The following is a 55,736-nucleotide window of genomic DNA, read 5'->3' on the forward strand; positions in this document are numbered from 1 at the left end:
AGTCAGAGCCCGTTAAGGGGTAATGGCGTGCCTTTTGTAGAATGAACCGGCGAGTTACGTTAATTAGCGAGGTTAAGTCCAAAAAGGACGGAGCCGGAGCGAAAGCGAGTCTGAAGAGGGCGAGTAAGTTAGTGGATGTAGACCCGAAACCAAGTGACCTACCCATGACCAGGTTGAAGGTGCGGTAAAGCGCACTGGAGGACCGAACCCACGTAAGTTAAAAATTGCGGGGATGAGTTGTGGGTAGCGGTGAAATTCCAAACGAACTTGGAGATAGCTGGTTCTCTCCGAAATAGCTTTAGGGCTAGCCTGGTGCGAGGATGATCATGGAGGTAGAGCTCTGTTTGGACGAAGGGCCCATCAAGGGTTACTGAATTCAGATAAACTGCGAATTCCATGGATCAAAGCACTGGAGTCAGACTGCGAGTGATAAGATCCGTAGTCGAAAGGGAAACAGCCCAGATCACCAGTTAAGGTCCCAAAATCTATGCTAAGTGGAAAAGGATGTGGAGTTGCGTAGACAACTAGGATGTTGGCTTAGAAGCAGCCATCATTAAAAGAGTGCGTAATAGCTCACTAGTCGAGTGACTTTGCGCCGAAAATTTACCGGGGCTAAGCATAGTACCGAAACTGTGGATGTGTAGTAATACACGTGGTAGGAGAGCGTTCTAAGGGCGGAGAAGCTTAACCGAGAGGATAAGTGGAGCGCTTAGAAGTGAGAATGCCGGTATGAGTAGCGCAAGATAGGTGAGAATCCTATCCGCCGAAAGACTAAGGTTTCCTGGGGCAGGCTCGTCCGCCCAGGGTAAGTCGGGACCTAAGGCAAGGCCGAAAGGCGTAGTCGATGGACAACAGGTAGAAATTCCTGTACTGCGTTAGATCGTTAAAAACGAAGGAGGGACGCAGGAGGCAAAGAACGCATGGCGCTGGAAGCCCATGTTTAAACGATAAGTGTGGAGAAGAGTCAAATGCTTTTTTCCGGAAAGCACAAGTCGTGATGAGGAGCGAAATTAAAGTAGCGAAGGTTCTAGAGTCACACTGCCAAGAAAAGCTTCTAGTGAGAGCTAACGTACCCGTACCGCAAACCGACACAGGTAGTCGAGTGGAGAACACTAAGGTGAGCGAGAGAACTCTCGTTAAGGAACTCGGCAAAATAGCCCCGTAACTTCGGGAGAAGGGGTGCTGGTGTAAGAGCCAGCCGCAGTGAATAGGCCCAAACAACTGTTTATCAAAAACACAGGTCTCTGCAAAGTCGAAAGACGACGTATAGGGGCTGACACCTGCCCGGTGCTGGAAGGTTAAGGAGAGAGGTTAGCGTAAGCGAAGCTTTGAACTGAAGCCCCAGTAAACGGCGGCCGTAACTATAACGGTCCTAAGGTAGCGAAATTCCTTGTCGGGTAAGTTCCGACCTGCACGAAAGGTGTAATGATTTGGGCACTGTCTCAACGAGAGACTCGGTGAAATTATAATACCCGTGAAGATGCGGGTTACCCGCGACAGGACGGAAAGACCCCATGGAGCTTCACTGCAATTTGATATTGAGTAGCTGTTAAACATGTACAGGATAGGTAGGAGCCAGAGAAGATAGTACGCCAGTATTATCAGAGGCAATGTTGGGATACTACCCTTGTTTGATGGCTGCTCTAACCAGGGCCTCTAAGCGAGGCATGGGACAGTGTCAGATGGGCAGTTTGACTGGGGCGGTCGCCTCCTAAAGAGTAACGGAGGCGCCCAAAGGTTCCCTCAGAATGGTTGGAAATCATTCACAGAGTGTAAAGGTATAAGGGAGCTTGACTGCGAGAGCGACAACTCGAGCAGGGACGAAAGTCGGGCTTAGTGATCTGGTGGTACCGCATGGAAGGGCCATCACTCAACGGATAAAAGCTACCCTGGGGATAACAGGCTTATCTCCCCCAAGAGTTCACATCGACGGGGAGGTTTGGCACCTCGATGTCGGCTCGTCGCATCCTGGGGCTGAAGTAGGTCCCAAGGGTTGGGCTGTTCGCCCATTAAAGCGGCACGCGAGCTGGGTTCAGAACGTCGTGAGACAGTTCGGTCCCTATCCGTCGTGGGCGTTGGAAATTTGAGAGGAGCTGTCCTTAGTACGAGAGGACCGGGATGGACATACCGCTGGTGTACCAGTTGTTCTGCCAAGGGCATAGCTGGGTAGCTACGTATGGAAGGGATAAGCGCTGAAAGCATCTAAGTGCGAAACCCCCCTCAAGATGAGATTTCCCATACGAAAGTAGTAAGACACCTCAAAGACGATGAGGTAGATAGGCTAGGAGTGGAAGAGCCGTGAGGTTTGGAGCGGACTAGTACTAATCAGTCGAGGACTTGACCAAAGCGAGTGCAAGCTAAAGATTGGGGAAGGGAATTTTCGAAGGATTATATTTAGTTTTGAGTGTAAAAACTCAAAAAGAGAAAAGTACGGTGGCAAGAGCAAGAAGGAAACACCTGTAACCATGCCGAACACAGCAGTTAAGCTTCTTAACGCCGAGCGTAGTTGGTGGGAGACTGCCTGCGAGGGTAGGACGCTGCCGTGCTTTTTTAATATTCCGGCTTAGCTCAGTTGGTAGAGCGCTTGACTGTTAATCAAGATGTCGTCAGTTCGAGTCTGACAGCCGGAGCAAGTAAGAGAAGAGGACCCCCAGGTCCTCTTTTTTGCGTGGATAAATATAAGTTGCGGAGATAAAGTTAGCTTCGCTTTTTCAGATATCCACGTTCAAGGGCAACAAAAATTGTGACGATTAAAAGATCGGCACAGCCGCCTAGGCTGTAATTATTAGCCAAACATTCAGCGTTAAGTTGTAAGAGTTTTTGCCTTCCTTCAGTAGTGGCATAGCCGCCTGCGGTTAGATATGCTGCCGCTTTTTTGTGCAACCATCGAATTGTGTCATAACTACCAGCGCGTTTAATAAAGTTGCTGTCTTCTGTTACAGTGGCAATCTTCATCAGTGTATCTAGGAACCTGGTCTGAAAGCTTCCCGTGCTGTTTTTTAAGAATGGTAGAGCAGTATCACGGACGACTGGATAGCCCTGTTCAGCTTGAGCGCGAGCACCACCGGCTCCGTACTGGTAAAATTCCTGTTCGCCAGCTGTTTTAAGTTGGTTATTTTGCACTAAGTCATGTTTCACCAAGCCGTTGCACATCTTCTGGATAGTAGTAAATAACCCGGTATGGTTTGTCGTGCAGTAACTTTCAGCACAGACAAAAATGCCGAGAGCGAAAATCGCACCTTTATGAGTATTGATTCCATTAGTTGCAGTTACCATTTTTTGTTCAGCTGTACTGCCTTTTTGCCGCAATTGGAAAAACAATTGGGTAAGGTCCGTCTTAGTGAAGGTTCGTCCAAGCATTTCTGCGTTGGCAAAGTATTCTTCTAGGCTCAGGCTACTATTGACGAAAGTATAAACATCCATGTCTGGGTGTGGCCCCTGGTTGAGTGGATCAACTAGGCCAGGCTTGGGTAGAGTAACAAGTTCGTATAGAAGTGCTTTCAGCGCATTTTGGGTAATTGAATTAGTCATAAGGGTATTTTAACTTTTAGCAGTTATTTTGTGAACAATTTCTTCAGCAGACTCAATTGATGTAATATTTCCGATGTCTGCTGAAATATCAGTGTATCCGTTATTTAAGTCACCGTTAAGCATACCGTTGATTAATCCTTGGTAACCGCTAGCAGCGCTAAAAACTTCGTTTGGGCTCATGCCGATTTTTGTCTTCTTAGCTAGCCTGATTGGAAGTGCTCCGGGCAGTGAAAAATGGTTCTTGTAGGTAGTTTAAAGTCCACTAATTCCGCATCAGTGGTTTTAATTACCAGATTTTTGATTATTTTTGTAGTAGGTGTTTCTTTTGAAATTGCAAAAATGGTTTTTAAAAATACACCCTGCGCACCTAGCTTTAACGCTTCGTTTAAAGCGTTTGAAAGAGTAGTATCATAGCCAGCTAAAACTGGCACTGGCCCGGTAACTTCTACAAACTTGGGCAAGTCGTTTTTGCTTTTACAAATTAGAATGTCACAATCATTAACAATCGCAGTCTTTATGTCGGAAATTTTGTTGATGACTTGCATAAGATACCAAGAGTACCAGCTTCTGTGATACTTGCGACCATTTTTCCGTTGGTAAGTGTGTGTATTGGTTCATGGACAATTGGTAGTTTGGTACCTAATGATTGACAAATTGTATTCATTAATTTAATTCTTTCCTAAATGCTACTAAATTAAAATATTATCGACAGTTTCTTGAATTTCTAGTTTATTTCTTTTCAGAAAATCGATAAAGTCTAGTATTTCCGGCGAGAACGTCTGATTAGGATCATAGACTAGGTATACTTGTCGAGTATTTTTTGGCAAATCAAGTTTGATTTTATGAATATCAAAACCACTCAGGTAAATTGTTTTAGCTACTATGCCAACAATGTTATTAACTAAGACTTGGCCTGCAATTGCTAGTTCATCGTGTAAACGGTTAGTAATCTGTAGGTTAGATGCATGAGCAAGCAAGGCGTTGGTGATATCTTGACCAATTTGAATTTTTTGGGAATAGGTAATAATAGATTCACCTTGTAACTCTTCTGGTGTTATTTGTTGAATTTTAGCTAGGTTACTTTCTTGAGAAACAATGGCAGGTTATGCCGATAGCGTCAAAACTGGTAATGACCCTGAATTTGGTCGTTTGGCCAAGTTTATGCACCAATATGAGGGTGCTACCTACTATGTGATTGAACAGAAATTGCGTTTCTGAACTACCTTGGGCGGCTACGAAGTCAACAAGCAAATGCAGCTTTTAAATAATGACTTTCATTCAGTTGATAATTTTTATGCAGCGGGTGAAATTGTTGGTGGCGCAAACGGGCATGATTCAATGCCAAGCATGATGAACTCTTGGAGCTACGCCTCCGGTTTTGTTGCCGGAACAGCAGCAGCCGACAATAGCAATAATTACCCGGTGGTTTTGACTGAAACACCGATAGTTGACACCGTTTCAGGTGCATCGACTAGATAATAAAGTTACTCAAAATTTTTATGTTTTTAATAAAGGAGAAAAATGATGGCTAATAAAATTACTGGTGTTAATGGTCCAATTACTGGTTGGTTAGACGGACATACGTATCTGATCGGCTTGATGGCATACCCAATTCGGCATTCAATGTCACCCACAATGCACAACAATGCATTTGCAAAACTAGGTCTAAACTATACTTACCTATGTTTTGAAATTGGCAACGACAAGCTTAAGGGGGCCGTTGATGCGATTCGTACGCTCGACATGCGTGGTTCGAACGTTTCGATGCCAAATAAAAAAGAGGTTATTAAGTATCTTGACAAGTTGTCGCCGGCTTCGGAAATGTGTGATGCCGTTAATACAATTGTGAACGACGATGGCGTTTTAACGGGCTACACGACTGATGGTATTGGTTTTGTTCAATCACTTAAGGATGAAGGAATCTCAATTGCAGGTAAAGTAATGACCCTAACCGGTGCTGGCGGTGCGGCCACCCCAATCGCTGTTCAATCGGCTCTTGATGGTGCCAAGGAAATAAGAATGTTTAACATCAAAGATGATAAGTGGGCCCAGGCTGAGAAGAATGTGAAGACTATTCAGGAAAAGACCGACTGCAAAGTTTCATTGACTGAATTAAATGACCAAGCTGCGTTTAAGCAATCAATCGCTGAAAGCGATATTTATTGTGATGCGACAAGTGTTGGTATGAAACCACTGGAAGATAAGACCCTAGTTTCAGACCCTTCCTGGTTCCATAAAGATATGGTTGTCTTTGATACAGTTTATGCGCCAAGAACAACGAAGTTGATGAAGGTTGCACAAGAAGCGGGCGTTGAACATGTCTTTGATGGGATTGGTATGATGATTGATCAAGGTGCTGCATCGTTCAAGTTGTGGACTGATAAAGATATGCCTACTGATTACATTCGGGAAATAATGTTTTCCGATGAAAACAAGTAGTTGGGGATAAGAAAATGGCTACTGTAAAAATAAGAAACGTTGTGCTGGGTGAAGGTTTGCCCAAAATTGCCGTACCCAACGTGGGCAGTAATGGAGACGAAATTTTAACTTCAGCTAGGGAGATTGTTGCTGCTAAGCCTGACCTAATGGAATGGCGAATTGATTATTATTCTGCTGGTGTTAAAGACACTGCTAAATTAATTGATACTGCACAGAAATTGCGTCAGACAGTCGGTGAATTACCCATTTTAGTCACGTTTAGAACCAAGAATGAGGGTGGCGTCTGTGCTTTAAGCGAAGAGAAGTATCTTAATCTTGTTGAGCATGTGATTACTAACCGCCTTGGCGATGCAGTGGATATTGAACTTTTCCACGATGAAAAGCGGGTCAAGGTTCTCATTGAATTGGCCCACGATTATAACGTTACCGTAATCATGAGCAACCATGACTTTGAAAAGGTACCAGCAAAAGATGTTATTGAGTTTCGCCTGCAGAAGATGGCGGATCTTGGTGCAGATATACCCAAACTTGCCTGCATGTCCCATACTGCTACTGATGTGCTGATATTGCTTACAGCAACCAGCGAAATGCACGAAAAAATTGCCAATCCGCTGATCACGATGGCAATGGGAGATATTGGTAAGGTGACTAGGATAGCTGGTCAAGTCTTTGGTTCAAGTCTATCGTTTGGAGCAGTGGGCAAAACATCAGCTCCTGGTCAACTTTCGATTGAAGACTTGCGTGCAGCGGAAGACTATCTAGCACTACATTAGATAAATAGTTACAAAAAAGAAGGGAGGGAAAATAATGGAAAGAGTAATTAAATATGATGTTGCAATCGTTGGAGGAGGTGCAGCTGGCATTGCTGCAACCCTGGCAGCTATTGAAGTTGGTGCAAAAACAATTTTAATTGAACGTGAACCGGCCTTAGGGGGCCAGGGTGTTAATTCACAAGTAGCATCCTACTGCGGCTTTTATACTCGCGGGCAAAATCCAGACAAAGCAGTTGGTGGAATAGGTAACTTGATTTTAAGTGAGATGAGTAAGGCAGGTATGGATGTGGTTCCACATCCTTCGCCTTCAACTGGTAACGTATCTATTAAGTTTGACCCTGAATTAATGAAAATCATCTTTGATGATTTGTTGTTTCATAGTAAAGCGGATGTACTATTACATACAACTTTAATCGGTGTTAATAAAAAAGAAAAAGAGTTTCAAAGTTTGACTTGCATTGATGATGAGGGCCTGCTTGAGATTAAAGCAAAGTCGTTTGTTGATGCAAGTGGTAACGGTAATTTACTTCATTTGGCAGGTTTAAAAACTAACTGGGGCGATAAGAAGACGCACCTTGTTCAACAAGCTTCGCTAGTTTTTAGGCTAGGTAATATTCCTGCTAGAGCCATCCCAATGAATGAAATTGAAGCTGCAATTAAAAAAGGCAAAGAAAAAGGTGTCCTTATCAAAAATACTGAAGATACGAATGGATTTCTAACTTTGCCTAGCATTAACCTAGAATCGCTGTCTGGAGACAAACTTACTAAAGCTGAAATTGAACTCAGGAAAAAAGTGCAAAGCTATTTTATTGTTGTTAAAAAGTTTATTAAAGGTTGCGAAAATGCAACTTTGCTCAGTTCGGGGCCAGTGTTAGGAATTCGTGAATCCCGCAGGATGATTGGTGATATTACACTATCTGGTGCGGATATCTTAAACACCGTTAAAAGAGCAGACAGTATTGGACGAGCAGCTTGGAGCCCAGAAATTCATCATGCTAATAATCGATTAGAGTATCAGCATATGCCGGATAATGATTACGCCAGTATTCCTCTTGGTTCACTGAAAGCAACAAATAGCAGTAATCTTTGGGGTGCAGGACGCCTGATTTCTGTTGATCATACTGCCCAAGCTTCTGTTAGAGTAATGGGTACCAGTTTCGCTACTGGTCAAGCAGCTGGTGTGGCAGCCAGTCTCCAATGTATAACAGGTAAAGAAAATGTTTCTGTTAATGAGGTTCAGCAAGAACTCAGAGCACAGGGTGCTTTGTTATAGAGGAGAAGATGAGATGAGCAAGCAGAAAAAAACATATTTATCTTTAGTAATTTCTTTTTTGATCGTATTGATTTTTGGCACAATACTACCAGCTGGCAATGGACTGACACATGAAGGCTTATGGACTTTAGGGATTTTTATTGCTGCCTTAGTAATGTGGACTACAATCTCTATTTCTTGGCCTGGACTAATTGTTCTATTCCTGATCGGGTTACTACCGAGTGTGGGCTATCAAAATGCTTTTAGCGGAACGTTTGGTAATTCAACTCTTGCTTTTTTGATTTTTACATTTGCCTTGGTTTATCTATTATCGCAAACTAGTTTCATTAGAAGATGTACGCTCGCCCTGATTACTAATCCGTTTGCCAGAAAGAGCCCGTGGAGATTCGTGATCTTCTTATTTACGGCTATTACTTTTTTGGGCTTATTTATTTCACCAACTGTTTTAATGGTAACTTTTATGCCGTTCCTGATTGATATTTTCAAGGTACTGCATATTGAAAAAGGTAGTAAAATTGGTAGCATGATTACTATGGGATCAGTTTTCTGTATTAATCTTTCTTCTGGTATGACTGCAATTGCTCATGTTTGGCCAACTTTAGCTATTGGATTTTATAAGGGGGCAACTGGAAAAGAAATTTCACAGTTTCAATACATGTTAGTTGGTATTCCCTTAGGAATTTTGATTATTATTGGAATGATTTTGATTTTTCGTTTTGTTTATCGCCCTACTGGTATGAATGAGATTAATTTAAATTCTGTTGAAAAGTTAAAAGGAACAATCAGTCCGGCCAATCAGAAAGAAAAAATTATTTTAGCTACGATGCTTTTGACCGTTGTTCTTTGGGTGGTTCCAAGCTTTATTAAGGGAATCTTACCAACGGTCTATACTACTATAAATGGATGGACAACAGCTTTCCCGCCTTTGCTAGGCTGTATCATATTGATGCTCGTTAATATTGATGGAAAGAGTATTTTAAATTTCAACGAAGTTACAACTAAGGGAATATCGTGGGCATCTGTTTTGATGGTTGGTGTCGCTAGTGAATTAGGAAATATATTGACTGCTAAGCCAATGGGCATTGAAACGTGGTTAACTAATGTCTTAAGTCCTATTGCTAAAGGCTTACCAGAAATTTTACTGGTTTTATTCTTTGTTATTTGGAGTGTTGTTGAAACTAACTTCTCTTCAAGTATAGTGACTACAACAATTGTTTCTTCTGTAGCAATTTCTGTGGTAGGTTCTTTAAGTGGTACTGCAAATGGCATTAATTTAGCTGCAACCATAGCATTAATTGGGTTCGGTGTGGGTATTTCCAATATGACACCTGCAGGACAAGCTGGTGTGAATCCAATTGCAATTGGAACAGAATATACATCTGCTAAGGATATGTTGATCTGGGGAGGAATTTTTGCTGTCATATCAATTATTTTGATAACATTTGTGGGCTATCCTTTAGCTAAATGGCTGATATAAATTAATTACCTTTCTAGATATTTTTTAATGTAGTAATTCTAATAGTTTTAAATGATAAGCTCATAAATTACAAAAACTTGTTTTCAGACTAATCAAAAAACGGCGAATTTTGAAATGCTCTATATAATTAAGTATTTCTTGTTCGGTGTTTTTTATTTGTTGATTATCCAAATTGGACAGAAGACAATAACAATATCCGCAGAATTAGGCCACAGGTTGGACTAATAATTCTATTTTTATTGTTGACTGAACTTGCTTTTGGATGCTGTTAAGGTTTAGCAAACCTTATAAGTCTAATGACTTTCAGACCGAAGCAATCGATCTTAATTCAATAAATAAAAACACCAGCTAGATTATACTAGCTGGTGTTTACTAATTGGCCTGTTTAGGAATTTTAAAAGTAGTACTCTTGTTTATGCGGTTTTTTACAGCAACTTTAAAAAGATTGAAGCAATAATGATCGAAGCTACTGATACCGTGGCAAAACCGCCAACCAGCATCTTAGGCATCATGTGATCAATCAGGTAAGCTTCTTCGTTCTTGCTGCCGGCAACTTCATGGGCAACCTCCTTGGTAATGATGTAGTCCGCTGGGAAGCCGCACAAGGACGTAAGTGAACACGCATAGGCCATTTGCCAGGTCATTTTAAAGGGTTTGGCTAGTAAACTGGAAGCGATCAGCATCCCCAGTAAGCCAAGAACGATTAAGACAAGAATTTGACCGATAATTGTGCCCATTTGCTGAGGCGTGGTAATACTCAGTTGAGCAAAGATATATGCCATTAGACCATACATCAACCAATTAAAGACGCCGGCCTTATTTAAAACATCTGACTCTAAAAAGCCAAATTGGTGGGCCAGAACACCAAAGATTAAGCAAACTACATTCGAATTCAGGTCAATATGAGCGTAGTTTTTTAGCAGAAAGGAAAAACCGTTACTTAACAAGGCAATTAAGGCGACCTTTGCCAAAATAAAGGCAGAAGTCTGATATTTTGCTGGTAATTTTTGGAAGAGACTTTTATCTTGCATACTTGTTGTTGAGGCGGTATTGGTCACTTGCTCTTTCACTGGGTGTTGCTGATATTCAGTAACTAAGCGGCCCCCCTCTTTTTTCAATAACCAAGAAATGAGCGGATAACCGAATAGGGAGTGGAGGACAAACATAGAGACTGGCAGGGCCACAAGGTATTGGATACCTTGTGCTTTTAAACCATCAGTCATAAGCAAGGCCGAAACTAGTCCCCCAGTCAATGGCGGAATAGCAGCTACAACAGTATGCCAGTTAAAAATCGCCGTGCCAATCGTCAAAGTTAAGATTAAAGTTCCGCAAACACCTAGCAGGGCGATACAAACAGCCCGCCACTGTTGTAAAAGTTCTTTTAGACTCATCAAAGTACCCAGGTGGACAAGCAGTAAGCCAACACAAATTGTGCTAAAGTTGGTGTTAAATGAGGCAGTTGCGACAATATCTTTTGGTAAGATTGTCCAGTAACCTACTACAAACAAAGCAGCCGTCAAAAAAACGGAAGGAATATATGTATGTGTCAACGAAGACACCCATTCTCCAAGCATTAGGAAAAGCATTACGACTAAAAATGCGATGATATATTGCATAACTGTAACCTCACTATCATTCATTCGAAATTGAACATATGATACCTAACTCAAAAAGTTAAGTCAATAAAAACTTAAAATAAAATTGACTTTCTTTTAAAATATTATTATTATTGGTTAAAATATTTAACATTAAGGAGAATTTTTATGACTAGCACACTTTTTCACCATTTTTTATTATTCGACGGAACCAAGGAAGAACTTCGACCAAATGCCTGGCTGGTGGTCGATGATCAAACCGGTAAGATTACTGCATCCGGAGCGGATAATTCGCCCTTAGCTGATCATAGTGTTGATTTGGGTGGTAAGTACGTTATGCCCGGCTTAATCAACTGTCACACCCACGTTACGATGGATTCGACTGCTAGCGATGGCGACACAACTGCCAATGTAGTAACCTCAACCGTGCGAGCAGTTAAAAACTTGCACACGCTGTTAAAGTCAGGCGTTACTTATATTCGGGAATGCGGCAGTACTTATGATATTGACATTACCTTAAGCAAATTGGTGGCAGCTGGCGCAATTAGCCAGGCCCCAGAGATTTTGCCATCTGGCGAGGCTTATTCCATGACAGGCGGCCACGGCGATCTTCCTAACTTTAGCCGCTTAGTTGATTCTACAGATGAGATGCGCAAGGCTGTTCGTCAGGGTCAAAAACGCGGCGCCAAAGCGATCAAGGTAATGGCTACCGGCGGCGTGATGACTGAGAACGACTTTATGCATGATCCGCAATTGAGCACTGCTGAAATTAGTGTGGCGGTTGAAGAAGCCCACCACAAGAACAACATTGTAGCAGCCCATGCCGAAGGCAATCCGGGCATTATGAACGCCATTAAAGCAGGCGTTGATTCCATCGAACATGGCTTCTATGTTAATGATGAAGAGATTGATTTAATGCTGCAGCAGCATACTTACTTGACGCCAACAATTATTGCCGACTGGGCAATTCCCAAATATGGTCACGGTATTCTACCCGAATGGGAAATTAAAAAGGCTGCCGATGCTTTTGATGACTTGTGCAAGAATATTGCCCATGCCCACAAGCGGGGCGTTGCCGTTACTTTAGGGACAGATGCTGGTACGCCTTTTAATGGATTTGATAAGACACCAGTGGAATTTGAGCTGATGGTCAAAGATGGCTTTAGCAACTACGAAGCTTTGGTTACTTCCTGCCAAAATTCAGCTAAATTGATGAAAATCGATGAAGAATATGGCACGCTCGAGACGGGCAAGTATGCCGATTTTATTGTGTTAGATGAAGATCCACTAGAAGATGTTAAGGCAGTTCAACAAGAAGATAAGGCAGTTTACAAGAAGGGGCAACGGGCTTATTAAGGAGCAAAAAATGGAACAGCAATCATGGTTTGAACTCATTTCCCAAGAGGATCTAATTAAGTGGCGGCGGTATTTTCACCAGCATCCTGAATTGTCCTTCAAGGAAACCGCAACAAGCAAGAAAATCACCGAGATTTTAGAATCATTCGGTCATGTTGAAGTTACCCACCCCACACCGACTAGTGTATTGGGGACGATTACGGGAGACTACCCTGGCAAAAAAATCTTGCTACGTGCTGACATAGATGGCTTGCCTGTAACCGAAGAAACCGGGTTACCATTTGCCTCGCGCAATGACGGTGTAATGCAGGCCTGCGGCCACGATACCCATACTGCAATATTACTCGCGACTACCCAGGTTTTAACGCAATTGCGTTCTCAGTTACATGGGACTGTCCAAGTGATTTTTCAGCATGCTGAAGAACAGGTTCCGGGTGGTGCAAAAGAAATCGTTGCTAGTGGTCTATTACATGACCTAGACGGGGTAATTGGATTGCACATTATGACTGGATTAAAAACTGGTAGTATCAATATTGTTGATGACGGCCCTGTTTCTACGGGGGCGGATGCCTTTGAAGTAACGATTCAGGGTCGTGGCAGCCATGGGTCAATGCCTCAAGAGGGTGTCGACCCGATTACTGTAGGTACTGAGATCGTTAACCAACTGCACACGATTACTTCGCGGTTCACTCCACCTAAGGATCTTAATGCTGTAACGGTTGGCAAGTTCAATTCAGGTACAGCTGTTAATGTTTTGCCTGACACAGCTGTTCTTGGCGGAAGTGTACGAACTGTTGATGAAAGTACTAGACAGGCTATTGCTGATAGGATTAAGAAGATTATCAAGAATACATGTGATACATACGGCGCTACATACAAGCTAGACTATCAATTTGCCTATGCCGCAGTGCAGAATGATGCTCGACTAGCACAGTTAGTTAAAAAGAGTGCACTCAAGGTCTTACCCAAAGAGATGGTACCAGAAGGAGCAATGATGAGTGGCAGCGAAGATTTTTCAGCCTACGGTAAGGTTGCCCCGCTTTGCTTCTTTCTGCTTGGCGGAGGAACGGCTGAAGAGGGCTATCCTTATTCCAACCATAGTCCAAAGTTTATAATTAATGAAGCCGCCCTAATCAACGGGGTCAAGACCGAAGTTGCCAGTGTCTTAGAATTGCTAAAGAAATAGTTGCTATTTCTAGTTAAAATAAAAACCAGGTATGCATTGCATACCTGGTTTTTGTTTGGTTAAGTGGTAATTAACCTTCGTAAGTACCAACTTTTTCAAGTTTATCCAAAACGGCCTTACCATGAGGTGCTTGGTTAATTAAATCAGTCATGTCGCTACCGGCAACAGCACCACCAAAGTGAGCACCGTTAGTCCAGTATGAGTTACCGGTTACGTCGTAAACGGCACCATCAATTGCTACATAAGCGGGATTACCGTTCTTACCATCATATTTTGCTAAAGTTTCTTTTGTGAATTTTTCCATTTGAAAAACATACCTTTCTGTAATTAGATTAAAAGACATAATCTAGTAACAGAATAGTCTATATGGAGGGTTAAGTCAAATTATCTGTTTAGTTAGTTGACTGCCGCCAACCGGCAATGTCCCAAGCCGTGAAGCTGTAATCCAGTTTGCGATGGTAAACTTGCTCGTAAGCGGTGACCTTCTGCTGGTAATCTTGCTCCATCATCCATTTGGAATTTTCGTTGACACTTAATTTAGTATTGGGATAAATTGGTGGTAAAACATGTACAATATACTTTGTTTTTAAAAAATCGGGATGTCCCTTTTCCAGCTTATTGCTAGTTTTAATTTCGATAAAAGTGGAAATAATAGGAACATTTTGCAGGGCGGCAAAGTAGTAAGCACCGCGTTGAAACTTGCGCGGCTTTCGGTAATTCCACCACATTTCCTCTTCAGGATAAATCAATACCCAATGGTCATCATTAAGCGCCTCCCGGAGGTGATTCGAAAATTCATGCCCGACGTAGCTTGGGCTTTGGACCAGTGGGATAGTACCAACGTAGTTCATTAAATAGCACAGCAAACCGGGCAGCTTGAGGTTAGTATCCTCAATGGTAATTGATAGGCGGTGGTGTGTCTTACTGGCTAAATGCTTAATAGGGAGCGAGTCGAACTGGTTGAAGTGATTAGCAGTGATAATTGCGCCGCCGCGTGGCAGATCAGTTAAGTTTTCGAACCCCGTAAACTTGGTCGTGGCCGTAAAAAAACGCATTAAAGCGGCAAAAAACAAGTGACCAATACGGTCATTTACTTTGCCTTTAAGGCTGGCTTGATCCTGCCAAAACGTCTCTACCAGCTCCTTACGTTCGTCTAAGGATAGTTCTGGATCACCAACTTCAACCTTGGCATTCCAGTCACCACGTTCGACAGCCGCTTTAATATTTTTAATTACTTGTTCACGGTTGGCACCAATAATCATAAACTGACGGGTCCTTGTTTCTTTACTTGTGCCCAATTGAGCGGATCATTAACAATTTTGTCTTCTTTAGCTAACATCTGGTCGAGCTTGTGGCGGTCGACAGCACGCTGCTTGTCGGTATAGTCTGCCAGTTCGGTCTTTAATTCCTGATCGAATTGGGTATCTTTCGCACTGTCCCAGAAATATTGTTCATATTGAACACCAGTGAAGTGCCATGGCTTAAAAAATAAATTGTAGTGGATGATGCTGGGGGAGGTTAACGGGACGGTATGATCGTTAGGCATGGCATCCCATTTGGGGTCGAGGTGCAGAATACGCTGGTCACAAATTTCGTTTAAATAGTCTTGGTCAGGCGCAATACAGTCAAAGTGGTACTTTTCTAAGAGAGTAGTGAAGTGGTTGATAAAGCCTTCGTCCCGGAGGGCCTGGCAGTTTAAAACGAGGACGCCAGAATTGATGTATTGCTTGGGATCAAGGTCTAAGACGGCCCTAATATAGATAAGCATCTTGTTAACGTATTGAATTGATGAGTCGCTGCAGGCAGCCAAGAGCTGGCTGCCTAAGTGGGTATCATATAAATTGCCGAGATCATCATTGATGATGGTATCACTATCAAGGTAAATTGCTTTGTCGTACTGCGGAAAAAGATTGGGGATAAACAAGCGGAAAAAGATTGACATTGTAAAAAAGTCACCCCGCAAGTAGTTCTCACTGCGGTTTTGGATGGTGGTAACAAGGTCGTCATTAATCGTAAAAAATTCGATATGAACGTTTGGACTTCCAAGCTGGCGTAAGTCCTGCATGTGCTGGTCGGACAGGTCCTGACTCAGGAAATAAACGGTGTAGTCACGCTGGGAGCTGGCATGTTTGACCAAGGAGTTGAGTGAAACTGCAGCATATTTGGTATAGTCGTCGCTGATAGCATAGAAGACAGGTATGGTCATAGATTATTTTTCTCCAATCAAGGTTATTTTTTGACGAGGTTGCCCCTTAAATCAAGGTAACGGTTTAGCAAGTCGTCGTACTCATGCAAATTTAAGACCGCATGGACCCGGTCAACTTCCCAAGGCTTAACGGTTTGGGTATGGAAAACGGGCCAGAAACGAAAGCTGGTAGTAAAGTGTTGGATGACGGTGTCTGCCTGCAATTTGTACTGTTCGTTATAGCGCCGAGGAGCAATTTTCTTTTTTCGGGCAAAGTAATTGAGTGCAGACTGGTCTGGCATCAAGATAGTGTGGGTTTGCAAGAGGCGCCGGACCTTGGCAAACAGCTTGGTCTGGCGAATTTCAGCTAAGTTGAGTAAAAGGACCCCGGAATTGACGTAGTCAAACATTCGATGCTCATGGATGTTGTGGAAAAAGAAGCGGCCCCAATAATCTAAAACGCCAATCAATTCCGTGTCGCTCAAGTCCTGCTGGTAAAAGCTGATGAGACTGCGGCGGACAATTAGGTCAGTGTCAAGGTAAAGGAGATGGTCAGGAAGCTGTGGTACTTCATCCGCAAAAAGTCTGAGCATAGCATAGGGCGTGAAGTGAGTACTCATGTTAGCTAATAAGGGTTCTTGGACAAACAAACTGGTACAATCGATTAATTTTAGCGTATTTTGGGAATTTTGTTTAAGCAAAAGCGTCTTTAAGTAGTCGGCGGCATGTTTGGAAAAGGGACTAAATTTTTTCTTAGCACTTTGGGTATACATGGTCAGGATGTAGATATGAAGTTCTTTTGCTCCGCTGTTTTTTAACAGGGAAAGAATAGCAATCAGAACGCCATCTTCTGCGTTATGGTCGCCGCAAAAAAGAATGTTCATTATATAACTCCTTAAACTAATCTTTGGTATGTGTAGTATTGATAATTGCTCAAGTGTGCCCGCCTTTGCATTGCCGCAGAGATTTGCGTATGTAGCTGTGCCTGTGCCTGTTTTTTGTCTAAGTGTCTATCTGGATAAAAGGGTCCGTCAATGTAGACGGTTATCCGTGGTCGTTTGCCCAAATGGGGACGTGAGTAGGTTGTGGTCATTGTAAAGCTGGGCGCGTGGAGCGCAACAGGGAAGTGCATACTGGTTTTCGTAAATGGCCGAATTTTGGTGTAGTAAGGCCAAACATGCGCTTCAGGATATATTACCACGGTCTTTTTAGCTTGGATAACTTGGGTCACGGCACTGATTAATTTACCAGCTTGCCTAAGGTTTTGTCCTACTGGCAAAGCAAAGTAAGGCAACACAAACTTTCCCAAAATTGGAATGCCCCAATTGGCTGGCGCGCCGATTGCGTAATAATTTTGCCTAGGAACGAGGCTAAGCGGCAACACGATATCGCCAAATGGCTGAGTGTGGTTGCCATAAATGAAGTAACCCTGGTCGCTGACCAGCTGCAGTTTTTCCTTGCCGACAATCTGAATGCGGGCAATTGCCCGCACATAGACCAAACTGATTAAGCCACCGCTTAGCCGGATAATTTTAGCCCAGGTCTTGCTAGCGCTCGTCGCCGGAAAGATAGAGTAGTTGTCAGGCAATTGATAATCCTGCTGCCGACTGACGACTAAGTCATCAGTTAGGTGGTGAAAATAGAATTTGCGCTCCGCCATGAAACCCTTCTTTCAATTAGACTATTAGGTAATTTTATCATGAAATGCACGGGATTAAAAAGAGTGGCTACTGTGGTAGCGGAGGGTCAAATTATCAGAAAAAGCCCTCCAAATATCAAGTAAACGCTAACGATCTTTTACATAAAATTCAAACTGGAATTTATCCGCAAAACTCGATTATTCCGCCTAAAGTAGAGCTGGCTGATCGTTATCAGGTGAGCCTGCCGCAAGCGGAGGACGCTAGTCAAGAAGGTCAAGATTGAACAGGAATTTACGCATTTAATTGGCATGACCTAGTTGATCTTAACCGAACCAGCTGCTGCTAAGACCGTAAGTTTGTTTACACTTGACAGATTCTTACTAAAATGGTGACCGACCCGCTGGCCGTGATAAGTAATTGTGCCGACTGAAGCTGCCAGGTCGTAACCAACGTCTGGACTTTCGGTCAACGAAAGGGAGCCAGCAGTTAGCGTAAGGCGATTTTGTCCGCGTAATTGATGGGTGTCTAACTTGACTGAACCGGCATTTACTTCTGCTTGGATGGTTAGGGTACTATCGCTAATTTTTAAACTGCCAGCATTAAGGACAGCAGTAGTCTTGCGCTGCACTGTCACCTTAGATAAGGTACTCGAGCCGGCATCCATGTCAATATTTAACTCATCAAAGGCAAGTTCGGTCAAGCTGAGGCCACCAGCAGAATTGGAAAAGTCGGCTTGTTTCAGTTGAGCCGCTGCAGGTACCGTGATGATGATACGGGGATAATCGATAAATGACTGGGATTGCAGGTGCTGTCTTTTTTCGATAATCACCAGCTTCTGGTCCGCAACCTCGACCTTAACGGCATCCTTATTTTTACCCATAATAGTGACGCAGTATGCATTGCCAGCATGCATATCGATGCTGAAGGCGGTTGTCTTGACAGCAATATCGGTAAACGCGGGTAGGTTCATCTGCCTGGGATGGGGATCGGTATCTTTATGATGGTCGTTGCTTGAAAAATGATTGATGATTTTGAACATGGTTGAAATTCCACCTTTCTAAGTGTTTAATTGATGTTGCTTTTATTAAACACATATTTTTCAGCCATTACTAGCTCATTTTGGTAAGCGGTCGATAATTACCGTCATCAACCAATTTAGTGTAAGTAAAAGGGCTTGAAACCAACTAAAGCTGATTCGCAAGCCCAAATAGCCACTAACATGTTTAGCCCGATTTTGGGGACTGTTTTTAAGCTAACTTTTGTCCTGGTCAAGTTTGCGGCAGCTAGTTAATCTTGATTGAACCAAAATCCGTCTCTGCTACTAGCTTGTTTTTAGCCGAGGCCTGCACTTCAAAATGGTGCCCCTGATTTTTGCCGTGGTAGGTGATGGGACCAAATGAAGTGGAGAGGGCATAACCGATGTCAGGAGCCTCTGTCATTGATAAGGAGCCCGCATTTAAACTAAGTATACTAGTGCCATGGAATTTACTATGGTCAATCTTAACCGCTCCGGCATCAACTTGAGCCTTAAGGCTCAACTTACTGTGACTAATCTTTAGACTACCGGCATTCATGATTGCTCTTGCCCGGTGCTTCACCGTGATGTCGTTTAAGCTAGCCGCTCCGGCATTTAAGTCTAACCGTAATTCTTGCATAGTCAGGTGGGCGAGGTCGACTCGCCCCGCATGGGCAGTAATCACAACCCGCTTTAGGTGAGTGGCAGCACGTGGCACCGTAATCGTAACTTGAGGATCATCGTTTGCTGGTTGCCGGTGGTAATTTTGCTCGCGAATGACCAGTGTTTGGTTCTTCACCGCTATTTTCAACTGATGCTGGTATTTACCAGAAACTGTCGCATGGTAGCTATAACCGGGACGTAGGTTGATGTTATAGGCTTTAACGTCAGCGTCAACCGTTGAAAACTTAGTCAAACTAACTTGCCGCCCAGCTGTCTCTACTGGGGGGTCATTCTTTCTGCCCCAGCCCGGAATAAAGGCGGTACCAATGCCTAAGAAAATGACCCCAATAATTAGGATAATTAAGGCAAATTTACCAAATTTTTTCATGATATTTTCCTTCCTGGATTAATATATTTTAATGTCGCCGTCACCGCTGGTAACCTTCAGGGTCGGTGCCCGCCTTATCTTCTTGCTATAGTGCCCGCGATAGCGGCGATTACCCAAACGAATATCGTCATCGTCATCAGCTGAAAGGTCATAACTGATACCGGAGCTTTTATCCATTTCGAAATCACCGTCATCCAACTTAAAAGAGGTATTACCAAGGAGCTGGGAGTTGCTGATTGTAGCATCGCCATTAGCAAGCGAGGCTATGAGTTGAAGCTGGCTGCCGGTAATGTTTAGGTCCCCATCACCCAAGTTAAGCCCACCTATTATCGTTGAATCGGTTACCTTCATGTCGCCCTCTTCTAATCTGATGTTGGCTTTTTTGACTTTGACATTGTTCATAGCAAGGTCCCCATCATTTAGGGTTAAGTCAATTGTAGAGATAGCTAGATTGTCTAAGTAGAGGTCACCTTCTTGAGTTTGCCCGATCAGGTCAGTTAACTTAGCAGTAGCTGGGATGGTAATGGTTATATCGTAGCCGTGATGCCATCTAAAGAAAGAATTTTGGGCTACATCAGAAATAAGCAGTTCTTGGTTTTTGACTTTTGCGGTAATTCTTTTGCCTGCGGGGCCGCTGATAGTTACCTGATATTTTTCTCCCTTGGCAATATGAACATCTGGGCGGGAAAGATCAAGGTTGATTTTAGTGAACTGCTTCACTTTAAAACGCTTATTTTCGATTTTGCGCTTGTCCCAGTCATCATCATTGTCATCGTGATCATGATTGTGGTGATGATTGTGGTGATGATGATGTGAGTGAACCCGAAATTCGCTTGATCCCCAGTTGCTAATTTCGCGGTTATGGTCGTGCAGTTTGCCAAAAATTAGTAAAATCAGGCCGATAATTAAAATGACACTGCTAATTTGGTAAAACTTCTTCATTATTTTTTCTCCTGCTCTTTTTTGTTGGTCCTATAGTACTGATTGTTGAAAACTTTCTTGCCCAAATAGCGAATCAGCCTAGTACATTCTGCGATGATAAAGTCAATGGCTTTTCCAATGGCCGGTGTGACAACCATGACCAGACTGCAGATAATTAGCACCGCCCCAATATAGAAGCAGCCGGCAGCCCATTTGCTGGTAAAGAGCAAGGTAAAGGCTTTGACTAAAATGGCACCGCCGCTGATAATTAAAGCTAAGAAGATAGCAACGATTCCGCTGAACAGCCCCAAGCAAAGGGCTAGAACAGCTAGAATAATTGCAAAGAAGGCAATCACTATGGGAATGCCAATCGGTGCAGCACAGATACCAAGCAGAATGTACCAAATTGCTTTGAGATTGAGCTTGGAAGCGTGGTGGGTAGCTTCTTGGCGGGGTTCATCGGTTGTTGAGTAATCAGCTAAAATATTGTGAGCTAGTTGACGTGGGCTACCTAGCTCTTGTTCAATTGTCGACCGTCTGACGAAGTCACTATCAAGTAAGAATTCTCGGTAAAATTCAATCACATCCTGACGATCTTCAGCAGGCAGATCAGCTAAATATTTTTCTAGTTCAAAAATGTAGTCCTCAATTGCTTGTGCCATTGTCTTCTCCTAAGGTCTGGTCGATATTTTTACTGAATTGCTGCCATTCAGTTTGAATGGTTTGTAGTAAGGCAATGCCATCATTAGTGATGTGGTAATAACGCCGATTACGCCCCTGGTAGGGCTCATCATAAGTTTCCAGGCAGCTTTGGCGCTTTAATCGGCGCAGAATTGGATAGACGGTTGATTCGGAAATATTGAAAACCGATTGCACCTTTTGGGTCAGCGCATAGCCATATAGGTCATTCTGCTTGAGGAAGGCCAGGACGGCACCGTCTAATAACCGCGTTGGGATTTGGATTGCCATGCTTTCGCTCCTTTGATATTATAGATAATATAATATTGTAATTTTTAAAAATTAAATATGCAAGGTTAAATTGCATTTTTGTGATAAAAACACCAAGATGTTACCGACCACCATAAAATAAGTGGTTAAAGAGGTGAAAAAATGAAACCAATTCTGATCGTAATTAGGGGTAATTCGGGTAGTGGTAAGACAACCGTGGCAAATATGCTGCAGAAACATTTAGGCTATCATAAATGTCTGCTTTTGCATGAAGATACGTTACGGCGAGATATTCTACATGAAAATGAGAACGCTGCTGCACCAATTGTGAATATGATTAGATTAATGATTGATTTTGGGATGAGAAATTACCAAGTAACTATTTTAGAAGGAATTTTGGTCAACAAAAAATATGGTGAGTTGTTAAAAGAATTAAAAATTAAACTTGGCGAAAACTTTCGGGCATATTATTTAGATGTTCCATTTGAGCAAACAATTCTAAATAATGCACAAAAAAAGCAGCCATTCTCAAGTCAACAATTAAAAAAATGGTGGCTTGATAACGACTACTTGGGTAATTATGAATGCAAGTTGCAAAATCTGGATAAGATTAAGGTGATACAAAAAATCAGCACGGATATCGCTAAATAGTAAGAAAAAGCGCAATAAAAAAGCACCGCCTTCTCGCAGTGCTTCCTTATTTTGGTGGGTGGCCAGGGGCTCGAACCCTGGACCCACGGATTAAGAGTCCGTTGCTCTACCAACTGAGCTAGCCACCCAGGTCAACCTCGTTGACAATTAAACATAATAGCAATTATTTGATTATTTGACAAGCTTTTTAAGTAAAAATACTGTAGCAATAGTTGAGATAGGCATGCGTTTTCTGTCTAGTGCGCCAGTAACTAATCTAAGTCTGATCCTAAAGTAGCAAGGTATGGCCGTTCAACTGCTTACAAGTTAGCTGAACTGGATCGCAAAAATCAGCCATTCATTTGTTAAATGGCTGATTTTGATAATAATTGCTCTTATAATGCGGTCAAAAAAGTTATCAGTCCTAAGACAATTCCGGGTAAATTAGCAATGATCACTGGCCAATCTTTTTCAGCTTTGATTAAGCCATAGCTCACCCATAAGGCACCATTCAACGTAGCACATAATGGTTGAATTGGATTTCCCTTAACCCCAGTAAGATTATTCATAATTTGAGGAATATATGAAACGTACATTAGGATTGAAAACAAGGTGGCACAACGACTGACATAGTAGAGTAAATCATGTTTAATTCGTTTGGTTTTTGTTGGTTCCATTATTTCTTCCTTTTGTTAAACTAAAAACAGCAGCTTTTAGACTGCTGTCTTTTTTAATTATGATGGGTGGCCAGGGGCTCGAACCCTGGACCCACGGATTAAGAGTCCGTTGCTCTGCCAACTGAGCTAGCCACCCAGGTAAGTTTGATAAATTACCAACGAGGACTATTATGCTATTATTTTACTTGAATTGCAAGTTTTTTTATTAAGTTTTCGTGACTTTTTTGGCTAATAAGCCAAAAAACAGTATAATGTAAACAAAGGAGGCTTTTGATGTCAAAGAAAATTCTTGTTGTTGATGACGAAAAACCGATTTCCGATATCATTAAGTTTAATCTGACTAAAGAAGGCTTCGACGTCGACACCGCATACGACGGGGAAGAAGCTATCAAAAAGGTTGATGAGTATAATCCTGATCTGATGATTTTGGATTTGATGTTGCCCAAAAAAGACGGCCTGGATGTTGCCCGCGAAGTCAGGCAAAGCCACGATCTGCCCATCATTATGGTGACAGCTAAGGATACTGAGATTGATAAGGTCTTGGGGCTTGAGATGGGGGCGGATGACTATGTTACCAAACCTTTTTCTAACCGCGAACTGGTTGCCCGGGTCAAGGCTAATTTGCGGCGGCGCAATATTGCAGAGAAAGCTGAAAAAGGCGAAAATGCTGCAGAGGATGCTGCGACTAAGAATATTACGATTGGCAACTTGGTGATTATGCCCAATGCCTATATTGTTGAAAAAGAGGGTAAAAAGATTGAACTTACCCACCGGGAGTTTGAACTCCTCTATTACTTAGCCCAGCACATGGATCAGGTAATGACCCGGGAGCACTTGCTGCAAACGGTCTGGGGCTACGACTACTTTGGTGATGTCCGTACTGTTGATGTGACGGTCCACCGACTACGTGAAAAAATTGAGGATAATCCAATTTTACCGCAGATTTTGGTTACTCGTCGTGGTGTCGGCTACTATGTTAAGCAGCCTACTGAAGACTAATGAAGAAAGCCCGCAGAAAATCTTAGTGCGCGGCTTTCTTTTTATATTGAACTTAGCAAAATCATGAAAAATCTCAAAAAAAAGTTTAAACATCTAACTATTTCTATTAATACCACCATGGCTATTGTGTTCATGGCGATGATTATTGCCACGATTGAGGTGATCGGGGCTTATTTTACGAGGCAGCTGGAACAAAATAGTATTGAAAACTTTCAGTCATCAATTCAAGTATTGCCAATCGTATCTAATCAGTTGTCGATGCAGCTGTTAAAAGATGACAAGCATTCAGATAACAAGTTAAATCAAATCGTCAACGATTACAGTAATGGAATTGGCACCATTAGTGAGATTATCGTGGTTGATAATAAGGATATTATTCGGGCAGTTTCAAATTTAGATGATAAAAACCGGATCGGTCAACGGGTCAACAATTCGCTCGTCAAACAGGTAACCTCAACCGGCCGGCAGGTTACCAAGGTAGTCAATGACCAAGGCGATTACATGATCCAGGTTACCCCCCTGAATGCTGGTAATGGGTCGACTAATAACGTTGGTGCAATCTATGTCCGGGCCTCAATGGGAGGCGTTTTTAGTGAACTGCGGAACATTTCGCTGATGTTTCTGATTACCTCCTTGATTGCGGCGCTGATGGGTGCGGTACTGTCACTCGTTGTTTCGCATGCGATTACGAAGCCGATTGAAGAGATGCAGCGACAGGCATTGAGTATTGCGGATGGTGACTATTCCAGCCAGGTAAAAATTTATTCTAATGATGAACTGGGTCAGCTGGGCCAGGCCTTTAATACTTTATCCATTCAGATTGAGCGGTCTCAGGAGGAGTCAGAAAGTGAGCAGCGCCGGCTAGACAGTGTTTTGTCCCATATGAGCGACGGGGTTTTGGCGACGGACCGGCATGGCAATGTTAATGTTGTCAACCAGATGACCCTTAACTTTTTGAATACAACGGAAGAAGCGGTTATTAATAAGCCTATCTCAACGGTCTTAGGGTTAACGGAGTCATCGCAAGACCTGATTGCCAGTCAAAAGGGGATTGCCATTACCGTTAATGAAGGTACGCGGGACGAAGTGATTTTGCATGCTAGTTTTTCCCTGATTAAAAGGGTGACAGGTTTCGTTTCGGGTAGTGTTTGTGTGTTGCACGATATTACTGAACAGCAAAAGAATGAGAATTCGCAAAAGCAGTTTGTATCTAACGTGTCGCACGAATTGCGCACGCCGTTAACTAGTATGCATGCCTATATTGAGACGCTGAATGAAGGGGCGTGGAAGGATCCCGAAATTGCCCCCAAGTTTTTGCAGGTTACTCAAGAAGAGACTGAGCGGATGATTAGGATGATTAGCGAACTATTAAGCCTGTCTCGCATGGACCGAGGGGTTTCTAAGCTTGACTTTGAATGGGTCAACTTTAACGACTTTGTGGCGCATATTTTGGATCGGTTTGACATGATTGTGAAGACAAATGAAAAAGAAGGCAAGAAAAAGTATACCATCAGGCGCTATTTAGGTTCACAGGCCTTGTGGGTTGAAATCGACACTGACAAAATCGCCCAAGTGATTGACAATATTATGAATAACGCCATCAAATATTCGCCTAACGGTGGCGTCATTACAGTTAAATTGAGTAGTGAGCAGCACCGGGTTGTATTAAGTATTGCCGATCAAGGCCTAGGCATCCCACGTGAAGATTTGAAAAAAATCTTTGACCGCTTTTACCGTGTTGATAAGGCTCGTTCTCGTGCTCAAGGTGGTACGGGCTTGGGCCTGGCGATTTCAAAAGAAATAGTAGAAGAACACCACGGCCAAATATGGGCAAGCAGTAGCGAGGGTAAAGGGTCAGTCTTTTACATTACACTACCGTATGAACCGATGAGTGAAGGGGATGATTGGGATGAAGTCTAAGTTAAAGTTAGGCGATTTTATACTCTTGCTGGGAACGGTAGCAGTCTTTCTGTTATCAATCTTTTTATGGATTTTTATCATGGTTAACGACCAGTACTTCAGTCATGTTGAGCAGACCAGCAGTGTGACGGAACACTCGCGGAGCCGCATCGTATACAATCTATACATCCCCACTAGCTCCTATAGCTATCAGAACGGGCAACTCTACCGCCTTTACGATGCAAAAAAGAATCTGCCGATTGAGTTCATCAGAGAACTAAAAAACACTAAGTATCAGGGTGTTGAAAAAATCAGTACCAGCCCTAAAAAATATGAGCAACTACTTAACAATCATGACAACCTTCAGTTGACATTTCCTAACGAAGTCAGCATGAACTTGTTTACCAAGACTAGTCCACAAAAAAATGAGCCTAAGTTTCGGCGGGTCTTCGTTACTGCTAGTGACCGTTACCTTTACTTGGGTAATGACCGAACTTATACTATCTACCGGGTGAATTTTACCAAAGCTGATTTTTCTCGCTTACGCAAATATGCCCGCAATGCTCATGGTAGGTCACCAGTTGAGTTGGTGCGTTTAAAGGATGGCTATGAAGTCTTCTATACTAAGCCGGGTCACTGGCGAGTTTATAGCTATTTGACTAATAGCCAGACCGACTCATACTTCGTTTCGCGACTCTTTGGGACCAGCAATGTGACTTCGAGTTCAAATAAAAAAGGCTGGACCACTTATGCACTCAACTATTATACGAAGCTTCGTGTACCCGATGCTAAGAGTAGGCACCATAACTTTCTTTATTCACGTTATGAAAAGCAAGAGAGTGAGTCGACTAGTAAGCGGCAGCTAGATAGTGTTGAATATGTGCACAAGCTTGGCTTAAGTGAGCAAGATTTACGCTACTTTGATACGGTTGGTAATTCCGTAAGTTATATTAACTACATTGAAGGGATTCCAGTTTTCTTAGATAGCCATAATCCCCAGGTAAAGGCGACTTTTTTACAGGATGAAGTGGAACTTGCCTTCAATAACATTGATTTACAGATTCCGATCCCTTTTGACGGGCAAATGCGGACCTTGCCAACAAGTAGCGAAGTGATGCAAAAAATGCTCAATGTGGGGCTCAAGCGCTCTGAAATTCAACGGGTGATTGTTGCTTATCGCGTTGAACAGGACAATACTCGGGATAATTTGATCAATTTGGTACCAATCTATTACGTTAAGGCTTATAACCAATGGAAGAGCGTGGCTGAATGGGCAAAGCAGGACCCTAATGCGATAGCTAAACTGCATCAGGCAATGGCAAAAGAGGAGAAATAAGATGGATCGAAGAAGGATTGAATGGTTATTCTTCATTGTTTTCTTGTTAATCGACCTATACCTTGGGATTGAAATATGGCGTTCGCCGATTAAGTTAAGCAATACAACGGGAACAACCGCAATTAGTATTCGTGCTGAAATGCGCGCCGACGGGATTGATGTGCCACTCCATATTTCGCATAAGCAACAGTCAGGCTACTACTTAGCAGCTAAAAACAGTGATTATTTATCACGTAAGACGAGCAGTCTGACCAAGGTATCAGCGCATTATGCAAAGGCTGAAAACGCACTAACTGGGACGCCTAAGTCGCCCCAGTTACTTGATGGCAATCATAAAAAAATCTTAGAACAATTGGACGACTTTAAAAATGATCCAACCTGTGTTCCCTACGGTAAAAAATTCAAGTATGATCCAAGTACTTCAAGCGGTAATACCTATTGTTATGTCCAAAATTCAGATTATGGCCAGATTTATGACAATAATGCCCAACTAACGATTAACCTGCGCGATAATCGCATTGTTGATTACAAGATTACTTATATGGGACCAATAAATGCGGTGCGTGAACCGCAACTAATTATTAGTGCCTGGCATGCGGTTAAAGCAATGTACACTGATAGTGAAATTGCCAATAATTCACGTGTAATCAAAGTTAGTCTAGGTTATTCCAAGCTGACGGAAGTCCGGGGTAATACCATTCTGCTCCCGACATGGTTGATTTTAGTTGAAAACAAGACAACTAAGAATATTATAATTAAGCGGGTTAATGCTTTTACAGCACAAATTCTGCAAAGTAACTCTTATAATGTAAGGAAAAACTAGAAAGGAAAAATTGAGTGCGAGTTTCTATTTTAGCTAGTGGTTCCACAGGTAATAGCAGCCTAATTGAGACCGCCCAGCATAAGATTTTGGTGGATGCGGGCCTTTCTGGCAAAAAGATGAAGTTATCACTGGCTGAAGTAGGTGTAGACATTGCCGATATTGATATGGTCTTTTTAAGTCACGATCATGCAGACCACAGTAAGGGACTAGGAGTATTGATGCGGCGGTATCCGCGGCTTGCAGCCTTTGCCAATAGCGGCACCTGGGAATATTTGGCCGAATCCCACAAAATTGGTCAAATTCCCGTTGGCCAAATTAACGTAATTGAACCAGGACAAACGCAAACCTTTGGTGACCTTGAAGTTACTGCCTTTGCCACCAGTCACGATGCGGCTGATCCACAATACTATGTTTTCACTAGTGGCGGCAAACGGATGGTTTTTTTAACTGATACGGGTTATGTCTCCCAGCAAGTGAAGGGTGTGATCGCCGATGCGGATGCATATCTAATGGAGTTTAATTATGATGACCTGATGCTGCGGAACGGGCCTTACTCCTGGTCCTTAAAGCAGCGGATTTTGTCAGATGTTGGTCACTTGTCCAATGAGGACGCCGGGCACGCACTTGTAGACGTGGTAAGTAGTAAAACTAAACATATCTTTTTGGCCCATCGCAGCCAGCATAACAACACGGCTAAGTTGGCCTATGCTGCTGCTAAGAAAATTTTGCTTAATGCAGATACGGCTTTACCTAGTGATGTTAAAATTGTGCTAGCTGATGCAAGTGTGCCAACTAACTTAGTACAAATTTAATAATATCTTTTTACGGTTTATAGTATATTAAACAAAGATGGATAAAGGAGATTATATGATGGAACAAAAAAATCCTGATCACAGACAAAATGGACTTGTTAAAACGGTGATTGTCGGCGTTGTAGCCGGATTGATTGGGGGCGGTGCCTCTTATGTCGCCCTAGACCAACTTAACAATGCAAATCAGAATAATAATGCGCAGGTCAGCATTAGTTCCGGTAGCGTCAAAACTTCCAAGAATAGTGCCAGAACTAGTGGAGCGATGACACCAGCGTATAACAGTGTTAAGGGGGCGGTCGTTTCGGTCATCAATATGAAGCGGCAGTCAGCTGGTAGCAATTCTTTATTTGATATTTTTGGTGAGGGAAATGACCAGAAGAAGGATAAGGGCAAGTTACGGACTTACAGTGAGGGCTCTGGCGTCATCTACACCAAAACTGGCAATAAGGGTTACATAGTAACTAACAACCACGTTGTAGCAGGTAGTGACAAGGTTCAAGTCATGCTCTCAAATGGGAAGACGGTAAATGCAAGTATTGTCGGGACGGATGCTACTACCGACTTGGCAGTATTGGCGATTGATGGCAACTACGTTACGCAGACGGCTGAATTCGGTGATTCTAAGAGTCTGCAGGCAGGTCAACCAGTAATTGCGGTTGGTTCTCCACTTGGTAGTGAATATGCCTCAACGGTTACCCAAGGCATAATTTCAGCACCAGCTAGAAATATCACGACCGCCTCAGCCAACCAGCAAACGGTCATCCAAACCGATGCAGCTATTAACCCAGGAAACTCGGGTGGAGCATTGGTCAACTCGGCCGGTCAAGTTGTTGGGATTAATTCAATGAAACTCTCTCAGTCAAGCGATGGAACTTCAGTCGAAGGAATGGGCTTTGCCATTCCCTCAAATGAGGTGGTAACAATCGTTAACCAGCTAGTCAAGAAGGGTAAGATTGTGCGTCCCCAACTGGGTGTCAAAGTAGTTGCTCTTAATGGGATTCCAGCGAGTTACCGGAAACGGCTTAATATTAAGTCAAACTTGAAGAATGGGATTTACATTGCGAGTGTCACCAAGAATGCTGCAGCTGATAAGGCAGGACTTAAAACCGGTGATGTAATTATCAAGGTTGACAATAAGGCAGTCACCGATGTCGCTTCGTTACACAGTGTTTTGTATAATCACAAAGTGGACGATGATGTCACTTTAACGATTAATCGTGGTGGAAAAGAAAGAGATGTCCACGTTAAGTTGGGAGAAAATTAGATTAGATAATATTCTTTAATTAGGCAATAAAAAGGCTATACTGGGCGATTTTTCTCCTGGGTATAGCTTTTTTGTTAACAATATTGATGAGAAACATAAAATAGTTCGGAAATATTGCTTGTCAAGGGTGAAGCCAAGTATAATTCCTTGTTGATAATTGTGGATAATTTTGTGGATTGTGCATAAAAAGGGCTGAAATCAGCTTCAGCAATTGTGGATAAGCTGTGACTTGTGTGTAAATAACAGTGCAGATTTTTTGTTCAAACAGTTGTTCAAGCTATGATATCAATGTTTTGGCGTCAAAGTTTGTGAATCTAACCGCAACGTAAAGTAATGTGGGTAAATTTACTGACTAAAAATAAAGAAAATGGTAAAACACAACTTGTGCGTCCCAATCAGCTGCTAACCACAAAATCTAGTTTCAACTTGTGCACAACTGTGGAAAAAGCAGGTGGAAACAATGCGAATAGGGGGATAAAATAAAAACTATGAATATTAAGCTTGTGTGTGTCGGAAAACTAAAGGAAAAGTACTTTAAAGATGCGATTGCTGAATACCAAAAGCGGCTGGGCCGCTTTGCCAAGATGCAAATTATCCAAGTGCCAGATGAAAAGGCACCTGAAAAGTTTAGTGCAGCTGAGCAAGAGCGGGTTAAAGACTTAGAGGGGCAACGGATCCTAAGTAAAATTAAGGAAAAGGAATACGTCTACGTTACCGCCATTAAGGGCAAGGAACGCAGCAGCGAGGACTTTGCCCGTGAATTAAAGGATTTAACGACTTATGGCCACTCTGACCTAACCTTTGTCATTGGGGGCAGTCTTGGTACTAGCAGTGCAGTTAACCAGCGGGCGAATGATCTGATTAGTTTTGGCAAGCTGACGATGCCGCATCAGCTAATGCGGGTGGTACTAATTGAGCAGATCTACCGCGGCTGCATGATCAATAGCGGCAGTCCCTACCATAAGTAGTGCTGGTAAAATAGTGTAATAGCTAATAAACGTGTAGTATACCGGGTGTTTCCATGTTGGGGGATCTTTGTCGTGTCTTTAATATTTCAACCGATAAATTGCTTAAGGATGATGAGCTTATCCAGGATCACTTTAAAGAAACCCTATCCCGCGTTAATTATGTTGAAATATTTTTATATTATCCTACTTATTTTTACGAGCTTGTCTTATTTAAGGCTGTTTGGTATTTCTCTTATTATTCATTTTGTAAATATTTATACTTTACTATTCTCAATACTGTACCTTACGATGTTTACTGACTGGAAAAGGTTTAAAATAAAAAGAAACTAGTATTTCTACTAATTTATTGCATTATTGTTTTTATTGGAAATTCTGCAACTTTATTTTTTAACAAATATCTAATGACAATGTTTTCAAATGATCCTGTTGAAAATATGGCTAGTACAATTACTATTTTGCTGTTAATATTCCTCGTTACGTTTAGTTTAGTAATTCTTATTAACTTTTGCCCTAAATCAATTATCAATAAGATGGCCAACTGGTCACTTGTTCATTTATATTATTGTAGCGACATAATGCTAATCAGGGGAATTACTTAAAATTTTTAATTGAAACTTTTGCTTATTTAAGCGTAAATAAAGCGACGTTAGCTGCTAGCAGGATTACACCAGCTAGTAGCCAGTCTCGCTGCTTAACCGGTACAGTAACGATGACGGACCTGCTAGCCGCCTCATGAAAGCCATGTGATTCCATACTCTGAGCCAGGTTTTCGGCCGAATTCAGCGCAATCAGGATGGCCTTGAAGTAGAGAATGGGTGACCAGAAGCTGAGGTAGACACCGCGCATCATACCGGCCATTCGGATCTGTTTGACCGCTTGCCGCATTCGCGGAATGATGTTGAGCGCCGCCAGTACCCCGTAGGCGAACTTGCTGGGTAAGTGGAAGTTTTGTTCAAACGAGCGTGCCAAGTTCTCCGGGCTAGTGTCAATCGACACGCAATAGATTGTCAGCGTGTAGACGTAAATCCTGCTGGCCAAACTAAACGCGTTATAAAGATCAGGCTGGGGCGCAAACCAGTAGAGCGTGGCAAAGACGGTAAACGCGGCTATAAGCGGGACTGCTAGTGTTAGCAACAGTTTTACGGGACTAATGTGTTTGTAGACGAGGTAAAGAAGCGCAAAAATAATGATAAGCAGGTTGGTGGTCAGGCTGGTCTTGAGCGATATCTCAAGGGAAATAATTAGTGCTAAAACAAACTTAAAACTAGGATTCACTTGGGGTACCTCACTTGTTAACATAGGTTAAATGTTGGTCACTGAAAACGAGGTGGTAGTCGCACCAGTCTGCTAGGCCCGCAAGTTCATGGCTGATGATTAACAGGGTCTGCCCTCGCTGTTTTTGACTTTCCCTGAGCAGCTTCATGACCTTGCGGACAGATTTTGGGTCAAGCCCGCTTAGGGGCTCATCAATCAGCAAAACGTCTGAGTCTGCAATCAGCATCAATAAAATCTGTAACTTTTTTTGCTGGCCGCCGGAGAGGGTGTAGACAACCTGGTCGAGTAACTGGTCTAATTCCAAGTAGGACAGAGCTTCCGTGATCTTTTGACCGGTAAAGAATCTGCTGGTTTGCTGCTTCTTGCTCAAGGCAATTTCGTCTTTAACCGTAATGTTGATGAACTGGTCGCTTGCGGTCTGGAAAATTTGCCCGACGCGGCGCAAATAGGTGCGGGTCACCTGCTTTTTTATTTCCTTGTCGAGGTAGGCCAGGCTGCCAGAATACGGGATCATCTTGGTGAGCGCACCAAACAGCGAGGTCTTGCCGACGCCATTGGCTCCCGTGATGAGTGTGACCTTACCGGACACAATATCCAGGCGATCCTGGTCAAGCAGCAGACGATTTTGCGCAATTTTCGTTTTCTTTAGGGTGAAGCAGGCGGATTCACCCGGCTGCGGTAGAGCGAATGTATACGTGTCATTGGAGTGATCGCTTTGCACCAGCTGCTGGTGCATGTCCGCTGCATTAAGCAGAACTACGGTTTTGTCGTTGAAGCGAAACAAGCAGTCGCAGACGCTCGCGTAGCCCGTCAGGACGTGGTCGCTGAGAATAATGGTTTTGCTCTGGTCACGCAGGTGGGCCAGCTTGGCAATTAAAAACTTCCGTGCCTCGGGGTCGCAGCTGGCAAAAGGTTCGTCGAGCAGAAATAAGTCGATATCCATTGCCACTAGCACGGCCAGTGCCACCCGTTGTTGCTCACCACCGGACATGGTATTGATCTTTTGGTCAAGTAAGCTTTCAATCTGAGTGAACTGCACCGCCTCTTGCAGTCTTTTTGGGTAGTGGGCTGCATTCACCTGCAAATTCTCTAAGGCAAAGATGATTTCTTCGCGGGGAGTCGCCATAGTAAACTGCTCTCCGGCATTTTGAAACATCATCGCCGCTTTAAGCCCGTTTAGGTTGAGTTGACCGCTAAGTTGACCGGCGTACTCAGGATAGAGGCCGACCAGTAGCTTTAATAAAGTCGACTTACCACAGCCAGTAGGTCCGATTAACAAGGAAAATTTGCTGGTCGGAATGGTTAAGTTGAGGTCAACCAGAATTTTCTTGCCTTCATCGTATGAAAAAGTGAGATTTTTGCTTGTAATCAATGTTTTTACCAATATAAAAAGTCGTCATGGCACCAGCCTGACGACGTAAAAATTGTTCGTTTTCCCTTCGCTGGTATTGTCCATGCAGGTTCAGTGGGTATATTCTCAGCCTAACGGCACCCCAATAGTTCAGGTCAATTATACCTAAAGGGTATTTTTTTGTCTAGTAACAAGGAAGAGCACGAGCTGAAATGCTGAAAAGTCGGTCTGGGCATGTTTTTTAAGTTATAATGAAGTTGTGCAAATAAAGTACTAATAAGAAGGTGAACTTATGGTAGCAGTTAAACTTGAACAGTATCTGGCCAGCATCTTGGCTTCAGCTAAGAATGATACTAATGAAGTATACTTGGAGCCAGGCAACAAAAACTTGGACTTGCTGACGATTTTTTTGGAAAAGCATAATCAAAATACGCACCGATATCAATCCACTAATGCGATGATGCTGTATGTGGCGGAAGGGATAGCTAGGATCAAGGTTAATGGGCAGGCTTTCTTAGTTGAAGCAGGTAATTTAGTATTGCTACAGAATAAGTCCAATTATGAAATCGAAAGTCAAAATAGCGGCGATCTGCTGGTTAAGTTGGTCTTTAATTCCAACTTAACCTACCAGAACTTGTTTGCTAAGTTAGCATCGGGGGTAGAGCGTGAACAGCAGGTGGTTGAGCAGGTATTGACTGTACTTAGAGCTAAGGGACTACTCTACTTGAAGAGCACGCGAGTTTCGCAGCCAGCGCATTTACTAAAAAAGATAATTGATGAATACCTTAACCAAAGTTTGTTTGCTAGTCCAATGATTAATGCTGAATTAACGGTGCTCTTGGCTGAGGCACTTAGAAACCAGTCTCTAACTGAAGCTGCTACAAGCAGTTATGGTTTTGCCCAGACTGCCTTTGATCAATACATTGAAGCCAATTTTGCTAATATTACTTTAGCGCAAGCTGCCCAGCACTTCGGTTTTAATACCAACTACTTTTCTAGTCTGGTCAAGCAGAAAACGGGTAAGAGTTTTGTTGAACACGTTGATGAGCGCCGCATGGAGGAGGCGCGAACGTTGCTGGCGCGGACGGATATCTCGGTTAAGGAAATCATTGCTCGAGTAGGTTATTCCGGTAAGTCTTTCTTTTATCGCAAATTCAATGATTATTACCATGAAACGCCGATGCAGATGCGGGCAGAGTTGTTTAGGCAGGCTAAAATTAACTTAAAATAAAAAGGCACCACTAAGGTGCCTTTTTGAATAATAATTACATTTTTTCTAGCCGTTTGATGCGATCTGCGGTCGGGGGATGACTGTCAAACAAATGGCTGAGGCCATTCTTTTTGCGCAGGGGATCTTCAATATACAGTCCAGCGCTGCTGGCATCGGCCTTTTTCATTGGCCCAGTACCTGAAATTTTTTCGAGGGCTGAAATCAGACCCTGCGGGTTACGCGTTAATTCTACCGCTGAAGCATCAGCTAGATACTCTCGATTGCGCGACAGAGCCATCTGAGCCAGGCTGGCACAAATCGGTCCCAAGATCAAAACAAAAATAATGGCAACGACTTTAAAGACGACCACGAAGGTGCTGTCACTATCGCTGTCATTGTCGTCATCAGCCCACCAGATGAAGTGGCTAGCCAGGCCTGAGAGATAGGAAATAACCCCAACTAAAACAGCTGCCACAGTAGAAACTAGGATGTCATAGTTGCGAATGTGAGAAATCTCGTGGCCTAGGACGCCCTCCAATTCTTCGCGATCCATCAAATCGAGCAGTCCTTGGGTGACAGCAATCGCAGCGTGGTCAGGATCACGTCCTGTTGCGAAGGCGTTAGGACTTTGATCAGCAATGATGAAAACTCGTGGCATGGGCACCCGGCCCACCATCGCCATATCTTCAACGACGTGCCACAGGGTTGGATTGTCCTGTTCGCTGATTTCTTGGGCATGATTTAGGCTCATGACCAAGTTAGCTGGATTGGGCAAAACAAGTAACATATAGATAACACTGAGCACTAGTGCAATACCTAAGCCTAACCAAGGTCGATTGCCGAAGAGATAGCCTAAACCTGCACCAGCCAGCGCCAAAATGACGGCAAAGGCGGTCATGATGCCGACCGTTTTGCGCTTATTACGAGCAATTTGTTGAAATAACATAAAGCACCTGATACTTAAAACTTAACTTTAGGTACTTCCTTTTCTGCTTCACTGGTTTGCAGGTAGTCAACCTTCATGAAACCATGAATTTTAGCAATGATGTTGGAAGGAAAAGTTAACAGCTTTTGATCGTACAAAGCTGCAGATGAGTTGTAAAGCTGTCTAGCATAAGAAATCTTATTTTCAGTATTGGTCAATTCTTCCTGTAACTCGGAGAAGTTTTGGTTGGCCTTCAGTTCAGGGTAATTTTCTGAGAGGGCAAAGATTGTCTTCAAGGAATCGGAAAGTTGGTTTGAAACTTTCATAGTCTCAGCCCGGTCGCCGCTAGGTATATGGGTCAACTGGTTACGTAATTGAACCACGTTCTCCAGGGTTTCCTTTTCGTGTTTGGCATAGCCCTTGGTGGTTTCAACCAAGTTAGGAATTAGGTCGTTGCGCCGCTTTAACTGCACATCGATTTGGCTCCAAGACTCATCTGTGTATACTTTAGCCTTTTGTAAGCTGTTGTAGATTGTAATGTAGAGCGCAACTAATAGAACAACGATAACGATAATAATTATCCAAGTTAAATTCATTATTTTCCTCCTAAATGATATTAATTAATTATAACTGATTATGCTTAATTTTGATATAAAAACAAGTTTCGTATGGCTTTTGCAAATAAAACTTAATAAAATAGTCACTCCTAGATGAGTAATAATAACCAGCCCACAACAGTTAAAATAAGTAACCCGGTAAATTGCATGATTGACCACTTTTTGAAAAATTCGAGTCGCGAAACCGTACCGTTCTGGTTAAAAGTCTTGAGCACCAGCATATTAGCCATCGAACCGATGGGCGAACCAAAGCCGCCAATGTTGGTTCCCAAAAACAGGGCTTGAGCGTATGGGGTGAACTTACCAACTAAAATAGTAGCGGGCACGTTGCTAATAATCTGGCTAGAAAGAATGGAAGTGAAGTAGGTTGAATTTTCCGAATTGATCATAGTGTCGATAACCGTGACAATGAAGGGGATTTGCTGAATATCACTAATAAAAATAAAGAAGCAGGTAAAGGTCAACAAGAGGGCATAGTCGATCTTTAAAAGAATGCGGGGATTGATTAAGACGGCCAAGAAAATGGCGATTACCATGGGGATGGTGACGTTGATGACTTTGAAGACTCCCAAAAAGAAGAGGGCAAAGACGATGGTGGTGATAACGGTTGGTCTAATACTGATGCTAATTTGCTTAACGTCCTGCATGGGAATCTGGGTGCGCGGGATAAAGTGGAAAATGATAAAAGTGATGACTAGTGCAGACAACAAGTATGGTAGTGACCAGGAAAAAAATTCAAGGGCCCCAACGGAGTACTTACTCACTAAGAAAATGTTGTGAGGATTGCCCCAGGGCGTAAAGGCAGCACCAATGTTAGCCCCCATGCCAATTAAAGTAACGGGCAAGATTTGCGGCAAGTCACACTTTTTAGCAATGTTAAGGTATAGGGGAATCAGGGTGAGGGCAGTGATGTCGTTGCCTAAAAACATTCCGGAAATGATGGCTAGCAAGGTAAACAAAATATTTAGTTTGCGCATATTGTTGGCAATACTAGTCAATTTGTAGGCTAGGACATCGAGAACGTGCAGATAAGCATAAATTTGGATGATGATTAGCATCGCGGCAACGGAGAAGATGGTATGTAGGTTAATATCCCCAAGCCGCGGTCGAGCAAAAAAAAGGCTGACAATCGTTACTAATACAGTAATTTGTAGGATTTTATCGCTAAAAATCTTTTTTAAGACGGTCATCAAGTGTCCCCTTTCACAAGATCCAATCATCGTAAACACTACGCTTATTTTGAGCCTTTTTTTGATTGTGTGCAATAAAAAACTATTATCCTAGATTACTAAGAAAGGTAAACAACTTTTTTGACGGTATGACTAGAGTGACCTATAGTTAGAGTAGATGGTAAGAAGTTAAGGAGTTTTGTGCATGAGTGATACTAAAACAATCCAGATGAAGATTAAAGCAGCCGCGGCTGAGAAGATTAATAGTGTAGCTAAGACGGGCCAAGTGATTATCTTGGCCTTAAATGATGGTTCTAATAAGTATTCTGATCTTGGCGGTAGCTGTACGATTGGTGCAAATTTTCAGTTTGTGGTTTTGTCCCAAAGAGACCCTGACTTTGCAGTTAAGGTTGCTAACAACGCTGGTCTCAATCTCTACACTAGTGCAGCCGAGCTCCAGTTTTTGGAAGATAATTTAGTGGTTAATGAAAAAAACACCGTCCTCACCCTTGCCGATGATAGTGGCATTATTGATAATGCGGTAACGATCAAGCATTAATTGAGCCTAAATTAAGGTGCAATCGTTGGGTCAAACCTTGCTTGAACAAGCCTTCCGTGGTAAACTAAAAAAGATTTTCGAAAATCTGAAAGGAAGTATAGTACTATGCGTAAAGGTGAAAATTACAACACCGGTTGTGAACCGGGCCAAAGACCTAAGAACAAGAGAAATGGTAAAAGACGCGTTGCTCACGTAGCAGCAGTTGTTGCTTTCTTGAACAAGGCTAAAGCAGACGAAAACAAGTAGTTTGTGATTAATCAATAAAAAGTGGGTTACGATGATAATCCACTTTTTTTATTGCCGCATTTTGGGTAGAATGAGGTCAACGGCCGGCTATTTGCCCCCTAAAGGAGAAGTCTAAAAGTGAAATTTCAATGTAGTAGCTGTGGCTTGCGTATGAATTCAGGTCATTTTAAGCAGGCGGGCCAGGTTAATCCCCGACTGACTAGTATCTGTGATTTGTGTATCCAGCGCGGGGAGAACCCGGAGGACTTTGCTAACGAAACTGTCAGTGTGTTCGGCCAGGGTCTACTCTATGGCTTTATCGGCAAGAGCGGTGAAGACGGCGCAAATGCGTTCCTAGTTGCCGCAAAAGAAGCGCGTAAACGCTACGAGGCCTTCATCCAGGACTATGACGGCAACAGCCTAGCCCGGCAGCAGTTGGCCCGGCAAGACTTTAACCAAGCCGTGATTGACAGCGAAAAGGGGCAAATTGACTTTGTTCCTCAGCATGATCTGACTTTTGCAGAAAATTTGCAAAAACTGGGTCTGAAGGTTGACTTTAAGCTGAATGAGGTTGATTACATTGACCGTGAACGAATCAGGGTCAAGTATAACTACCGTTGCCAGTATTGTGGCCGGCGCGGTCGCAGCGTTGATCATAAAGAACCGGTCTCGTTGTCCCACAATAATGACTTGGATAACCTTATTCTGTCGTGTTCTGAGTGCAACCGGATCAAGTCTAACATGCCTTACGAATTATTCGTTGAACTAAATAAGCAAATTTCGCAGGCCAACCATAAACTAGTTGGGTATGAGAATGCATTAGCAACGCTAAAGGGTGAGTTTGAGCAGAGGCGGCGGGCATTAGCGGCGCAGATGCACCTGAAGGGTGTCGTTACCGACCCTGAATTGAACCAGCTGCGCAGGCAGAACAAAAAGCTGCAGGATGCCATTGACAGCTTGACCAGCGACTATAATGCGCTGCGGAACGTGCGCGAGCAGCATTTTATGACGGGCTGGCGGCTGAGCCAAATAAGTAAACAAGAAGACATTGTTTAAAGTATGGTAGGCAAAAAATAAGTAATTAAAGAAGCAGGCACAATCACCTTAAAATGATCAGTGCCTGCTTTTAGTTATTTGTTGCCTAAATTATCTTGGTACTTGCCACTAACTTTGCCATCTGAGATATGAATTATAATCATTGTCAACTTCCGGAATTTGGCTCCTGGTGTGCTACGCCGATAGCGTAAGAAATAATTTCATTAGAGTGCTCACCAATAGCAGTATCAGGAAAGTCCGTACTATAGTCATCAGGTCGACCTAAAATGCGATAAACTTCCTTTTTGGTCTGACCTTTTTTGACCTTCTTGTAGTCTGCCATGGTTAATTTGGTCGGCCTTTTGACCGCCAGATTGTTTAACTGCTTATTTACAACATTTCCCCTTTTATCGGCCGTGATGGAAATTAGTCCGTTAGTAGTGTGCTGGACCTTAGTCCACTTAAGAGTGGAGAAGCCCCCGTATGTTGCACTTTGTCCAGGAGTAGGTTTCCACCAGTATGGTTATTACATCCTTTAACTTGGCGGGGTGCCGCTGATCGATCCGGATTGCCGCATACTACTCAAAAGAAATGCCCGTTTCCGATTCGCCGATTGGTTCATCACCTCTGAAAACTGTCTTTTTCTTGGTTTTATCGTTAGTATTTGTACATACAGTTACAGAAATTGCAGTAAGAAGAGCGAAGATGCTTAAAGTTGTTTTTTTAATTTATTTTCCTCTAACATCATTTATGATTAAACAATTCTTTTAAGTTGCCGTTAATTTCATTTGGGGAAAGACTTGCCATTAATGGCGGATAATTAGACCGCAACTACTAAATTTCTAGTACGCTTGGTGCTGAAGATTAACTAGTATTAATCCTAAAGTAGAGTAAGAAATTTAGAATGTAATCTGTTTTACGCGTTAAAGGGTCTATAATTGAAGCAAGGAGAAAAGGTGATAATTAATGAAGAATAAAAAGAAGGTCCAATTTGGCCTTAGACTTAACAAAGGTGTTCTTGGTTTGGCCGCAGCTTCCTTAGGCGCCCTGCTTATCACTAGTCTAGTAGCGGTTAAAACGACTGCCGACACAATAGCACCAGTAACTCAGACCGGCAATTCTAACCCAGGACTGTGGATGGGCAAGGCGGTGACTGCGACTGGAACTACGATCTGGTCACGCGAACGCTGACCATCAGCGGCAACAAGGGCAGTCAGTTGTCCAGCACACCGCTACAAAAAGAGTTTAAGTGGGCGAATGATATTGAACATATTGTAATAGCTGGCCCTGTCAAGCTGGCTCTTGATTCGACCGGTAAATTTGCTCAGATCAGGCAACTGCAGGATATTAAGGGCCTGGATCAAGTTGACACTAGCACTACGACCACTATGGCGAGCTTGTTTGCCGATGACTCAGAATTGACTAGCTTGGACCTCAGTCACTTTGATACTAGTAAGGTGACTGATATGTCTGCCATGTTCAATGGCCTAAGGGTCAAACAGCTTGACGTGAGTCATTTCGACACTAAGAATGTGACCAATATGAAACAGATGTTTCAGGGCACGTCTGCGGAAGAACTGGACCTGCGCAATTTTTCCACTCCAAATTTGGTTAACATGAGTGGTATGATCAGTGGTGCCAAGGCCCGGCAAATTAATCTTAGCCACTTTGACACTAGTAAAGTGACCGATATGTCATCTGCGTTTGCTTACACTGATGCGGAACAATTGGACCTGGCTAATTTTAACACCAGTAAGGTCACCAACATGGCGGGGATGTTCAGAGCCTTGCCGAACGTGACTAGCCTGGACGTAAGCCACCTTGACACACATAATGTGACTAACATGAGTGACATGTTCAGTGGGGATAAGCAGATTACCAGCCTAGACTTGAGCCACTTTGACACGAGCAAGGTGACCGATATGAGCTTCATGTTCATGGACAGCCCGGTCCTTGCCCGCGCCAACTTGACTGGCTGGGATACCAGTCAAGTAAAAGACATGACCTCAATGTTTGCCGGTGCGACTAGTTTGGCGAATTTGGACCTCGGCGCCCTAAATACGGGCAATGTGATTGACATGTCCCGTATGTTTGCCGGCTTCAGCCACCTTGACCAGCTGGATCTGAACAAGCTGGACACGCACAATGTTGTCTACATGGTCGGGACGTTTGAAAAGATCAAGAACGTTAAAAGCATTGATGTTAGCCACTGGGATGTAGCCAAGGTGACAAGGTTGTTTAACATGTTTAGGGGTGACACAGCTCTGTCCGAGGTGAAATTGTCAGGTTGGAATACAAAAAACGTGACCGATATGAGAAACATGTTTGGGAATGACAAGAACCTGGTTGACGTTGATCTGAGCCATCTTAACACGAAGAGCCTGGTCGGAACGCGGGGCATGTTCCAAAACGATGCCCAATTGCGCAAGGTTGACCTGCACAATTGGGATACGCGCAAGGTTCAAGAAACGCCAGAAATGTTTATGGATTGTCCCAGCCTGGTCTACGTGGACCTGCGCGGCTGGAAAATGCCTAAACTGACGGATTCCACCAGGATGTTCTACCATGATTATAAGCTTGCCGGCGTCGATTTGAGCCACTTCAACCTCCATAACAAGGAGATCCTGGCCCAGGCGGGCAACCCCCAGGGAATAGCCGTGAAGCTCGGCCACTACAAGTTGCGCAAGCACGCGGGCGTTGGCCAGGGCTACAAGCACATCCAGGCCGTTGGCCGGGGGACCATCAGGCACCCGCAAGGCAAGAAATATACGACCAAGCAGCTTCTCAAGCTGTATAATCATTCTGCCAAGAGAAGTCCAGTGGAAACCTACGTGATGTATAACGGGAAAAAGCCCCAATTTCCTGATTGGCTAAAAATTAAGTAATCAAATTACGCAAAAAGCAGGACCGATTCACCAAAGATGAATCTATCCTGCTTTTTTGAATTAAAATTAATCACTCTCATTCGGGAAGAATCTTGCGGCCGGGCTTCGTTTTGTGGCCGTACTTGTTGTATAGGTAGGCCCGGTCAATCAGGTCAATCTTGCCGCGGGGCGCCTTTTGCTTGGCGGCTTGGACCGGCTGAATCGTGCTGAAGGTGCCTAGAAGCGGGCTGGCAGCTAGCATGACCGCGGTCAGCCCCGCATAAAATTTAGCCGAAAATTTCATAAATGTAACCTCACATAAAAATAATTAACTAATTCTCTCTTTATTATAGCGCTTACTGGATCAGCATGGTATTGCTGCAAGGATAAAAGCGTGCTGTATTTTTAAACAAGGAACTAATTAATAAGGCCATCTATTATTTGCATGATGATTAAAATTACCAGGAGGCTCCAGATTCGCCTTTTCATTTGCAGGGCATCAGTGCCAGCCTGATTGACATAATTGCCTGTCACTAAACACGATAAAAACCAGCAGTAACAATCACATAAAAACAGCACTAAGAATTGATCCTAGTGCTGTTTTTGTAGACTTCTAGACAACTTAAAGATAACTCCAATCGGAATAAAAACCTAAAAACATCAGCAATGCTAATGTAATAATTGATGAAATAACGCCAGCTATAACTTTTAACTTTCTGTTACTAACATTAACTTTAGCGTGATTAGCTAAATATTCGTTGGCAAACATGGTAAACGTAGAAATTGCAATCCACCAAGCGCCCCAAATTCTGCCCGATTTAGAATGAGTGAAAATCGGATTGAAACTATTGATTAGCGTTATCAAGAAAAACATAATTGTTAAAAAATATTTTTTAGCCAGTCGTTTCATTGTTTGTACCTCTTTTATTACTGCTTAATTACCTCTGAGATAAGTACCACTGAATTATTCCTAAGCTGATTAGCATGAGAAGGGCAACTAAAAGATAGCCCCAGATTCTTCTCTTTCTAGTTAATGCAGGCGTTTCAGCACGATTAGCATAATTATCGACCAGAAAATTAGCTAAAAGACTAATCAAGCTCCATACTATGATTAAAATGAGACCAAGACGTGGGCGGGTATAAATTGTGTTGAGTAGTCCAGAGGCGATGATAAGTGTCGAATTACACGTTGCTTCATATTTGTTATAGAAGTTATTTAATTTATCCATTTTATTAACTCTCCCCATATCGTTTCTAGCAATGATTTTTGAAAAATAAAGCTTAAATAATTATATAAAAATAGTACTAATAATTAGTCTCAGTGCTATTTTGTAGACTTCTAGGCAAATTAAAAATAATTCCAGTCACTAAAAAATCCAAAAAGTAAAAAACTGTCAAAATAATAGCCAACGACACAATACCAGCTATAACTTTTAACTTCCTCGTGCTGGTATTAACTTTGGCATGGTTAGCCAAATATTATAAATGTAGAAAATATAACGTACCATAAGCCCCAGATTCTACTAGATCTAGAATGTGAAAAGATAGGATTCAAACTAGTATTTATTGAAAATATCAGGAAGAACATAATCGTTAAGTAATACTTCTTAGTCAGTTGTTTCATTATATATTCCTCTCAAAAGACCATTTTATTTAAAGTATCTACTACAGTAACTTATTATTTACAAATTATTATATTACGATGTAATTTATATAAGTGTGAAATGACCTATTTGCCATTTTTGAATGAAATATTTTTATTATTTATTTGCGGCCAAGAATTTTGCTAACTCCTGGCTATATTTGGTCAAGCCATTTACTTCAAAGTTTGCAATTATGGTATGGCACGTGGTTAGATGTTTTTCTTGCCGGTCATAATGGTAGCTAATCAAGTTAGTAAAAAAATTAAGAACATTCTGGTAATAATAATTTTCTGGAATTATCATTATTTTTCTGGCATTATTGATGAAAAAAACAGAATCATCGAAATGGTTTTCTTTGATACAAAAAACTAACATATTAGTAATTATCCCTAATACATGAATTTGTGTTTGGATATTATCAGTGTTAATAAAGCCTTTAATGATTTTCTTGGAGATGATCAGATTGCTTGTAAAGTCAAACCAAGCCATACAATTTCCATATAAATAAATGCTTTCTTCATTAATTTCTGCAATATCAAAAAATCTATTTTTTAAAAATTTGATTTTTTCAGGATCTAGACTGGCAAAATCATTGTTTACTAATGCTATTGCGATATCTGTTAACAGTAAACTCTCTTCTTTATTAGATAAATTGCTTTCCAAGATTTGCTTGCGTACTTTTTGCAATTCTTCTTTAGAATTATTGTAATAAGCTTGAATTATTAATTCAGTGAATTTGCGGTCCTCATCTTTTACATGTATCTTTTCATTTTTGAGTTTACCAAAGAATTCCAGTGCAGAAATTTGGTTATGATCGAGCAGGTTAAGCAAGTCTTCGGCTGAGATTCGTGAAATTCCCTTTTCAACTCTTGCATAGAATGAGGGACTGATCACTTGACCTGCCCATAGTTTTTTAGTTTTTTTCTGCTTGAGCCGGTAGCTCTTCAATAATTCTCTAATTTCCATATTGTATCCATCCCAAAACATCTCTGCCACTTTTACACGCTTATTGTCTATCCAATTTATAATAGTCGTCAAGCGGATTATTAAGGAGAGTAGAAATGAAACGTAAACTAATATCATTAATTATATTAATTCAATCTTGTGCGGCATTAGTTGTAAATCAGCCAGTTACAGTAAATGCTGCAACGAATGAGAATCAACCTGCTACTGAATTGGTGAGGTATCAAGAGACCCTTTATGCTAATACAGTTAAAAATTTCAAGAAAATTTCAGTCAAAAAGTTACATAAATTGATTGGCAAGAAGAAGATATATGTTTTTTGGGGAAGGAAAACATGTCCATACTGCCGTGCGTTCGTTCCCAGGCTTGCCAGAGTCAGCCAGAAGCGACATATCAGAGTTTATTATATTGATACAACAAAGACAAATAGTAGTCCCGCTCTTAAAAAAAGCCCGTAAGCATTTTAAGATAACGGGCGTACCTAGTTTAACAAAAATAAAAAGTTATAAATTATTTAAAGTAATGGATCATACTAAGACAGATGTTACCCAGTTTTTAAAGTGATTTACGCTAAATGAATATTTGTTTTCGCTTAAAAGTAAGCGCTCGCTGAGTTTGACGCAGAAATAGGCGTATAATTATATTGATATATGACTGAAGGAGGTTGGCTGAAATGTTGGCACTGAAAATATGTTCATGCCTGGCACTGGCTGCGGATGACGATCCGCAGTTGATAAACCGCATTAGGAACATCGCAACGATTTTAATTTTTCTGCTTTGCGTGGGACTGCTGGTCTACACGGAGAAGCATAAGGCTGAGGTCTACAGCCGCTCGCGTCTTTATTCCAAGTTTTATGAACGCGCGCTAATAGCTTTCATCATCCTTCTTCCGTGGGCTGGGCTCTTTTGATATTTTATCTTTCCTATTGAGGTGAACCCCGCGGTTTACGTCAAGCGGGTGGTGGACGTTTGGTTTTTAATTGTCCTATGCGTGGCTTGGACGGCAATCTTGATGCTAGCACTCCGCCAAGACCTCAAGATGCGTAAGAAGTACGGCGGCGATTAATACAGTAGTTTAATTAATTTAATACCCTAGCTCTGAAAGAGAGGAGCTAGGGTATTTCGGTATATAAAAACAGGTGCCGCTGAGGCGCCTGTTTGCTTATTTAACTGTTTTGGAAATTGCTAAGAAATTTTTCGGTCAGTTCATTTTGCGGGTGGTTGAAGAGCTGGTCAGGATTTCCCTGTTCGGCAATGATGCCGCCGCTAATGAAGAAAATTTGGTCAGAAATGTCGCGGGCAAAGGCCATCTCATGGGTGACGATAATCATGGTTAAGCCGGTTGTCGCCAGGTTTTGCATAACACTCAGAACCTCGCCGACCATCTCGGGGTCAAGGGCACTGGTGGGCTCGTCGAAGAGCAGGATCTCCGGATCCATGCAGATAGCCCGGGCAATCGCGACCCGCTGCTGCTGACCGCCTGAAAGTTGATTTGGCCGGGCGTTAATGTATTCTTCCATGCCGACCTTGGTCAGGTTTTTGAGGGCAACTTCGCGGGATTCTTCCTTAGACCGCTTCAAGACCAGTTCTTGACCGACCATGCAGTTGGCGAGAACGTTCTTGTTTTCGAATAGGTCGAACTGCTGGAAGACCATGCCGACCTTGGCCCGGTAGATGTTGCGGTTGTAGCTCGGATCCAAGACGTTTTGGCCGTGAAAGATAACTTCACCAGCGGTTGGCTCTTCCAGTAAGTTGATGCAGCGCAAGGTGGTTGACTTACCACCACCGGACGGTCCAATAATCGTGGCAATCTCACCTTTGTTGATGTCAAGGGAGATGTCGCGCAGAACCTGGTGATCACCAAAAGACTTTTGAATCTGCTTTAAGCTTAAAATAGCTTCATTTGTTTCAGTCATTACTTGTTTCCTCCTTGTTTGCTAGTTGAGCCCACTTGTACTTGATTGGCCATTAAGTTGTAATTCTTGTTGCCTGCAAGCCGCCGTTCAATCACATTGAAGATCCGCGTGATGGTAAAGGTCAGGATTAAGTAGATAGCGGAAATAGTCAGGTAAGTTGGGAAGAACTTGAAAGTCTGGCTGGCCACAGTAGTTCCGACAAAGAACAATTCAGAGACGGAAATGATGCTCAAAACAGAAGTATCTTTAATGTTGACGATAAACTCATTGGTAATGGATGGCAGACAGTTTTTGATTGCCTGCGGGAGGATAATGTGCCACATCCGCTGATTGTGGGTCATACCTAAGGCGCTAGCCGCTTCAAATTGACCTTCAGGCGTGGACAAAATTCCGCCACGAATTATTTCGGCTAAGTATGCGCCAGTGTTAATGGAAACAATGATTAGGGCAGCGGCCGTCCGGTCAATGTTAATGTGCCAGAACTGGGCAATACCGTAGTAAATTACGGCTGCTTGAACCATCATTGGGGTACCGCGGAAGACTTCAATATAGATAGCAAGTAACCAATTGATAACTTTTAGTAACCATTTTTTTCCTAAGGTTGCAGGAGTTGGAATAGTTCTAATAATGCCGACAATGAGCCCGATGAAAAAACCCGCGATGGTACCAACAAGGGCGAGTAGCAGAGTCATACCAATCCCGCTTAGTAGCATCCCGCCATACTGCTTCCACATTGAAACTAGCCAGTTCTCTTGGTTGCCTTTTTTGCCATTGTCAGTTTTGGGCTGCACTTTAATAGCATTGGTCATGAGCTTAGTACGTTCGGCTTCAGGAATAGTTGCCAAGGCATTATTGACCTTTTTTAAGAGGTCCTTGTTTGGCTTGGCAATTCCAATCGAAGTAACGGATTCTTCTTTGGTTACATGGAAGCCCGGCATTTTGCTGATTGGAATCGCTTTGATGTCAGGATCAACCAGTTTGAAAGAGGTTGCTTCTGTGTCTTCTGCTAAGTAGCCGTCGATTGTACCCGAAATTAAGCTTTGCCGCATTGCCGCAAAGTCACGCATGGCAGTTTGTTTTTTGGCTCCGCGCAGCTGATTAATCATCGCATAGTGCGAAGTGCCCTGTTGCGCTGTTATTTTTGCGCCCTTAAAGTCATTAAGGGTCTTAGCATTAGCATATTTGCTGTTAATTTTGGTGATAACGACAAATGTGCCGTGGCGGTATGGTTTAGAAAAGTTAATGGCCTTTTCACGCTCAGTAGTTGGACTCATGCCGGCAATAATCAGGTCGGCCTTGCCACTGGTTAAAGCGGGTAAGAGACCATCCCACTCAGTTTTGACTACTACTACTTTTTGGTGCAGTTTTTGACCAATAATTTTGGCGATCATGACGTCATAACCATTGGCATAGGTATGCGAACCCTCAATCGGAAGTGCGCCGTTGGCATCATTGGTCTGAGTCCAGTTGTAGGGCTGATAGTTAGCCTCCATGGCAACTTTTAAGACACCATTGTCATTTTTGGCGTATACCTGATTAAAATTGGCCCCGAGGACTAAACTAACTAGTAATGCGATGAAGATCGACATCCACTTGTATCTTGACTTCATTTTGAAAACCTCCGAAAATATTTTTCAAATAAAGCCAATACAATAAAAAGCGTAAATAAAAACCTCGTTGTGCTTCAAAACAACGAGGAGTGAAAATCTAATTTAGTTAGACAAACAGATAGCGCTCCCTAGCTACTAACTAGGACAGTCTGCAAGATCTTCTCCGGCAGCCCAACAAAAATATTGAAACGAACAATACTTTTATTTCGGCGGTAATTCTTACGGTAGCCTTCCTAGCGTTCGTTCACTCAGGCTATGTTCGTAATCACCGCGACCTCTATTGCATTGGTAATTATTTAATTGTAGCAAATGATAGGCTAAAATAGCCTGCTTGTCAACTTCCTTATTAAAAAAGCTGTTATTATTATTTCATCATTAACTTATTTATTGCCAGCCATGGTCAGCGCGCCAGTTCCGTTTCTTCATGCGGGAAACATAGGGATTACCAGCCACGTAAAAACGGAGCGGTTTGTCAGCCCATTCACGCTCGGACTGGTTGACCCCGATACGCGGGCTACGGACAATTTGGCGGACCGACCGCTGGTGTGAACTGTCAAGCTCGATGGTAAAGGGTGAAGCTTGTAGGGAATGAAGGTTCCAGCTTAGATCGTGGATACCGAAAGCCTGCATCATTTTAGCTGGTCCGTTGGTTAGCAACACCCCGCCCTTGCCATGGCGATTTACTAGCATTTGCTCAATGCCCCAAACGGGTTCAATGGCCCGAATTAGGATGCCCTGTGGTTCATTACCGGCCTGGGTAGCTACGTTAAAGAAGAAGTACTGTCTTTGGGCATAGAGATAGATAGTGCCACCACTGCGGTACAGGCCCTCATTGGCAAGACTACGGTGGCCGCCATAAGAGTGGGCCGCGCGGTCTTCTTTACCTAAATAGGCTTCAGCTTCGACAATGTGACCGCCCATTGTCTGGCTACCGGCAGTATAGGTCAAGGGCCGTCCAATGATGTCAGCTGTAATTTCAGTAGTTGATCGGTTGGTAAAAAAGGTTGAATAATCCATACTGACTCCTCTGTGGGGTTAGATTACCACTTACTTACGTCCGTGTTGCTTAACTCGCCAGAAGTGAAAGGCGATGGTGAGCAGCAACACGCCAAAGACAATTAAAGCAAAGATAGTGTTAGGTAACTCAAAAGAAAGAGGTGGCAGTGAAACTAGTAACTTGGTAGCAATGATGCCAATCAGGAGGTAGGCCATTGGCTGTAGTTCAGGGATCAGGTCCATCAATTTAATAATTACTTCAGCAACACCCCGCATGCACAAAATGCCGATCATACCACCGATCAACACAATGACCGGATTGTTTGAAACGGCGAGTGCTGCCAATACCGAGTCAATTGAGAAAACAATATCCATGGCTTCAATGGAAATGACTGTGCGCCAGAAGAGCGAAAGGCCATGGCCGGCATTCTTTTTGATTGACTTGCCGGCAGCTGGCTGACTGGCTTTTTGGGGGTGGCGCTGGTCATAGTAGAACTTAATTGCGAGGTAGAAGAGGTATAGACTACCAGCGAGTTTAATCTCCCAAAAGTTAATTAGGTAAGTGCCAAGCCCAATCACCACAAAACGAAAAATATATGCACCCCAAAGCCCATAAAATAAGGACTTCTCTTGTTGACGTTGATCTGGCAATGCCTTGGTTTGAGCAGCCAGCACAACCGCATTATCAACTGACAGGAGACATTCCATCAAGATAAGGGTAAGAATAACCAGCCAGTCCTGACCGCTGGTTAGGACGTGGAGCCAGTTACTGCTATCAAAGAAAGGGGCATACATTTTGATAATTGACATTAATAACTCTTTTCTAGTTAAGGTTGAATCGTGACATTAGACAGGTAATTTAAAGCTGCTGAAAAACATCCAGGGCATCACCGATAATGGCGGAGATACCAGGAGCAGGGATCGCGGTCTTATTGATGGCCCAGACTTTGGCGCCGCTTTGCCGGTAGGAGAGGAGCTGAGCGAAAGGGTAAACAAAAAAACTAGTACCAGAAATAATGACTAAATCGGAATGTTGCATGGCATTAACAGCCTTAGCCAGGTTATCGTCGTTGATAGTTTCGCCGTATAGAACAATTCCAGGTCGAATAATACCACCGCACGCTTCATGCCGGTAAGACTGGGCGTAGGCCTCGTAGCTGACCGGCTTGTGACACTTAGTACAATAAATATTGTAGAGGCTGCCGTGGAATTCAGTCAGGTGCTGATTGCCTGCTTTCTGGTCCAGACTATCAACATTCTGGGTAATAAGGTCACCTTTCTCATGGCAAATTGCCGCGATTTTTTGATGGATAATATTAGGCTGGGCGGTGGGGAAATACATGTTATCCATGACAAACCGGTAGAAAAATTCCGGTCGCTGATAGAGCGTTTCTTCACTCAGGATGGTTTCCGGACTCTCTGCAACGCCACCATAGATACCATTTTTGGAACGATAGTCGGGGATTCCCGAGTGAGTAGATACACCTGCACCAGTCAAAAAAGTAATATGCTGGGCTTGCTTAATATCAGTTGCTAGTTCATTGATTTGGGAAGAATTAATCATCAGTTGGGTCCTTTCTGTAGACTGCTTGCTTTATATGATAGTCTACTACAAGAATCCGAATTGGCCCCATCTTATCACCAAAAAAATCCGCCTGCTTTTACAGGTGGATCTGTTTGGCTTATAAAATTTGCATATGATTGTCCTGGCACTGCTTAATCATTTCTGCTGACCAGACACTGGCTTGGACTTCGCCGATATGGGCCTTGCCCAAAAGTAGCATGCAGAGCCGGGACTGACCGATGCCACCGCCAATTGAATATGGAAGTTTTCCGGCTAGAAGCATGTGGTGGAAAGTCAATTGTTCGCGGTCCAGGCAATTTGCCTTTTTAAGTTGGTCATGCAGACTTTCCGGGCTGACCCGAATACCCATCGATGATATTTCCATTTTTTGCTGGAGCGGTTCATACCAAAATAACAGGTCACCGTTTAGTTGCCAGTCGTCATAGTCGGGCGCGCGACCATCGTGGGGTTGGCCGCTTCGGCGCAGTTTATCACCAATTTTCATAATAAAGACCGCTTTTTCTTCTTGGGCAATCTTATTTTCACGCTCTTCAGGAGACAAGGCGGGCCACCGATCTTCCAACTCTTGTGTACCGACAAAATGGACTTCATCCGGCAAGCGATAAGTGGAGGCTGGATAGCGTTCGGCACATTCTTTTTCAATCTGCTTGATTGCAGCATAAATTTGCTTAACCGTACTCTTTAAAGTCACGGTGGTACGTTCTTCTTTAGTGATTACCTTTTCCCAATCCCATTGGTCGACGTAAAGCGAATGGAAGTTATCTAGTTCCTCGTCGCGTCGAATGGCATTCATATTAGTATAAAGCCCTTCATGAATCCCAAAACCATACTTTTTTAAGGCCAGTCTTTTCCACTTGGCGAGCGAATGAACAATTTCTAGATCGTCTTCCCTAATATCTTTAGCATCAAAGGCAACCGGGCGCTCAATTCCGTTTAAGTTATCGTTTAAGCCAGTGTGATGCTCAACAAACAGTGGGGCAGACATCCGCTGTAGATTAAGTTTTTCAGCTAGAATGGCCTGGAACTGTTCGCGAATAAAGACAATTGCGGCCTCCGTATCCCGAATAGTCAGGGTTGGTTGGTAGTCTTCCGGTAAAATTAAAGTCATAATGTTAACCTCCCAAGATTTGAGTCAAAGAAAAAGCCCTTCGCCCCCTTAATTAAACAAGGACGAAAGGCTTTTTTCCGCGGTACCACCTAAATTGTCCCTATGGGGACCAACTCATGAAACACAATCATGCTTCACCAGCTTGATAACGTACTGGAGACGGCGCCACCTACTTTAACAATGATTTCAGTGTGCTGCTAAAAGGGTTTTTCAATAATCCAGGGTCTGCCGTCTTCGCACTATCGCCGGCTCACTTCAAGAGATAGATTATCTACTCTTCTTTTTCACTGCATTTGTTTTAATATTATTTTAACAAAAACATTAATTAAAAGCAAGTATAAAATAAACGCAGCCGCACTAATCAACTAAAGATAACTTGTCTGTTATAATTGAGTAAATATAAAGGGCGAGGAGTAAATTATGGTAAGTTTTTATCTTATTCTAGATGCTGTGTTGCTCTGCTATACTTGCTATAGTTGGTATTGGCAGGCTAATATTGACTTAAAAGGAAAATATCGAACTTCTTCAGTAATTTGGATGGTAATTTTAATCTGGGCCGGTTTTGTTTGGCAATTTATTCAAAAGGGTGACCCCGGCCTAGGGGTCTTTTTAGCAATTTTTCTAATGATTGGGCTACTTGACGGCTTTACTGGCTTTGCACCTAAGCGGGCCGTGGTATCAGGGTATTTTCGTCGGACCGTGCCCTATACTGAAATCATGATGGTAACTTTGATTAAAGTGCCCAATCCAAAGAAAGAAATGGTTATTTGTATCCTTACGACGCAGAAGAACCAGCAGTATTATCTCCGCTTTACTCATGGTGTTACCCAAATTATTGGAGCAATTAAAGAACATATTCACCACGATATTAAAATAGAGGTCCAAGACATTTTATAAAAGTCTGTAGCATGACCAGTCAGGGCTAAAGCAAAAATTAGTTGACTGAGGGCGGCGGATACTATAAGATCATTTTTGTAATCGCTTTAATATGATATACTGTACCACAAAAATTATTAAGAGAGCGCTATAAAATCCCGCCATTAGGATATGAGCTAGCACCATAAACGGAGCCAGAAGATGCGAAAAAATCCATACAAAATCACTACCTATGTACTTGGATGTTTACTGGTACTTATACTGTTCTGCTTGATTAACGCCAGCAAAAATCCGGCTACTCCGACTCCTAGAGGGGACTTTGATAATAATGTTAATCCCCCCAATAATGTTCACGTTGCGATGAACGTACATGAACATCAGGATTACATATTTTACTTTAATGGCGCTGAATTTGACCGGGGTAGCTACAAGAGAGCAATAGCTGACCCAAGCAATGGTAAATTCAAACATGAGACCGATAAGCGAGCAAGAGATAATGCATATATCTTAAAGCCACAAAAAGGCCGCGACGGCATTTTGGTGGTTACAAATAAAAAATCATATTTGTATTACTCCGAGTTAAGAGACCAGGTGATCGTTGTTGAGAAAACTTCAGATGTGCCAACAACGATAGGAGAATCAAAAACCCGACCGTGATATGAATTGCGGTTTTAGTAAATTATCATTTCGCAGATTAAGGTCCAGGATTGACATCAATAAAAAAGACTTCCGATCATTGGAAGCCTTTTTTATAGAATTGGTGAGAGCATCCTTGAGAAGCTCTGCAACGTCTTGAGCCAGCGACTTTGCTGGGCAATTTCTTGCGGTGTTAACAAAGTTGAATCTTTCATGTCTACTTCAAAAGAGCGGGCGACCTCGCCAGTAAAGTCACGGTCATAGAAAACAGCAATATCTTCGAAGTTGAGGTCATAAGAGCGGTAATCCTGATTCATTGAACCGACCGTTGAAAAGTTATCGTCCACCACAATGGTTTTGGCATGGATGAAGCCCTTGTTGTAGATATAAATCTTGACGCCATAACGCGACAATTCATTGGCATACCACTGTGTTGCCCGATAAATGAAAGGATGGTCAGGCTTACATGGGATCATGATGCGGAGGTCAACTCCTGACATGGCCATAGTAAGCATGGTGGCGAACATGGCATCGTCAGGAATCAAATACGGGGTTTGAATCCAGACCCGCTTCTTGGCCATGGCCATCAGCCGCATGACGCCGTTGCGCATGTTGGCATTATAATGGTCCGGCCCGTCAGAAACAATTTGAGTTGCGACATCACCAGGATGAATGTCATTTTCGTCAAGATTAGGAAAGAGTAACTGATTAAAGGTAATAATCTGTCCTTCCTTCTGGACCGAAGCATTCCAATCCATAACAAAGCGCTCTTGCAAGAGTAGTGAGGCCGAACCAACAATTCTAACCTGACTGTCGCGCCAGTAGCCAAACTTCTTTTTTCGGCTCAGATACTGGTCCCCAATGTTGAAGCCGCCGGTCCACGAGGTTTTGCCATCAACGATGACAATTTTGCGGTGGAGGTGGTAGTTGATGCGGTATCTGGTGATCATATTACGTGAAGTGATGAAGGGTAAGACTTGACCACCTGCCTTCCGTAGCTGATTGAACCAAGTTTTGGTGGCTCCCATGGAGCCCCAAGCATCATAAAGTACACGGACATTAACACCTTCTTTAGCCTTATTAATCAACAGGTCAAGGAATTCATTGCCAATTTGGTCATTATAAAAAGTATAGAATTCGACGTTGACCGTTTGCTGGGCGTGGTTAATGTCACGCATCATATCCTGAAACATCGGCTGCCCATCGGTGTAGAGTTTGACATGGTTGTTTTTGCTTAAGGGGGAATCGCCGTTATGATCGAAAAAATGCACGACCATTTTAGCTTGGTTGGAGGTATCAGAGGTGCTGATATTTTTTGGAGCCTTAGTAATTGACTTTTGGACGTTACGCAAACCAATGTGGTGTTGTTTATTAATGGCAAAAATATTTTCTTGCGAGATTCCCCGTCCAAAAAAGCCGTAAAGAATCAGGCCAATTACTGGGAGAACCAGCAAAATGATTAACCAAGCCCAGGTCGTTGAAACAGAACGGCGCCTGTGAAAGACAATGTAGAAAGCCAAAATGGTGTTAGTGATGATAATGATGCGGATAATGTCGCGAAGGATGATCACTGCGTACCTCCAAAAAGATTGATTATTTTGATAATCCGATGAACTCGTCAATAATGTTAATCACGAATGGGTTGTCATGCATCCAGCTGTGCTCAGCATACTTTTGCCCCCGAATTTCTACTTCATGGTAGGAATTAGCATTAGGTGCTAGAATATAGCGAATGCTTTTGGCGGAAGTAACAGAGATGAACTTGTCACTGTTAGTGTTGTCCAAAACATTGCCATAGATGTTGAGAACGGAAATATTGTGGTTGAAGCGCTTGCGGTGAAGCAACAAGTAAAAGTAGTGCGGGTAGACTACAGTCGGACGGCCATTTTGGGTGAAGCCATTGACGTTGGGGATATCTCCCATGTAAGTTGTGCCATTAAAGGCTCCGGCAACGAAAGCACACTTGGATAGTCGCGGGAAGTTTGCTTTGCGGGCAGTGCGCATTTCCGTGCGGACAATGCAGGGGCAAGCCAGCGAATGGGCAACTGCAGTGTAGTTTTTGAAGTGATACCGGTTAGCCAAAAAGGGTAAAACAAAGCTTAAGTAATAGTCAATTGTGTAAACGTTGACTAGGCGCTGGCGAAAGATGACCTGAACAATTGGATTAGGATCACCGGTCCAGGTGCCCTCAAGCTTGAAGTTGCCGAGCAAGTCGGCAGTTACTTTAAGAAACTGGGTAGAGCCCTTATCTTTAAGCGCTTGTTTGACCATTGCATTGGTAGTATAATCACCGCCGCGGAAGCCGTGGAAGTAGATAATGGGGACCTGGGCGAAGTCGCCGTGCTTGTCCTCGATGGTAGCCTGGTCGGTGACTG

Annotated in this window: 59 protein-coding genes, 3 tRNA genes, 2 rRNA genes, 1 pseudogene and 1 other annotated feature (2 of these 66 only partly in view); of the genes and pseudogenes, 29 read left to right on the forward strand and 36 right to left on the reverse strand. The window is 42.8% G+C overall.

All coding sequences use genetic code 11. From position 1 onward, the window contains the following. The 3 genes from ACSYSN_RS00300 to ACSYSN_RS00310 form a co-directional block, all read left to right on the forward strand. Positions 1–2,345, forward strand: a 23S ribosomal RNA gene (locus tag ACSYSN_RS00300) (it extends 566 nt beyond the left edge of the window). Between the two features lie 84 nt (positions 2,346–2,429). Beyond that, positions 2,430–2,546 (forward strand): 5S ribosomal RNA (gene rrf, locus ACSYSN_RS00305). A gap of 11 nt (positions 2,547–2,557) precedes the next feature. After that, a tRNA-Asn gene (locus ACSYSN_RS00310) sits at positions 2,558–2,630 on the forward strand. A gap of 67 nt (positions 2,631–2,697) precedes the next feature. On the opposite strand, the gene ACSYSN_RS00315 is transcribed toward ACSYSN_RS00310, so the two are convergent. The 4 genes from ACSYSN_RS00315 to ACSYSN_RS00330 form a co-directional block, all read right to left on the reverse strand. Beyond that, entirely contained in the window at positions 2,698–3,531 is an 834-nt protein-coding gene (locus ACSYSN_RS00315) for a triphosphoribosyl-dephospho-CoA synthase (RefSeq protein WP_491712304.1), read from the reverse strand. A 9-nt stretch (positions 3,532–3,540) separates the two neighbouring features. Further along, a complete protein-coding gene (locus ACSYSN_RS00320) occupies positions 3,541–3,711 on the reverse strand; it encodes a hypothetical protein (protein WP_491712305.1) in 171 nt (56 codons plus the stop codon). Between the two features lie 20 nt (positions 3,712–3,731). Beyond that, complete coding sequence (locus tag ACSYSN_RS00325; protein WP_491712306.1) at positions 3,732–4,076, reverse strand: hypothetical protein; 345 nt, start codon at positions 4,074–4,076, stop codon at positions 3,732–3,734. A 144-nt stretch (positions 4,077–4,220) separates the two neighbouring features. Beyond that, positions 4,221–4,628, reverse strand: a complete 408-nt coding sequence (locus tag ACSYSN_RS00330; RefSeq protein ID WP_491712869.1) for a LysR substrate-binding domain-containing protein — start codon at positions 4,626–4,628, stop codon at positions 4,221–4,223. On the opposite strand from ACSYSN_RS00330, the pseudogene ACSYSN_RS00335 reads away from it, so the two are divergent. The 5 genes and pseudogenes from ACSYSN_RS00335 to ACSYSN_RS00355 form a co-directional block, all read left to right on the forward strand. Beyond that, positions 4,621–5,010: pseudogene (locus ACSYSN_RS00335) on the forward strand (FAD-binding protein); the annotation flags it as partial. The gene ACSYSN_RS00330 and the pseudogene ACSYSN_RS00335 overlap by 8 nt on opposite strands. Positions 5,011–5,055: 45 nt before the next feature. Next, positions 5,056–5,970, forward strand: coding sequence for a shikimate dehydrogenase (locus tag ACSYSN_RS00340; protein WP_491712870.1), 915 nt, complete (start codon positions 5,056–5,058; stop codon positions 5,968–5,970). Between the two features lie 14 nt (positions 5,971–5,984). Then, a complete protein-coding gene (aroD, locus tag ACSYSN_RS00345; protein ID WP_491712307.1) occupies positions 5,985–6,743 on the forward strand; it encodes a type I 3-dehydroquinate dehydratase in 759 nt (252 codons plus the stop codon). Positions 6,744–6,777: 34 nt separating this feature from the next. Beyond that, positions 6,778–8,016, forward strand: coding sequence for an FAD-dependent oxidoreductase (locus ACSYSN_RS00350; protein WP_491712308.1), 1,239 nt, complete (start codon positions 6,778–6,780; stop codon positions 8,014–8,016). A 13-nt stretch (positions 8,017–8,029) separates the two neighbouring features. Beyond that, positions 8,030–9,493 carry an SLC13 family permease gene (locus tag ACSYSN_RS00355; protein ID WP_491712309.1) on the forward strand — a complete coding sequence of 488 codons (1,464 nt, stop codon included), beginning with the start codon at positions 8,030–8,032 and terminating at the stop codon, positions 9,491–9,493. Between the two features lie 425 nt (positions 9,494–9,918). On the opposite strand, the gene ACSYSN_RS00360 is transcribed toward ACSYSN_RS00355, so the two are convergent. Beyond that, positions 9,919–11,109: a hypothetical protein gene (locus ACSYSN_RS00360; RefSeq protein WP_491712310.1), complete on the reverse strand. Its 1,191-nt coding sequence runs from the start codon at positions 11,107–11,109 to the stop codon at positions 9,919–9,921. 147 nt (positions 11,110–11,256) lie between these two features. Here ACSYSN_RS00360 and ACSYSN_RS00365 point away from each other — a divergent pair, with 147 nt between their 5' ends. Further along, positions 11,257–12,444, forward strand: coding sequence for a metal-dependent hydrolase family protein (locus ACSYSN_RS00365; protein ID WP_491712311.1), 1,188 nt, complete (start codon positions 11,257–11,259; stop codon positions 12,442–12,444). Positions 12,445–12,454: 10 nt separating this feature from the next. Next, positions 12,455–13,630 carry an amidohydrolase gene (locus ACSYSN_RS00370; protein ID WP_491712312.1) on the forward strand — a complete coding sequence of 392 codons (1,176 nt, stop codon included), beginning with the start codon at positions 12,455–12,457 and terminating at the stop codon, positions 13,628–13,630. Positions 13,631–13,700: 70 nt separating this feature from the next. Here ACSYSN_RS00370 and ACSYSN_RS00375 read toward each other — a convergent pair whose 3' ends face one another. The 5 genes from ACSYSN_RS00375 to ACSYSN_RS00395 all read right to left on the reverse strand — a co-directional run bounded on the left by ACSYSN_RS00375 (position 13,701) and on the right by ACSYSN_RS00395 (position 17,475). Further along, positions 13,701–13,934 carry a cytochrome b5 domain-containing protein gene (locus ACSYSN_RS00375; protein WP_317637544.1) on the reverse strand — a complete coding sequence of 78 codons (234 nt, stop codon included), beginning with the start codon at positions 13,932–13,934 and terminating at the stop codon, positions 13,701–13,703. Between the two features lie 88 nt (positions 13,935–14,022). Further along, the gene (locus ACSYSN_RS00380; protein WP_491712313.1) at positions 14,023–14,892 is read right to left on the reverse strand and encodes a lysophospholipid acyltransferase family protein; all 870 of its coding nucleotides are present in this window, start codon (positions 14,890–14,892) and stop codon (positions 14,023–14,025) included. Then, positions 14,889–15,836, reverse strand: a complete 948-nt coding sequence (locus ACSYSN_RS00385; RefSeq protein WP_491712314.1) for a glycosyltransferase family 8 protein — start codon at positions 15,834–15,836, stop codon at positions 14,889–14,891. Before ACSYSN_RS00385 ends, ACSYSN_RS00380 begins: the two co-directional genes overlap by 4 nt. 23 nt (positions 15,837–15,859) lie before the next feature. Next, positions 15,860–16,699 (reverse strand): glycosyltransferase, encoded by an 840-nt coding sequence (locus ACSYSN_RS00390; RefSeq protein WP_491712315.1) that lies wholly within the window; start codon positions 16,697–16,699, stop codon positions 15,860–15,862. 11 nt (positions 16,700–16,710) lie between these two features. Further along, positions 16,711–17,475 (reverse strand): lysophospholipid acyltransferase family protein, encoded by a 765-nt coding sequence (locus tag ACSYSN_RS00395; RefSeq protein WP_491712316.1) that lies wholly within the window; start codon positions 17,473–17,475, stop codon positions 16,711–16,713. A 44-nt stretch (positions 17,476–17,519) separates the two neighbouring features. On the opposite strand from ACSYSN_RS00395, the gene ACSYSN_RS00400 reads away from it, so the two are divergent. Next, positions 17,520–17,738 carry a hypothetical protein gene (locus ACSYSN_RS00400; RefSeq protein ID WP_491712317.1) on the forward strand — a complete coding sequence of 73 codons (219 nt, stop codon included), beginning with the start codon at positions 17,520–17,522 and terminating at the stop codon, positions 17,736–17,738. A gap of 30 nt (positions 17,739–17,768) precedes the next feature. Here the strand turns inward: ACSYSN_RS00400 and ACSYSN_RS00405 are convergent, their stop codons facing one another. The 5 genes from ACSYSN_RS00405 to ACSYSN_RS00425 all read right to left on the reverse strand — a co-directional run bounded on the left by ACSYSN_RS00405 (position 17,769) and on the right by ACSYSN_RS00425 (position 21,411). Further along, a complete protein-coding gene (locus tag ACSYSN_RS00405; RefSeq protein WP_491712318.1) occupies positions 17,769–18,494 on the reverse strand; it encodes a DUF4097 family beta strand repeat-containing protein in 726 nt (241 codons plus the stop codon). Between the two features lie 244 nt (positions 18,495–18,738). After that, complete coding sequence (locus ACSYSN_RS00410; protein ID WP_491712319.1) at positions 18,739–19,521, reverse strand: DUF4097 family beta strand repeat-containing protein; 783 nt, start codon at positions 19,519–19,521, stop codon at positions 18,739–18,741. Positions 19,522–19,539: 18 nt separating this feature from the next. Continuing rightward, the gene (locus ACSYSN_RS00415) at positions 19,540–20,463 is read right to left on the reverse strand and encodes a DUF4097 family beta strand repeat-containing protein (RefSeq protein WP_491712320.1); all 924 of its coding nucleotides are present in this window, start codon (positions 20,461–20,463) and stop codon (positions 19,540–19,542) included. After that, positions 20,463–21,104 carry a DUF1700 domain-containing protein gene (locus ACSYSN_RS00420; RefSeq protein WP_491712321.1) on the reverse strand — a complete coding sequence of 214 codons (642 nt, stop codon included), beginning with the start codon at positions 21,102–21,104 and terminating at the stop codon, positions 20,463–20,465. The genes ACSYSN_RS00415 and ACSYSN_RS00420 overlap by 1 nt, the downstream gene beginning before the upstream one ends. Beyond that, positions 21,088–21,411 carry a PadR family transcriptional regulator gene (locus tag ACSYSN_RS00425; protein ID WP_491712322.1) on the reverse strand — a complete coding sequence of 108 codons (324 nt, stop codon included), beginning with the start codon at positions 21,409–21,411 and terminating at the stop codon, positions 21,088–21,090. The genes ACSYSN_RS00420 and ACSYSN_RS00425 overlap by 17 nt, the downstream gene beginning before the upstream one ends. A 141-nt stretch (positions 21,412–21,552) precedes the next feature. Between ACSYSN_RS00425 and ACSYSN_RS00430 the strand changes: the two genes are divergently transcribed. Continuing rightward, positions 21,553–22,041 carry a zeta toxin family protein gene (locus tag ACSYSN_RS00430; protein WP_491712323.1) on the forward strand — a complete coding sequence of 163 codons (489 nt, stop codon included), beginning with the start codon at positions 21,553–21,555 and terminating at the stop codon, positions 22,039–22,041. A 52-nt stretch (positions 22,042–22,093) separates the two neighbouring features. Here ACSYSN_RS00430 and ACSYSN_RS00435 read toward each other — a convergent pair. From ACSYSN_RS00435 to ACSYSN_RS00445, 3 genes are all read right to left on the reverse strand, one after another. Continuing rightward, a tRNA-Lys gene (locus tag ACSYSN_RS00435) sits at positions 22,094–22,169 on the reverse strand. Between the two features lie 246 nt (positions 22,170–22,415). Continuing rightward, a complete protein-coding gene (locus tag ACSYSN_RS00440) occupies positions 22,416–22,697 on the reverse strand; it encodes a SemiSWEET family transporter (protein ID WP_491712324.1) in 282 nt (93 codons plus the stop codon). A gap of 63 nt (positions 22,698–22,760) precedes the next feature. Further along, positions 22,761–22,833 (reverse strand) — tRNA-Lys (locus tag ACSYSN_RS00445). Positions 22,834–22,970: 137 nt separating this feature from the next. Here ACSYSN_RS00445 and yycF point away from each other — a divergent pair. The 7 genes from yycF to rlmH all read left to right on the forward strand — a co-directional run bounded on the left by yycF (position 22,971) and on the right by rlmH (position 30,798). Continuing rightward, the gene (gene yycF, locus ACSYSN_RS00450) at positions 22,971–23,696 is read left to right on the forward strand and encodes a response regulator YycF (RefSeq protein ID WP_491712325.1); all 726 of its coding nucleotides are present in this window, start codon (positions 22,971–22,973) and stop codon (positions 23,694–23,696) included. A gap of 63 nt (positions 23,697–23,759) precedes the next feature. Beyond that, a complete protein-coding gene (walK, locus tag ACSYSN_RS00455) occupies positions 23,760–25,616 on the forward strand; it encodes a cell wall metabolism sensor histidine kinase WalK (protein ID WP_491712326.1) in 1,857 nt (618 codons plus the stop codon). Beyond that, a complete protein-coding gene (locus ACSYSN_RS00460; RefSeq protein WP_491712327.1) occupies positions 25,606–26,931 on the forward strand; it encodes a YycH family regulatory protein in 1,326 nt (441 codons plus the stop codon). Before walK ends, ACSYSN_RS00460 begins: the two co-directional genes overlap by 11 nt. A 1-nt stretch (position 26,932) precedes the next feature. Beyond that, positions 26,933–27,754 carry a two-component system regulatory protein YycI gene (locus tag ACSYSN_RS00465; RefSeq protein ID WP_491712328.1) on the forward strand — a complete coding sequence of 274 codons (822 nt, stop codon included), beginning with the start codon at positions 26,933–26,935 and terminating at the stop codon, positions 27,752–27,754. 14 nt (positions 27,755–27,768) lie between these two features. Then, positions 27,769–28,566: an MBL fold metallo-hydrolase gene (locus ACSYSN_RS00470; protein ID WP_491712329.1), complete on the forward strand. Its 798-nt coding sequence runs from the start codon at positions 27,769–27,771 to the stop codon at positions 28,564–28,566. Positions 28,567–28,621: 55 nt separating this feature from the next. Further along, complete coding sequence (locus ACSYSN_RS00475) at positions 28,622–29,830, forward strand: S1C family serine protease (protein ID WP_491712330.1); 1,209 nt, start codon at positions 28,622–28,624, stop codon at positions 29,828–29,830. Between the two features lie 488 nt (positions 29,831–30,318). Then, positions 30,319–30,798: a 23S rRNA (pseudouridine(1915)-N(3))-methyltransferase RlmH gene (gene rlmH / locus ACSYSN_RS00480; protein ID WP_491712331.1), complete on the forward strand. Its 480-nt coding sequence runs from the start codon at positions 30,319–30,321 to the stop codon at positions 30,796–30,798. 621 nt (positions 30,799–31,419) lie between these two features. Here rlmH and ACSYSN_RS00485 read toward each other — a convergent pair. Both ACSYSN_RS00485 and ACSYSN_RS00490 read right to left on the reverse strand, forming a co-directional pair. Continuing rightward, a complete protein-coding gene (locus ACSYSN_RS00485) occupies positions 31,420–32,073 on the reverse strand; it encodes an energy-coupling factor transporter transmembrane component T family protein (protein WP_491712332.1) in 654 nt (217 codons plus the stop codon). Positions 32,074–32,083: 10 nt separating this feature from the next. Continuing rightward, entirely contained in the window at positions 32,084–33,445 is a 1,362-nt protein-coding gene (locus ACSYSN_RS00490; RefSeq protein WP_491712333.1) for an ATP-binding cassette domain-containing protein, read from the reverse strand. A gap of 271 nt (positions 33,446–33,716) precedes the next feature. On the opposite strand from ACSYSN_RS00490, the gene ACSYSN_RS00495 reads away from it, so the two are divergent. Next, entirely contained in the window at positions 33,717–34,655 is a 939-nt protein-coding gene (locus ACSYSN_RS00495; RefSeq protein ID WP_491712334.1) for a helix-turn-helix transcriptional regulator, read from the forward strand. Positions 34,656–34,689: 34 nt separating this feature from the next. Here ACSYSN_RS00495 and htpX read toward each other — a convergent pair whose 3' ends face one another. From htpX to ACSYSN_RS00510, 3 genes are all read right to left on the reverse strand, one after another. Continuing rightward, positions 34,690–35,580, reverse strand: coding sequence for a zinc metalloprotease HtpX (gene htpX / locus ACSYSN_RS00500; protein ID WP_491712335.1), 891 nt, complete (start codon positions 35,578–35,580; stop codon positions 34,690–34,692). A 14-nt stretch (positions 35,581–35,594) separates the two neighbouring features. Next, positions 35,595–36,155, reverse strand: coding sequence for a LemA family protein (locus ACSYSN_RS00505; protein ID WP_491712336.1), 561 nt, complete (start codon positions 36,153–36,155; stop codon positions 35,595–35,597). Positions 36,156–36,265: 110 nt separating this feature from the next. Next, complete coding sequence (locus ACSYSN_RS00510; protein ID WP_491712337.1) at positions 36,266–37,366, reverse strand: SLC13 family permease; 1,101 nt, start codon at positions 37,364–37,366, stop codon at positions 36,266–36,268. A 184-nt stretch (positions 37,367–37,550) separates the two neighbouring features. Here ACSYSN_RS00510 and ACSYSN_RS00515 point away from each other — a divergent pair, with 184 nt between their 5' ends. The 3 genes from ACSYSN_RS00515 (at position 37,551) to ACSYSN_RS00525 (ending at position 39,185) form a co-directional block, all read left to right on the forward strand. After that, the gene (locus tag ACSYSN_RS00515) at positions 37,551–37,904 is read left to right on the forward strand and encodes an iron-sulfur cluster biosynthesis family protein (protein ID WP_491712338.1); all 354 of its coding nucleotides are present in this window, start codon (positions 37,551–37,553) and stop codon (positions 37,902–37,904) included. A 105-nt stretch (positions 37,905–38,009) separates the two neighbouring features. Next, entirely contained in the window at positions 38,010–38,150 is a 141-nt protein-coding gene (locus ACSYSN_RS00520) for a hypothetical protein (protein ID WP_317637574.1), read from the forward strand. Positions 38,151–38,267: 117 nt separating this feature from the next. Then, entirely contained in the window at positions 38,268–39,185 is a 918-nt protein-coding gene (locus ACSYSN_RS00525; protein ID WP_491712339.1) for an HNH endonuclease, read from the forward strand. Between the two features lie 145 nt (positions 39,186–39,330). Here the strand turns inward: ACSYSN_RS00525 and ACSYSN_RS00530 are convergent, their stop codons facing one another. Next, positions 39,331–39,591 (reverse strand): DUF3862 domain-containing protein, encoded by a 261-nt coding sequence (locus ACSYSN_RS00530; RefSeq protein ID WP_491712871.1) that lies wholly within the window; start codon positions 39,589–39,591, stop codon positions 39,331–39,333. 539 nt (positions 39,592–40,130) lie between these two features. Here ACSYSN_RS00530 and ACSYSN_RS00535 point away from each other — a divergent pair. After that, on the forward strand, positions 40,131–40,355 hold the full coding sequence (locus ACSYSN_RS00535; protein ID WP_491712340.1) for a hypothetical protein: 225 nt from the start codon (positions 40,131–40,133) through the stop codon (positions 40,353–40,355). Further along, positions 40,298–42,049: a BspA family leucine-rich repeat surface protein gene (locus ACSYSN_RS00540; RefSeq protein WP_491712341.1), complete on the forward strand. Its 1,752-nt coding sequence runs from the start codon at positions 40,298–40,300 to the stop codon at positions 42,047–42,049. Before ACSYSN_RS00535 ends, ACSYSN_RS00540 begins: the two co-directional genes overlap by 58 nt. A gap of 76 nt (positions 42,050–42,125) precedes the next feature. Here ACSYSN_RS00540 and ACSYSN_RS00545 read toward each other — a convergent pair whose 3' ends face one another. From ACSYSN_RS00545 to ACSYSN_RS00560, 4 genes are all read right to left on the reverse strand, one after another. Further along, entirely contained in the window at positions 42,126–42,332 is a 207-nt protein-coding gene (locus tag ACSYSN_RS00545) for a hypothetical protein (RefSeq protein ID WP_491712342.1), read from the reverse strand. 318 nt (positions 42,333–42,650) lie between these two features. Beyond that, the gene (locus ACSYSN_RS00550; protein ID WP_491712343.1) at positions 42,651–42,938 is read right to left on the reverse strand and encodes a hypothetical protein; all 288 of its coding nucleotides are present in this window, start codon (positions 42,936–42,938) and stop codon (positions 42,651–42,653) included. A gap of 28 nt (positions 42,939–42,966) precedes the next feature. Then, on the reverse strand, positions 42,967–43,257 hold the full coding sequence (locus tag ACSYSN_RS00555) for a hypothetical protein (RefSeq protein WP_491712344.1): 291 nt from the start codon (positions 43,255–43,257) through the stop codon (positions 42,967–42,969). Positions 43,258–43,788: 531 nt separating this feature from the next. Next, the gene (locus ACSYSN_RS00560; protein ID WP_491712345.1) at positions 43,789–44,637 is read right to left on the reverse strand and encodes a helix-turn-helix domain-containing protein; all 849 of its coding nucleotides are present in this window, start codon (positions 44,635–44,637) and stop codon (positions 43,789–43,791) included. 95 nt (positions 44,638–44,732) lie between these two features. Between ACSYSN_RS00560 and ACSYSN_RS00565 the strand changes: the two genes are divergently transcribed. Next, the gene (locus tag ACSYSN_RS00565; RefSeq protein ID WP_491712346.1) at positions 44,733–45,092 is read left to right on the forward strand and encodes a DUF6568 family protein; all 360 of its coding nucleotides are present in this window, start codon (positions 44,733–44,735) and stop codon (positions 45,090–45,092) included. Between the two features lie 215 nt (positions 45,093–45,307). Continuing rightward, positions 45,308–45,544 carry a hypothetical protein gene (locus ACSYSN_RS00570; RefSeq protein ID WP_491712347.1) on the forward strand — a complete coding sequence of 79 codons (237 nt, stop codon included), beginning with the start codon at positions 45,308–45,310 and terminating at the stop codon, positions 45,542–45,544. A 256-nt stretch (positions 45,545–45,800) separates the two neighbouring features. Here the strand turns inward: ACSYSN_RS00570 and ACSYSN_RS00575 are convergent, their stop codons facing one another. From ACSYSN_RS00575 to asnA, 6 genes are all read right to left on the reverse strand, one after another. After that, entirely contained in the window at positions 45,801–46,550 is a 750-nt protein-coding gene (locus tag ACSYSN_RS00575) for an amino acid ABC transporter ATP-binding protein (RefSeq protein ID WP_491712348.1), read from the reverse strand. After that, positions 46,550–48,160, reverse strand: coding sequence for an ABC transporter substrate-binding protein/permease (locus tag ACSYSN_RS00580; RefSeq protein ID WP_491712349.1), 1,611 nt, complete (start codon positions 48,158–48,160; stop codon positions 46,550–46,552). The genes ACSYSN_RS00575 and ACSYSN_RS00580 overlap by 1 nt, the downstream gene beginning before the upstream one ends. 384 nt (positions 48,161–48,544) lie before the next feature. Beyond that, the gene (locus ACSYSN_RS00585; RefSeq protein ID WP_491712350.1) at positions 48,545–49,177 is read right to left on the reverse strand and encodes a DNA-3-methyladenine glycosylase; all 633 of its coding nucleotides are present in this window, start codon (positions 49,175–49,177) and stop codon (positions 48,545–48,547) included. 30 nt (positions 49,178–49,207) lie between these two features. Further along, positions 49,208–49,966 (reverse strand): TerC family protein, encoded by a 759-nt coding sequence (locus tag ACSYSN_RS00590; RefSeq protein ID WP_491712351.1) that lies wholly within the window; start codon positions 49,964–49,966, stop codon positions 49,208–49,210. A 49-nt stretch (positions 49,967–50,015) separates the two neighbouring features. Then, positions 50,016–50,720, reverse strand: a complete 705-nt coding sequence (locus ACSYSN_RS00595) for an NAD-dependent protein deacylase (RefSeq protein WP_491712352.1) — start codon at positions 50,718–50,720, stop codon at positions 50,016–50,018. A 118-nt stretch (positions 50,721–50,838) separates the two neighbouring features. Next, positions 50,839–51,849 carry an aspartate--ammonia ligase gene (asnA, locus tag ACSYSN_RS00600; RefSeq protein WP_491712353.1) on the reverse strand — a complete coding sequence of 337 codons (1,011 nt, stop codon included), beginning with the start codon at positions 51,847–51,849 and terminating at the stop codon, positions 50,839–50,841. A gap of 55 nt (positions 51,850–51,904) precedes the next feature. Beyond that, positions 51,905–52,146: a binding site (T-box leader), on the reverse strand. Between the two features lie 123 nt (positions 52,147–52,269). Between asnA and ACSYSN_RS00605 the strand changes: the two genes are divergently transcribed. Together ACSYSN_RS00605 and ACSYSN_RS00610 are read left to right on the forward strand one after the other, a co-directional pair. Beyond that, a complete protein-coding gene (locus ACSYSN_RS00605; RefSeq protein WP_491712354.1) occupies positions 52,270–52,746 on the forward strand; it encodes a hypothetical protein in 477 nt (158 codons plus the stop codon). Between the two features lie 180 nt (positions 52,747–52,926). Continuing rightward, positions 52,927–53,382, forward strand: coding sequence for a hypothetical protein (locus ACSYSN_RS00610; RefSeq protein ID WP_491712355.1), 456 nt, complete (start codon positions 52,927–52,929; stop codon positions 53,380–53,382). A gap of 92 nt (positions 53,383–53,474) precedes the next feature. Here the strand turns inward: ACSYSN_RS00610 and cls are convergent, their stop codons facing one another. Together cls and ACSYSN_RS00620 are read right to left on the reverse strand one after the other, a co-directional pair. After that, the gene (cls, locus tag ACSYSN_RS00615; protein ID WP_491712356.1) at positions 53,475–54,932 is read right to left on the reverse strand and encodes a cardiolipin synthase; all 1,458 of its coding nucleotides are present in this window, start codon (positions 54,930–54,932) and stop codon (positions 53,475–53,477) included. 22 nt (positions 54,933–54,954) lie between these two features. After that, positions 54,955–55,736, reverse strand: partial view of an alpha/beta hydrolase gene (locus tag ACSYSN_RS00620; protein ID WP_491712357.1) — the 3' portion only. It continues 154 nt past the right edge of the window; only the last 782 of its 936 coding nucleotides appear in the window; its start codon lies beyond the right edge, outside the window — the gene reads right to left on this strand; the stop codon is at positions 54,955–54,957.

The organism is Lactobacillus sp. ESL1191 (assembly GCF_058504435.1).

Bases quoted from the DNA above. Each gene is read 5' to 3' on its own strand.
- ACSYSN_RS00315 (WP_491712304.1), bottom strand. From the start codon at position 3,531: ATGACTAATTCAATTACCCAAAATGCGCTGAAAGCACTTCTATACGAA.
- ACSYSN_RS00320 (WP_491712305.1), bottom strand. From the start codon at position 3,711: ATGAGCCCAAACGAAGTTTTTAGCGCTGCTAGCGGTTACCAAGGATTA.
- ACSYSN_RS00325 (WP_491712306.1), bottom strand. From the start codon at position 4,076: ATGCAAGTCATCAACAAAATTTCCGACATAAAGACTGCGATTGTTAAT.
- ACSYSN_RS00340 (WP_491712870.1), top strand. From the start codon at position 5,056: ATGGCTAATAAAATTACTGGTGTTAATGGTCCAATTACTGGTTGGTTA.
- aroD (WP_491712307.1), top strand. From the start codon at position 5,985: ATGGCTACTGTAAAAATAAGAAACGTTGTGCTGGGTGAAGGTTTGCCC.
- ACSYSN_RS00350 (WP_491712308.1), top strand. From the start codon at position 6,778: ATGGAAAGAGTAATTAAATATGATGTTGCAATCGTTGGAGGAGGTGCA.
- ACSYSN_RS00355 (WP_491712309.1), top strand. From the start codon at position 8,030: ATGAGCAAGCAGAAAAAAACATATTTATCTTTAGTAATTTCTTTTTTG.
- ACSYSN_RS00360 (WP_491712310.1), bottom strand. From the start codon at position 11,109: ATGCAATATATCATCGCATTTTTAGTCGTAATGCTTTTCCTAATGCTT.
- ACSYSN_RS00365 (WP_491712311.1), top strand. From the start codon at position 11,257: ATGACTAGCACACTTTTTCACCATTTTTTATTATTCGACGGAACCAAG.
- ACSYSN_RS00370 (WP_491712312.1), top strand. From the start codon at position 12,455: ATGGAACAGCAATCATGGTTTGAACTCATTTCCCAAGAGGATCTAATT.
- ACSYSN_RS00375 (WP_317637544.1), bottom strand. From the start codon at position 13,934: ATGGAAAAATTCACAAAAGAAACTTTAGCAAAATATGATGGTAAGAAC.
- ACSYSN_RS00380 (WP_491712313.1), bottom strand. From the start codon at position 14,892: ATGATTATTGGTGCCAACCGTGAACAAGTAATTAAAAATATTAAAGCG.
- ACSYSN_RS00385 (WP_491712314.1), bottom strand. From the start codon at position 15,836: ATGACCATACCTGTCTTCTATGCTATCAGCGACGACTATACCAAATAT.
- ACSYSN_RS00390 (WP_491712315.1), bottom strand. From the start codon at position 16,699: ATGAACATTCTTTTTTGCGGCGACCATAACGCAGAAGATGGCGTTCTG.
- ACSYSN_RS00395 (WP_491712316.1), bottom strand. From the start codon at position 17,475: ATGGCGGAGCGCAAATTCTATTTTCACCACCTAACTGATGACTTAGTC.
- ACSYSN_RS00400 (WP_491712317.1), top strand. From the start codon at position 17,520: ATGCACGGGATTAAAAAGAGTGGCTACTGTGGTAGCGGAGGGTCAAAT.
- ACSYSN_RS00405 (WP_491712318.1), bottom strand. From the start codon at position 18,494: ATGTTCAAAATCATCAATCATTTTTCAAGCAACGACCATCATAAAGAT.
- ACSYSN_RS00410 (WP_491712319.1), bottom strand. From the start codon at position 19,521: ATGAAAAAATTTGGTAAATTTGCCTTAATTATCCTAATTATTGGGGTC.
- ACSYSN_RS00415 (WP_491712320.1), bottom strand. From the start codon at position 20,463: ATGAAGAAGTTTTACCAAATTAGCAGTGTCATTTTAATTATCGGCCTG.
- ACSYSN_RS00420 (WP_491712321.1), bottom strand. From the start codon at position 21,104: ATGGCACAAGCAATTGAGGACTACATTTTTGAACTAGAAAAATATTTA.
- ACSYSN_RS00425 (WP_491712322.1), bottom strand. From the start codon at position 21,411: ATGGCAATCCAAATCCCAACGCGGTTATTAGACGGTGCCGTCCTGGCC.
- ACSYSN_RS00430 (WP_491712323.1), top strand. From the start codon at position 21,553: ATGAAACCAATTCTGATCGTAATTAGGGGTAATTCGGGTAGTGGTAAG.
- ACSYSN_RS00440 (WP_491712324.1), bottom strand. From the start codon at position 22,697: ATGGAACCAACAAAAACCAAACGAATTAAACATGATTTACTCTACTAT.
- yycF (WP_491712325.1), top strand. From the start codon at position 22,971: ATGTCAAAGAAAATTCTTGTTGTTGATGACGAAAAACCGATTTCCGAT.
- walK (WP_491712326.1), top strand. From the start codon at position 23,760: ATGAAAAATCTCAAAAAAAAGTTTAAACATCTAACTATTTCTATTAAT.
- ACSYSN_RS00460 (WP_491712327.1), top strand. From the start codon at position 25,606: ATGAAGTCTAAGTTAAAGTTAGGCGATTTTATACTCTTGCTGGGAACG.
- ACSYSN_RS00465 (WP_491712328.1), top strand. From the start codon at position 26,933: ATGGATCGAAGAAGGATTGAATGGTTATTCTTCATTGTTTTCTTGTTA.
- ACSYSN_RS00475 (WP_491712330.1), top strand. From the start codon at position 28,622: ATGATGGAACAAAAAAATCCTGATCACAGACAAAATGGACTTGTTAAA.
- rlmH (WP_491712331.1), top strand. From the start codon at position 30,319: ATGAATATTAAGCTTGTGTGTGTCGGAAAACTAAAGGAAAAGTACTTT.
- ACSYSN_RS00495 (WP_491712334.1), top strand. From the start codon at position 33,717: ATGGTAGCAGTTAAACTTGAACAGTATCTGGCCAGCATCTTGGCTTCA.
- htpX (WP_491712335.1), bottom strand. From the start codon at position 35,580: ATGTTATTTCAACAAATTGCTCGTAATAAGCGCAAAACGGTCGGCATC.
- ACSYSN_RS00505 (WP_491712336.1), bottom strand. From the start codon at position 36,155: ATGAATTTAACTTGGATAATTATTATCGTTATCGTTGTTCTATTAGTT.
- ACSYSN_RS00510 (WP_491712337.1), bottom strand. From the start codon at position 37,366: ATGACCGTCTTAAAAAAGATTTTTAGCGATAAAATCCTACAAATTACT.
- ACSYSN_RS00515 (WP_491712338.1), top strand. From the start codon at position 37,551: ATGAGTGATACTAAAACAATCCAGATGAAGATTAAAGCAGCCGCGGCT.
- ACSYSN_RS00520 (WP_317637574.1), top strand. From the start codon at position 38,010: ATGCGTAAAGGTGAAAATTACAACACCGGTTGTGAACCGGGCCAAAGA.
- ACSYSN_RS00535 (WP_491712340.1), top strand. From the start codon at position 40,131: ATGAAGAATAAAAAGAAGGTCCAATTTGGCCTTAGACTTAACAAAGGT.
- ACSYSN_RS00545 (WP_491712342.1), bottom strand. From the start codon at position 42,332: ATGAAATTTTCGGCTAAATTTTATGCGGGGCTGACCGCGGTCATGCTA.
- ACSYSN_RS00550 (WP_491712343.1), bottom strand. From the start codon at position 42,938: ATGAAACGACTGGCTAAAAAATATTTTTTAACAATTATGTTTTTCTTG.
- ACSYSN_RS00555 (WP_491712344.1), bottom strand. From the start codon at position 43,257: ATGGATAAATTAAATAACTTCTATAACAAATATGAAGCAACGTGTAAT.
- ACSYSN_RS00560 (WP_491712345.1), bottom strand. From the start codon at position 44,637: ATGGAAATTAGAGAATTATTGAAGAGCTACCGGCTCAAGCAGAAAAAA.
- ACSYSN_RS00565 (WP_491712346.1), top strand. From the start codon at position 44,733: ATGAAACGTAAACTAATATCATTAATTATATTAATTCAATCTTGTGCG.
- ACSYSN_RS00570 (WP_491712347.1), top strand. From the start codon at position 45,308: ATGTTGGCACTGAAAATATGTTCATGCCTGGCACTGGCTGCGGATGAC.
- ACSYSN_RS00575 (WP_491712348.1), bottom strand. From the start codon at position 46,550: ATGACTGAAACAAATGAAGCTATTTTAAGCTTAAAGCAGATTCAAAAG.
- ACSYSN_RS00580 (WP_491712349.1), bottom strand. From the start codon at position 48,160: ATGAAGTCAAGATACAAGTGGATGTCGATCTTCATCGCATTACTAGTT.
- ACSYSN_RS00585 (WP_491712350.1), bottom strand. From the start codon at position 49,177: ATGGATTATTCAACCTTTTTTACCAACCGATCAACTACTGAAATTACA.
- ACSYSN_RS00590 (WP_491712351.1), bottom strand. From the start codon at position 49,966: ATGTCAATTATCAAAATGTATGCCCCTTTCTTTGATAGCAGTAACTGG.
- ACSYSN_RS00595 (WP_491712352.1), bottom strand. From the start codon at position 50,720: ATGATTAATTCTTCCCAAATCAATGAACTAGCAACTGATATTAAGCAA.
- asnA (WP_491712353.1), bottom strand. From the start codon at position 51,849: ATGACTTTAATTTTACCGGAAGACTACCAACCAACCCTGACTATTCGG.
- ACSYSN_RS00605 (WP_491712354.1), top strand. From the start codon at position 52,270: ATGGTAAGTTTTTATCTTATTCTAGATGCTGTGTTGCTCTGCTATACT.
- ACSYSN_RS00610 (WP_491712355.1), top strand. From the start codon at position 52,927: ATGCGAAAAAATCCATACAAAATCACTACCTATGTACTTGGATGTTTA.